The organism is Rhizobium sp. CECT 9324, from assembly GCF_918741265.1.
Classification (GTDB): Bacteria; Pseudomonadota; Alphaproteobacteria; order Rhizobiales; family Rhizobiaceae; genus Allorhizobium.
In genome coordinates this window covers 54740-111215 of sequence record NZ_CAKKMZ010000001.1, presented here as the reverse complement: position 1 = coordinate 111215, position 56476 = coordinate 54740, and the positions used below count along the sequence as shown (strand labels likewise).

Here is a 56476-nt window from a genome sequence, read left to right as displayed (position 1 = left end):
TGAAGCGCATGTCGACGTCCCATGGCGGTCGCGGTGGGCCGATCGTCAATATTTCGTCCATGGCTGCCGTTCTTGGCAGTCCGGGCCAGTATGTCGACTATGCCGCCTCGAAAGGCGCCGTCGATACGTTCACCATCGGGCTTGCGCGCGAAGTCGCCGGCGAGGGCATCCGGGTAAATGCGATCCGGCCCGGCGTGATCGACACCGATATCCACGCCTCCGGCGGTCTGCCGGATCGTGCGGCGGCCATGGCGCCCAGCATACCGATGCAGCGGCCCGGCACGGCAGACGAAATTGCCGACGCCGTTCTCTATCTCATCTCCAGCCAGGCATCCTATGTGACTGGCGCCATCTTGAATGTCAGCGGCGGACGATAGTCGCCGAAAACGAAGGAAGCATCCCATGTCTTACGATGTTGTCATTATCGGCTCCGGCCCTGGCGGTTATGTCTGCGCGGTCAAGGCTGCACAGCTCGGTCTCAAGGTCGCGGTTGTTGAAAAGCGCGCCACCTATGGCGGTACCTGCCTGAATGTCGGCTGCATCCCGTCCAAGGCGCTGCTGCACGCGTCTGAAGTCTTCCACCATGCAGGCCATGGCATGGCCGAGCTCGGTGTTGAAGTCGGTGCGCCGACGCTCAACCTTGAGAAGATGATGGCGCACAAGGATGCGACCGTGAAGTCGAATGTCGATGGCGTTTCCTTCCTGTTCAAGAAGAACAAGATCGATGGCTTTATCGGCACCGGCAAGATCGTGTCTGCAGGCAAGGTGTCTGTCACCGCTGACGACGGCAAGGTGCAGGAAATCGAGGCGAAGAACATCGTCATCGCCACCGGCTCCGACGTTGCCGGCATCCCCGGCGTTCCGGTCGAGATCGACGAGAAGGTCATCATTTCCTCGACCGGCGGCATCGCGCTGGACAAGGTGCCGGCCCACATGATCGTGGTCGGCGGCGGTGTTATCGGCCTCGAACTCGGCTCCGTCTGGATGCGCCTCGGCGCTAAGGTCACGGTCGTCGAATATCTCGACAAGCTCCTGGGCGGCATGGACGGCGACGTGTCGAAGCAGTTCCAGCGCATGATGGCGAAGCAAGGCATGGACATCCGCACCGATGCCAAGGTCACCGGCGTCGAGAAGACCGCGTCGGGCGCCAAGGTCACCTATGAACCGGTCAAGGGCGGAGACGCGCAGTCGCTTGAAGCCGACGTGGTGCTGATCGCGACCGGTCGCAAGCCCTACACGGCTGGCCTTGGTCTCGAAGAGGTGGGCGTGGCGCTCGACAACCGCGGTCGCGTCGAAATCGACGGCCACTTCAAGACCAATGTTGCCGGCATCTTTGCGATCGGCGACGTGGTCAAGGGCCCGATGCTGGCGCACAAGGCCGAGGACGAAGGTGTGGCGCTTGCCGAGATCCTCGCCGGCCAGCACGGTCATGTGAACTACGACGTCATTCCGGGCGTCGTCTATACCCAGCCGGAAGTCGCTTCCGTCGGCAAGACCGAGGAAGAGCTGAAGGCTGCGGGCATTGCCTACAAGGTCGGCAAGTTCCCGTTCACGGCAAACGGTCGCGCCCGTGCGATGGTCGCAACGGACGGCTTCGTCAAGATCCTTGCCGACAAGGATACCGATCGCGTGCTCGGTGGCCATATCATCGGCTTCGGCGCCGGCGAGATGATCCACGAGATTGCCGTGCTGATGGAATTCGGCGGATCTTCGGAAGATCTCGGCCGGACCTGCCATGCGCATCCGACGATGTCGGAAGCGGTGAAGGAAGCCGCACTCGCGACCTTCTTCAAGCCGATCCACATGTAATCGGCCGCTCCTCTAAAGAGGAGTAAAACTGGAAATTATTATATTTACGTAATCTTCTAAGCCGCGGCTTGTGCTTCAAGTCGCGGCTTTTATCATCTGGAGGCAATATTCCGCAAATGCTTGATAAAGGGCAAGAATATGACCTCTCCAGTCTCAATTTACTCCATTCCGCAACGCGTGCTTCACTGGCTGATGGCAGCCTTGATCATTTTCAATTTGCTGGTCGCGGAAGCGATGGAAGAGACGGTGGAGGCGTTCGAGGACGGCAAAGTGCCGTCTGTCGATGATCTTGCCGGCGCCAATCTGCACGCCTATGTCGGCATTGCTATACTCTGTCTCGCGGTGATCCGGCTGATGCTGCGGGTCGTGCAGGGTGCACCGGATGCGCCGGCCGATGAGCCGCCGATGTTCAAGCTGGCCGCCAAGGTGGCGCATTGGAGCTTCTACGCGCTGTTCATCGCAATCCCGTTCAGCGGCATCGGCAAGTATTATTTCGGCAATGACACGGCCGGCTTCCTGCATGGCGGGCCGCTCAAGTCGCTGATGTGGCTATTGATCGCAGTGCATATCCTGGCGGTGCTGGTACACCAGTTCTACTGGAAGACGTCGCTCGCCCAACGCATGACCAAGGGTTGACGAGCAGCAGGCAGATTGGAGCCACTCATGGCATTGGCAAAAGCCGAGATCGTCACCTTGCCGCATCCGGCTTTGCCGGCGGCTGACTGGGCGGATTGTTATGTCGTGAGCGTCAAGGGGGCGGATATGCGGGCGATCGATGCCGCCCGGCGCGTGCTTGGTTCTGCCCCGGGATGGGTCCGGTCGTTGCTTGCCCTGCGCAACAGATTGGTTGGCCTGGTCGGGCTCAAGTCTGCCGAGCTTAAAGTCGGCACGGCGGGATCCGTCGGCGCGTTTCCGATCGTCAGCGAGAGCAACGGGCAGGTGGTGCTCGGCTTCGACGACAAACATCTCGATTTCCGCATCGTGGTTGATGTGCGGCCGGATGGCGGGCAGGGCAGCCTCGTGGCGGTCACGACCGTTGTCGCCCGACATAATGCGGGTGGTCGGGCCTATATTGCGCTCATCACACCGTTCCACAAGGCGATCGTTCGATCGCTGTTGAACCGGCTTGAGGCGAAATCCTGATCAGCCGCCGACAACCGTCAGCGTGTATCCGTCCTTGCGCAGCAGTTCGATGAGGCCTTCTGCGCCGGGCAGGTGCAGGGCACCGACGGCGATAAAGGCATTGCCCTTTCCCAGATGCGGCAGGCTGCCTTTCGCCATCACGACATTGCGGTCCTGGACAATGCGGCGCTCGAAGGCGGCGTAGGCGCTGTCGTCCTTGTCGGACCCACTGGGCGTGACCGCTTCCAGCATCGGCATGGTTATGCCGATCTCGCCGGAAAGATAGATTTCCGTCATGGTTTCGATGACGTCTTCCATCTTGTCGCCGAGCGCCATGGTCTCGATCAGCGCCTTGAAATGGAAGTCAACCGGCAGGTCCGCCATGGCCTGCAACTGCTCGACAAGGGTTTCCAGTCCGGCGACCGGCTTGCCGGCCTTGATCGCATCCTCGGCAATCTGCTTGTCGAGGAAAGACGCGCCGGCCGCCTTGCGGGAAATCTCGCAGGCGGGCAGGGCAACGAAGCTGGCCAGGATCCACGGTTTCATCCGCGCGACCGTGGCGAGCGACAGGCCACGCTGCTTCAGGCCCTGGTCCAGCTCGGTCACCTGCTCGGCGGTCAGGTGGTCCTTGACGGTCTTGCCATCGGTAAACATGGTCAGCTCGGGATGCATGAGAAGGGCGGCACCGGCCTTTTTCTCGTCGAGGATTTCGTCCGATTCGATAACGATGATGTCGGCTTTTGCCGCAGCCTCGCGGGCACCTTCTGGCATGGTCAGGACCCGCGGGTCAGTGACATGCATGGTGCCGAGCAGCCAAGAGGGCTGCACGCCTTCCTTCTCGATCTTCCAGAAGATGCCCTTGCCATTGGGGGTCTTGGCCGCCTCGGCACGGACCTTGTCCAGTGCAGCCGGATCGTCGCGCTGCATGGCGACAAGCAGGTTCTCGCCGGTGCATTTGACGTCATCGGCTTTCGCCGGCGAGAGGCTGAACAGCACCAGCATCAGCGACAGGAGAAAAGCCAGCGGCAGGGCGCCTGCCAGCCAAAGCGCTGCCTCAGTCAGGGACAGGCGAGACAAATAAGGGCGAAGATTTTGCAGCAATGGCGCGTTCATGGCGGATCCCGTTTGATCGCGGCAGACTAGGCCGGTTGCTCCTCACGATCTGTTAAGGATCGTGGTTAATACCCGTTCAGGCGCGCGGATGGGCGCGGTCGTAGATGTCGAGCAGGCGGGCCGAATCGACGCCGGTATAGATCTGCGTTGTCGACAGGCTGGCATGGCCGAGCAGTTCCTGGATCGTGCGCAGATCGCCGCCGCTGCCGAGCAGATGGGTGGCGAAGGAATGACGCAGCGCGTGCGGCGTGGCGGAATCGGGCAGGCCGAGTGCCGAGCGCAGGCGCTGCATCTCGCGCTGGATGATCGCCGGCTGCAGCTTTGCGCCACGGGCGCCGCGGAAGATCGGCTCATTGTCCGGCAGATGGTAGGGGCAGAGTTTCGCATAGGTCTCGACCGCATTGGCCACGACCGGCAGCAGCGGCACAAGCCGTGTCTTGCCGCCCTTGCCGGTGACGCGAAGGCTTGTGGCCTTGGCTTGGAACGCAGTCGGCGTCAGGTCGAGGGCTTCGGCAATGCGCAGGCCGCAGCCATAGAGCAGGGAAAAGACAGCTGCGTCGCGCGCGGCGATCCATGGCTCCTCGGTCATCTGCGTGTTGCGATCGACGACGTGCAGCGCCTGGCTGCCGGTCAGCGGTTTCGGCAGCGATTTCGGCTGCTTGGGCGAGCGGATCGCGCTGGCGCCGGCTGCGTTGACGAGATCCTTGCGCTCGAGATAGCGGAGGAAGGATCGAAGGCCGGCGAGGTGGCGGCCGAGCGATCGCGCGCCGTCCCCGTGCTTGCGGCGGGATGCCAGGAAACCGCGCAGGTCTGCGGGCCGAAGGTTGGCGATGTCGCTGATCGTCACGGTGCCGCCGACATAGCCCGACATGAAGATGAGAAATTGTCGCGTGTCACGTTCATAGGCTTCCAGCGTATTGCCGGCCAGCCGTCTTTCCGAGCCCAGGCTTTCCAGCCAGGCAGCCCGTTCGCCAAGGAGTTTTTCGTCTGCAGGGATCAAAGCGGACCTTTCAGCGTTTCCACCGATTGATGGCGCAGGTGTGATGATGTGTGACGATGCCGCCAGCGGGTTAGGATAAGACTAACGAGGCGAAATTGTCATGCTCGGATCACACTCGGCTGCGATAGAAGCTGTATCCAACAGGCGAGGTAGATAATGTCGCGTCGTGATCCCGTGGCGACCTTCGGTCAAATCGCAGATACCGTATCGCTGTTTTCCCATGGTCGTCCTGGCCATGTCGTCGATACGCTGATTGCCGAACGCGGCCAGAAAATCGTCACGCATCCGCTGTGGCCGGTGATGCGACCGTTCATCTACAGTATTCTGCGTTATGACAAGGCGATCGAGTTCGCCAATGACATTGCCAATATGCCTGGCTTCCAGGCGTTCGAATACCTGAGCGCCGTGCTTGACCTGACGATCAGGGTCAACGATCCGGAACGCATTCCGGCCAAGGGCGGTTTCATTCTGGTCAGCAACCATCCGACCGGCATTGCCGACGGCGTGGCGGTGTTCGATCTCCTCAAGGATCGCCGTCCGGACATGATGTTCTACGCCAATCGTGATGCCGTTCGCGTCAATCCGCGCTTTGTCGAGATGATCATACCCGTCGAATGGCGCGAGGAGCACAAGTCCAAGCTCAAGGCGCGCGAAACGCTGAAACTGACCAACCACGCCGTCGAACAGCAGAAGGCGACCATCCTGTTTCCCTCCGGCCGCATTGCCTATTGGGCGAATGGCCGGCTGAACGAGCGGCCATGGAAGTCATCCGCGGTGGGGCTTGCCCGCAAATACGATCTGCCGATCCTGCCGGTGCATATGAAGGCCCGCAATTCCGGCCTGTTCTACTGGCTTGCGAAATGGTCGACGGAGCTGCGCGACATGACGGTGTTCCATGAATTGCTGAACAAGAAGGGCGATCTGTTCGACTTTACCATCGGCAATCTCATTGCACCGGACCAGCTGGAAGGCTATCCGGTGGATGTGACCAGGGCGCTGGAGCGCCACACCGTGCATACACTCACCAATGATGAAAATGCGTGCTTCGGCCGCCATTTCTAAGCCGCATGCCATAGGTTAAGGTGGCCGCATGCAGCTCAGGTCCATGTCAGCCAGCAATTACCGATCCCTGCGCAAGATCCGCATGGATCTCGCGGGCGTCAATCTGTTCATCGGTGCCAACGGCGTCGGCAAATCCAATCTCTATCGTTCGCTGCAGCTGGTGCAGGCGGCCGTTCGCGGACGGCTTGCCCACGAGATTGCAGCCGAAGGCGGCATGGCGTCGGCACTGTGGTCCGGGCCGAGACGGCTTGAAAAGAATTTCCGCATCAAGTTCGATGTTGAGATCCTGGACCAGGAGCGTGCCGCCACTTTCTATTATGGTGTGGAAGCTGGCCTTCGGCCGCCTGAGGGGGCCGCCGGTTTCGCCTTCGAGCCGCAGGTGAAGGCCGAGAGTTTTGCCATCGAAACCGGTTCGCGGCCGGTGACGATGATGAAGCGGGATGGGCCGGGGATCATGGTTCGCGACGAACGCGGGCGGATGGGGGCATATCCCGAGCAGGCGATGACATCGGAGACGGCAATCGCGCTGCTCGGCGATGCCGGGCATTATCCCGAGGTCGGAACCTTTCGCCGCATGGTCGATGGCTGGCGCTTCTTCCACGGCTTTCGCACCGATCGCGATTCGCCACTGCGCCGACCGTGCCTTGCGGTTACAGCGCCGATGCTGGATGAGGACGGGGGTAACCTTGCAGCGGTGCTGGCAACGCTGGTCCACACACGTCAGGACACGGTCGAGCTTGATGCTGCGATCGCATCCGCCTTCGGCGGCGCGCGATTGCGGGTGCCGGAACCCGGCGAACATGCCGAGTTTGGTGTGATCTTTCCGGATTTCCCGCAGCGGATCTTCCGTCCGCGCGAACTGTCGGACGGCCAGATCCGCTTTCTGGGACTGGCAACGGCGTTGATGTCCTACCGTCTGCCACCGCTGATCGCCTTGAACGAGCCGGAATCGAGCCTGCATCCCGATATGCTGGACCCTTTGGCCGACATGATCGCAGAGGCCTCTCGGTACAGCCAGATCTGGATCGTCACGCATTCCGAACACCTGGCGGCCGCTGTCTTCGCCCGCTGTGGGGCTCGGCCGAAACGAGTTATCCGCCAGGATGGCGCCACCTGGATTGACGGCATGCGGTTGACCGGCGTGACCGATGAAGAGGACGAGTAGTCTTCAGGGTTCACTTTTGTTCTGTCTCGGGGCATGGTCCGCGCCCATGAACGAAGATTCGTCCAACCTCTTTGGCAAGCTTTTCGATGCACCGGTCCGGCGCGTCGTGCCGGTGCTTGTGCCGATGCCGGCACCGACGGCCTATAGCTATGCCGTGCCCGACGGTGTCACCGTTGCGCCGGGCGCGATCGTGCAGGTGCCGCTCGGGCCTCGCCAGGTGATCGGTGTCGTCTGGGACGGGGAGGACGTGTCGAGCGTCGATCCAAAGAAGCTGCGCGAGATCACCAAGGTTTTCGACAGTCCGCCGTTCGATCAGGATATGCGGACCTTTCTCGACTGGGTGGCCAGCTACACGCTTTCCCCGCCGGGCTATGTCGCGCGCATGGCGCTCCGCGCACCGGCAGCGCTTGATCCGGACCCGATGATTGAAGGCCTGCGGTTCAGCGGCTACCAGCCGGAACGCATGACGCCGGCGCGCCGCAAGGTGCTGGAGCTTGCCGGTGATGGCCTGTCCTGGACCAAAAGTGGTCTGGCGCATGCCTGCGGCGTGTCGAGCAGCGTCGTCGATGGTCTCGTCACCCAGGGCGTGTTCGAACAGGTCTTCCTGCCGCCGCCGCCGCTTGTTGCCCTGCCTGATCCGGACTATGCCGAACATCGACTGGCCGGTCCGCAGAAGGAGGCAGCCGACGAGATCCTGCAAGGTCTGAAAGCGGGCGGCTTTTCCGTGGCCCTGATCGATGGCGTGACCGGGTCAGGCAAGACGGAGGTCTATTTCGAGGCGATTGCCGAGACGCTGCGCCAGGGCAAGCAGGTGCTGATCCTTTTGCCGGAAATCGCGCTGACCGCCAATTTCCTCGATCGGTTCCATGATCGCTTCGGTGCAAAGCCCGGCGAATGGCATTCGGATCTCGCGACCCGCACGCGCGAAAAGGTCTGGCGACAGGCGGCGACCGGCGAGATCCGCGTGGTTGCCGGTGCTCGCTCGGCGCTTTTCCTGCCGTTCGAAAATCTCGGCCTGATCATTGTCGACGAAGAGCATGACCCGGCCTTCAAGCAGGAAGACCGCGTCTTCTACAACGCGCGCGATATGGCGGTCGTGCGCGCTCGAATCGCCGGCTTTCCGGTCGTTCTGGTCTCGGCAACGCCTTCGGTAGAAAGCCAGGTCAATTGTATCGCCGGTCGCTACAAGCGCATCCACCTGCCGACGCGCTTTGCCGATGCGGCCATGCCTGACCTGCATCTGATCGATATGCGTCGTCATCCGCCGGAACGCGGCGGGTTCCTGTCGCCGCTGCTGCTGCGATCCGTTGGCAAGGCCGTCGAGCGCGGCGAGCAGGCGCTGCTTTTCCTCAATCGGCGCGGTTATGCGCCGCTGACACTGTGCCGTGTCTGCGGTCACCGGTTCCAGTGCCCGCAATGTTCAAGCTGGCTGGTCGAGCACCGCTTCCGCGGCCAGATCCAGTGTCATCAATGCGGCTATCATGAGCCGACGCCGAATGCCTGCCCGGAATGCGGCACGCTCGACCATCTGGTTGCGTGTGGCCCGGGTGTGGAGCGAATCGCCGAAGAGGTGGAGAAACATTTTCCGGATGCGCGCACGCTGGTGCTGTCTTCGGACCTCGGCGGGGTCAAGCGCCTGCGCCTGGAACTGGAGGCGATCGCCAATGGCGAGGCCGATATCGTCATCGGCACGCAGCTTGTGGCCAAGGGGCACAATTTTCCGCTGATGACACTGGTCGGCATCATTGATGCGGATATCGGCCTGTCGAACGGCGATCCGCGCGCGGCCGAGCGAACCTTCCAGCTGTTGTCACAGGTCACCGGTCGTGCGGGCCGCACAGGCCGCAAGAGCCTCGGCCTGCTGCAGACGTTCCAGCCGCAGCATCCGGTGATGCAGGCGCTGGTCTCCGGCGATGCGACGGCATTCTATGACCGTGAAATCACCGAGCGTGAGCGTGCGCAATTGCCGCCTTACGGACGGCTGGTGTCGATCATCGTATCCGCAGACAGTCGGGCGGAGGCCGAAGGGCACGCACGGGCGCTCCGACAATCGGCGCTCCATGAGCCGGGTATCGCCATTCTGGGGCCGGCCGAGGCGCCACTGGCGCTGATCCGTGGCCGGCATCGGTTCCGCCTGCTCATCCATGGCAAGCGCAGCAGCGACATGCAGTCGTTTGTCAAATCCATGCTGGCGCGTGGGCCGAAGGAACGGAAATCGGTCCAGGTCCAGGTGGATGTCGATCCGCAGAGTTTTCTCTAGCCATATTCAGGGTCGCTGGTGCCGAAGAAATATTGGCGAATGTAATACCGGAACCGGAGCGATTGTGGCATAAGCCGCGGCGAACATCTTCCAGGCAGGACGCGACTATGGAATTCTATTTTCCGACCGAACTCGGTGAGCAATTGGCCTTTCTGTCAGCAGCAGCTACGTCGTTGATCGGCTGTTTCATTCTGTTTGCCCCGGGTGTCACACTCAACATCATCGGCCTTTTGCGCCGAGATGAACGTTCCGAGGGACTGGGGGCAGCGCGCTCGGTGGGCGGCCTGCTGATCGGGTTCTCGGCCACTGCGATCCTGCTGGCTCAGCCGATCGTCTATCTGGCGTTCGGTTCGGCACTGGGTCTGGCTGTCTTCGGTCGCGTGCTGTCCATTATGTCCGACGGAAGAAGCAACTGGCGCAACGCTCTATTTCTGGTTGTGGAAGCCGTTCTTGCTGCTCTTCCGCTCGCCTATGTCTTCGGTCTGATTTGACCGGCGGAAACGCTCGCCCGGGCATGGCGGCTGTCAATTCGACGCAGATTCGGACAAATTTCGGCGCGGGGCCTTGCTCTAAAGGAGTAAACCGTTAATACGCGTGTTGCGAGTCTAGACCTGCTATGCTAGACGAACCGCGAAATTCGGAAAACGCAAGTGCAACACACTTGTGTTTTTGGGGAAAACAAAACGATATCAGGATCTTATGATACCCGCTTCTGGGTGATGGGAATCCTGGGTCAAGATCAGGGAAATTTTTGCCCGTGGCAGACACATCCCAAGTGATTTCTGGCGTAGCAGAGCGTTACGCATCGTCGCTTTTCGAGCTCGCGCTCGAAGCTGGCGCTGTGGATGCCGTTGCAGCCGATCTCAACCGTTTCCAGGCTATGATCGACGAAAGCGCCGATCTGAAGCGTCTGGTATTGTCGCCCGTGTTTACGGCCGAAGATCAGGGCAAGGCGATCACCGCTATTGCCCAGAAGGCTGAACTCGGTGCGCTGGTACTGAATTTTCTGAAGGTCGTTGCTGGCAATCGCCGCCTGTTTGCCGTGTCCGGCATGGTGGCTGCCTATCGCCAGATCGCTGCCCAGCACAAGGGCGAGATCACGGCGGACGTGACCTCCGCGCATGCCTTGACGGGCGAGCAGGAAAAAGAACTGAAGGCGGCGCTGAAGAGCGTTACCGGCAAGGAAGTTTCGATCAACGCTACGGTCGATGCTTCCCTTCTCGGCGGGCTGATCGTCAAGGTCGGATCCCGCCAGATCGATACGTCTCTTCGCACCAAACTTTCCACCCTTAAGCTTGCACTGAAAGAGGTTGGCTGATGGATATCCGCGCCGCGGAAATTTCCGCAATTCTTAAAGATCAAATCAAAAATTTCGGCAAAGAGGCAGAAGTCTCCGAAGTCGGCCAGGTGCTTTCCGTCGGTGACGGTATTGCCCGCGTGTACGGTCTGGACAATGTCCAGGCCGGCGAAATGGTCGAATTCCCGGGCGGCATCCGTGGTATGGCGCTGAACCTTGAAGCCGACAATGTCGGTGTGGTTATCTTCGGCTCCGACCGGAGCATCAAGGAAGGCGACACCGTCAAGCGGACCGGCGCCATCGTTGATGTCCCTGTTGGTCCGGAACTGCTCGGCCGCGTCGTCGACGCGCTCGGCAACCCGATCGACGGCAAGGGCCCGATCAACGCAACGCGTCGTTCGCGCGTTGACGTCAAGGCTCCGGGCATCATCCCGCGCAAGTCGGTTCATGAGCCGATGTCGACCGGCCTCAAGGCTATCGACGCCCTGATCCCGGTTGGCCGCGGCCAGCGCGAGTTGGTCATCGGCGACCGTCAGACCGGCAAGACCGCGATCATTCTGGACTCGATCCTGAACCAGAAGGCCATTCACGACAACGGTCCGGAAGCTGAAAAGCTTTACTGCGTCTACGTCGCCATCGGCCAGAAGCGTTCGACCGTTGCCCAGTTCGTCAAGGTTCTCGAAGAACGTGGCGCCCTGCAGTACTCGATCATCATTGCCGCGACCGCTTCCGATCCGGCTCCTATGCAGTACCTGGCACCGTTCGCCGGTTGCGCCATGGGCGAATATTTCCGCGACAACGGCATGCATGCCCTGATCGCTTATGATGACCTGTCCAAGCAGGCTGTCGCTTACCGTCAGATGTCGCTTCTGCTGCGTCGTCCGCCGGGCCGCGAAGCTTATCCGGGCGACGTCTTCTATCTGCATTCGCGCCTGCTCGAGCGCGCCGCCAAGATGGGCGACGCTGCCGGTGCCGGCTCGCTGACCGCTCTGCCGGTCATCGAAACGCAGGGCAACGACGTTTCGGCCTTCATTCCGACCAACGTGATCTCGATCACCGACGGCCAGATCTTCCTTGAAACCGACCTGTTCTACCAGGGCATTCGTCCGGCCGTTAACGTCGGTTTGTCGGTTTCGCGCGTCGGTTCGGCCGCTCAGGTCAAGGCGATGAAGCAGGTTGCCGGCTCGATCAAGGGCGAACTCGCCCAGTATCGTGAAATGGCTGCCTTCGCCCAGTTCGGCTCCGACCTTGATGCTTCGACGCAGCGCCTGCTGAACCGTGGTGCACGCCTGACCGAACTCCTGAAGCAGCCGCAGTTCTCGCCGCTGAAGACGGAAGAGCAGGTTGCCGTGATCTTCGCCGGTGTGAATGGCTATCTCGACAAGGTCGCCGTCAACCAAGTCGGCAAGTTCGAACAGGGCCTGCTCTCCTATCTGCGTTCGGAAGGCAAGGCTATCCTTGACGCCATCCGCACCGAGAAGGCGATCAGCGACGACACCAAGGGCAAGCTCAAGGCGGCTCTCGATACGTTCGCCAAGAACTTCGCCTGATCAGGGCTCAAGCCAAGGACGGATAACGGATGCCTTCACTTAAGGATCTGAAAAACCGGATCGCCTCCGTCAAGGCGACGCAGAAAATCACCAAGGCGATGAAAATGGTCGCCGCGGCGAAACTGCGTCGTGCGCAGGAGGCGGCCGAGGCTGCTCGGCCGTATTCGCAGCGCATGGGTATCGTTCTTGCCAATATCGCCCAGGCGGTCGGCACGGACGATAGCGTGCCGCGTCTGATGGCTGGCACCGGCAAGGACGATGTGCATCTGCTCGTCGTCTGCACTGCCGAGCGTGGCCTTTGCGGCGGTTTCAATTCGCAGATTTCCCGTTTCGCCCGTGACCATGCGCACAAGCTTCTGGCCGCCGGCAAGACGGTCAAGATCTTCTGCGTCGGCAAGAAGGGCTTCGACAGCCTTCGCCGCGAATTCGGTTCGATCATTGTTGAGCGTACGGATCTGCGCGAAGTCAAGCGTATCGGTTTTGCCGATGCGGATGCCATCGGTCGCAAGATCATCGGCATGTTCGAGCGCGGCGAGTTCGACGTCTGCACGCTGTTCTATTCCGAATTCAAGTCGGTCATCAGCCAGATCCCGACTGCGATGCAGCTCATTCCGGCTGCCGCACCTGACGTTGATGCACAGGATGGTGCTTCGGCGTTGTATGAATACGAGCCGGATGCGGCTGCGATCCTCGCGGATCTCATCCCGCGCAATATCTCGGTTCAGGTCTTCCGGGCCCTGCTCGAAAATGTCGCTGGTGAAATGGGCGCCAAGATGAGCGCCATGGACAATGCGACACGCAACGCCGGTGAAATGATCAACAAGCTGACGCTGAGCTACAACCGCCAGCGCCAGGCTCAGATCACCACCGAGCTCATCGAAATCATTGCGGGCGCGGAAGCGCTCTGAGGTTAAGGAAAGAGGGTAAGAATTATGGCTAAGGCAGCTACCCCCAAATCTACCGCAGCTGGCAAGGTGACGCAGGTCATCGGCGCTGTCGTCGACGTATCGTTCGAAGGTGAACTGCCCTCGATCCTGAACGCGCTCGAAACCACCAATGGCGGCAACCGCCTGGTTCTGGAAGTGGCGCAGCACCTCGGTGAAAACCAGGTCCGCACGATCGCCATGGACTCGACCGAAGGTTTGGTTCGCGGTCAGCCGGTTTCCGATACCGGTGCTCCGATCACCGTTCCGGTTGGTCCGGAAACGCTCGGCCGCATCATGAACGTCATCGGCGAGCCGGTCGACGAAGCTGGTCCGCTGGTTACGTCCGGCAAGCGCGCCATCCACCAGGAAGCACCGTCCTATGTCGAGCAGTCGACCGACGCGCAGATCCTGGTCACCGGCATCAAGGTCGTCGACCTTCTGGCGCCTTACGCCAAGGGCGGCAAGATCGGCCTGTTCGGCGGCGCCGGCGTTGGCAAGACCGTTCTGATCATGGAACTGATCAACAACGTCGCCAAGGCGCACGGTGGCTACTCGGTATTTGCCGGTGTTGGCGAGCGCACCCGCGAAGGCAACGACCTCTATCACGAAATGATCGAGTCGGGCGTGAACAAGCTCGGCGGTGGCGAAGGCTCGAAGGCAGCCCTCGTTTACGGTCAGATGAACGAGCCTCCGGGCGCCCGTGCTCGCGTTGCTCTCACCGGTCTGACGATCGCTGAGGACTTCCGCGACAAAGGCCAGGACGTTCTGTTCTTCGTCGACAACATCTTCCGCTTCACCCAGGCAGGTTCCGAAGTGTCGGCTCTGCTCGGCCGTATCCCGTCGGCCGTTGGTTACCAGCCGACGCTGGCCACCGACATGGGTCAGATGCAGGAACGCATCACCACCACTACCAAGGGCTCGATCACCTCGGTTCAGGCCATCTACGTTCCCGCCGACGACTTGACCGACCCGGCGCCGGCCACCTCGTTCGCCCACCTGGACGCAACGACGGTTCTGTCGCGCTCGATCGCCGAAAAGGGGATCTACCCGGCTGTTGACCCGCTCGACTCCACCTCGCGCATGCTCGACCCGATGATCGTCGGCGAAGAGCACTACGAAGTCGCTCGTAAGGTTCAGTCGACCCTGCAGCGCTACAAGGCTCTCCAGGATATCATCGCCATCCTCGGCATGGACGAACTGTCGGAAGAAGACCGTCTGGCCGTTGCCCGCGCTCGTAAGATCGAACGCTTCCTGTCGCAGCCGTTCTTCGTCGCCGAAGTCTTCACCGGTTCGCCGGGCAAGCTGGTGGCACTCGAAGACACGATCAAGGGCTTCAAGGGCCTGGTCAACGGCGACTACGACCACCTTCCGGAAGCCGCCTTCTATATGGTCGGTTCGATGGAAGAAGCCATCGAAAAGGCAAAGAAGCTGGCTGCCGAAGCCGCTTAAGTTAGGATCGGCGGCACGCGGGGTCATCCTGCGTGCCGCGCCTCTTTCCATTAGAGAAGTGAACGACCATGGCCGACAATTTCAGTTTTGAACTCGTTTCGCCCGAGCGCCTCTTGTTGTCCGAAATGGTCAGCGAAGTGGTGATCCCGGCTACCGAAGGCGAAATGACCGTCATGGCCAATCATGCGCCGACCATGACCACGATCAAGCCGGGTGTTGTCTCGGTGAAGCTCGCTTCGGGCCAGGTCACCAAATACGTGGTTTTCGGCGGTTTCGCCGACGTTCTCCCGACCGGCTGCACTTTGCTTGCCGAATCCGCTGTGCCCCTCTCGGAGGTAACGCCGGACACGCTGAGCAAGCGCATCGATGAGGCCCGCAAGGAGCTGGAGTCGGTTGACCATCACGAACATCGCAGCCGCCTCGAGCATTATCTCGGCGAGTTGACCAACCTGAATGGTATTCTGGTCGCCGCCTGAAAGGCTGAGGCCGAGGGCGAATCGAGGCCCTCCAGACCGGTTGCGAAAAAATGAAATCCGGAAAGCCGAGCGTCGCGAGACACTCGGCTTTTTCTTTGGTCGCTTTGTCGATGCTACCGCGCGTCCTCGAGGATCATCGCGGCCCCCTTCTCCGCGACCATCATCGTCGGCGCATTGATGTTGCCGGCGGTGACGTTCGGAAAGATCGATGCATCGACGATCCTGAGACCGGGCACGCCATGGACCCGCAGGCGCGTGTCGACCACGGACGTTTGGGCGTCCGGCCCCATCGCGCAACTGCCGCAGAGATGGTAGATCGACCCGCTGTTTTGACGGAAATAGCCGAGTAGTTGTTCATCGCTGTTGACCGTCGAAGACGGAGACACTTCCTCCTCGATCAGCGAGGCGAGCGCGGGCGCGGCTGCTATGCGTCTCACCAGGTGGCTACCCTGAATGACGTCGGCAATATCCCTGTCGGTGGAGAGATAGTTCGGCCGGATCAGTGGCGCCGCGTCCGGCGCATTCGATCCGATGGTGATCGTGCCCCGGCTGGTGGGCCTGCAGGAATTGAAGGCGATGAGGAAGCCGGGATAGGGCTCAGGCGCCAGCCCCGCCCGCGGATTGACGGGGATGCGGTAGGACAGCGGATTGAAATAGAGTTGGATATTCGGCCGGGTCTCATCGGCGTCGCCGCGAAAGAAGCCGCCCGCCTGGTTGACGCTCATTGCGAAAGGTCCGCGGCGCGTCAGGAGATACTGCAGCCCGAGCGCTGCCTGGCCAAACAGGCTGGCAAAGGTGCCGTTCAATGTCGGACGGTTGGCGCGATAGTAGAAGCTGGCGCAGAGATGGTCCTGAAGGTTTCGACCGACTGCCGGCAGATGCCGACGTGTCGTGATGCCATGGGAAAAGAGCAACGCTCCGTCGCCAAGACCCGAGAGCTGCATCAGCTTTGGCGTATCAACGGCGCCAGCGGCGAGGATTACTTCGCGCCTCGCGCTGAACGTCCGCAGGGTACCGTGTTGCCGGACTTCGACTGCCTCCACCCGTCCGTCGGCCGAGAGGATCAGCCGTTGGGCAAAGGCATGCCGCTCGATTGCGAGATTGTGCCGCTTCAAGGCAGGCCGCAGATACTCGGCGCTGGAATGCGATCTCTGGCCGTTGCGCGTATTGATGTCATAGACGCCCGCACCCTCGATATCGCGGCCGTTGAAGTCGGGATTGGCGGGCAGGCCGAGTTCCTGACAGGCCTCCAGAAACGCGTCGCTGACAGCATGCGTGCTGCCGCGCATCGGCGTCACATGGATCAGGCCCCTGTCGCCATGATAGTCGGAGGGGCCGTTGCGATGGGTCTCCAGCGCCTTGAAATAGGGGAGCACGTCGTCCGCTGACCAACCGGGATTGCCGGCGGCTGCCCAGTCGTCGAAATCGGCTGGGGCACCGCGGACATAGACCATGGCGTTGATCGAACCGGAGCCGCCCTGGACCTTGCCGCGTGGCACGTAGATCCGGCGGTCGGCCAGTGCGGCCTCCGGTTCGGTCGAATACATCCAGTTGACCTTGGGATTGTAGTAGCTCTTGGCGTAGCCCACCGGGATCTTGAACCAGAAGCTGTCATCCTTGCCGCCGGCCTCGATGAGAAGAACGCTGTAGCGTCCGCTCTCGCTCAGGCGGCTGGCCAGAATGCAGCCGGCCGAGCCGGCGCCGACAATGACAAAATCGTAGATCATGACGGATGTTCAGCCTTTTGCCGGCGCGAAGGCTTTGACGTCGGCGTGCTCTGCCGCCATCTGCAGGTGCAGGCGATCGCCGGTGTAGGGCGAATGCCGTTTGACCACGGCGAGATCAAGTTCGATGCCCAAGCCTGGCTCGCGCGACGGGATCAGGTATCCGTCGTCAAAGGCCAGCTTCGTCTTCAGGACCTCGCCATGGAAGCCGCCAAAATCGATGATGGCTTCGTGGATGAGGAAGTTCGGCGTTGCCGCCGAGAGCTGGATGCTGGCAGCGGCGCCCACCGGTCCATTGTAGAGATGCGGCGCGATCTGGGCATAGAAGGTCTCGGCCATGCCGGCGATCTTTTTGGCCTCCAGCAGGCCGCCGACGCGGGCGACGTTCATCTGCAGAATGGAGGCGGCACCCTCAAGCAGCACGCGCTGGAATTCGTATTTGGTCGTCAGCCGCTCACCGGTCGAGACCGGGATCGAGGTGGCGCGGGCGACTTCCGCCATGGCGGCTTCCTGGCCCGGCGGTACCGGTTCCTCGAACCACATCGGATCGTATTTTTCCAGCCGCTTTGCCAATCGGATTGCTGAGGACGGTACCATCTGGCCGTGGGTGCCGAAGAGGATATCGGCACGGCTGCCGACAGCTTGCCGGATCCGGGCGCAGAACTCTTCGCAGCGGTCCATGACCCCCAGTGACAATTGATGGCCGGAATAGTTGGTGTAGGGACCGGCGGGATCGAACTTCAGCGCGGTAAAGCCCATCTCGACCATGCGCACGGCTTCGTCAGCCGCCAGGTCGATGTCATTGTAGTCGTAGTCGCCGGCCGCATTCTTCGGGTAGAGATAGGTATAGGCGCGCAGCTTTTCGTGCACGGTGCCGCCGAGCAGATCGGCGACCGGCCGGCCAGCCGCCTTGCCGATGATGTCCCAGCAGGCGATTTCCAGGCCGGACACTATGCCCATCATCGTTGGGTCGGGACGCTGGGTGAAGCCGCTCGAATAGGCAGCGCGCCAGAATCGCTCGATCTGGTGCGGATCATGGCCTTCCAGATAACGCTGGAAGACATCGTCGATCAGCGGTACCAGGGCGGTGGGATGGAAGGACGTCGCGTAGATCTCGCCGATGCCCCTGATGCCGCAGGCCGTCTCCAGTTCGACGAAGATCCAGTACATGCCACCGACATGCGGTGGCGGGACGGCGACGACGTAAGTGTTCAACGACGCGATCTTCATGGATGTTTCCTGGATTTTGGGTGTTGGCATTGTGCGGTGGTTGAGGGTCTGTGCTTGTGGGTCTCGCCTAATGTTTCAGGATCACGAGGCGGGTCTGGGTGAATTCCAGCATGCCGTGCTTGCCATCGTCGCCGCCGAGGCCCGATCGTTTCCATCCGGCGTGGTAGCCCTGATAGGGATCGGCCGGGAAGCGGTTGATGTAGAGTTCGCCGGCCTCGATCTCGTTCGCGGCCTTCATCACCTTGCGATAGTTTTCGGAAAACAGCACCGAGGCGAGGCCGAACTGGTGGTCGCTGGCCATGGCAAGGGCGTCGTCGAATTCGTCGTATGGGATGACGGCGAGAACTGGGCCAAAGACTTCTTCGCGGACGATTTCCATGTCGTGGCGGCAGTGCGAGAGCAAAGTCGGCGGATAGAAATAGCCCTCGCCGGCGGGCACGAAGCCGCCCGTCTCGATGATCGCGCCGTCCGCTCTTGCCCGTTCGACCATGTGATGGACGCGCAGGCGTGCAGCCGCATTGGCCAGCGGCCCCATCGCATCCGGGCTTTTGCCGCGATCGCCATACCGGCGGTCATGGAATGCGATGCGCAATCTGACAAGCAGATCCTCGTGCACCGATTGATGCACATAGAGACGTTCGACGGAGGTGCAAACCTGGCCGCAATGGGCAGTCTTGGCTGCCAGCACCATGCGGGTCACCGCATCCAGATCGGCATCGGGCTCGACGATCACCGGTGTCTTGCCGCCGAGTTCCAATGAAGGCTTTGCGATGTTGGTCTTGCAGTATTTCAACACGGTCTGGCCGGCGACGACGCTGCCGGTCAGCGTGATCATACCCACCTGCGGCCGTGTGCACATCACTTCGGCTACGTCGTGGCTCATGGTCATGATGTTGACGAGGCCGGTCGGCAAATCGGCTTCGAGCAGAGCCTCGGCAAAAACGAAGGCGGAGGTCGGCGTAGTGTTGCTCGGGCGCACGACCACCGCATTGCCGGTGATCAGGGCCGGGGCAATCTTGCGCACGAGCGTGTAGATCGGAAAATTGAACGGGATGAGACAGGCGACCACGCCGATCGGCGCACGTTTCAGCATCAGCGTCTCGTCCGGCGTGTCGCTCTCGATCACTTCGCCTTCGACACGGCGAGCCCATTCGGCATGATAGCGCATCAACTCGACACCGTAGATGGCTTCGGCGGTCGCATCTGCGAGGCTTTTGCCGCTTTCGCGGGCAAGCGCCTCGCCGATCTTGCCGGCATTGCGCTCGATTGCGTCCGCCAGCCGGCGCATGACATTGCCGCGCTCGATCGCGGGCAGTCTGCCCCAGCTTTTCTGCGCCGCTGCTGCATGATTGACCGCTGAGATGACATCCGCTTCCGTAGCGGCGGGAACCGACGCAAAAACGTCGCCGTCTGTAGGGTTGCGAACTTCGATTACGGGGCGGCTTTCCAGCTCGACGAAACGGCCGCCAATGAAATTGCGATACTCGGTCATGGCCATCTCCTGCAGCGATACTGTCGCCAAGTAGGGGCCGCAGATGCCGGCTTCGCAAGCGAGTTATTGTCGGGCTAATCATTCCAAAATGGAATGTTTCAATCCGTGCCCAGCTCTGTCGTCAGCCATTGGCGAAACGCCGAGGCATTGGCGCTCTCCGGTTGTTCGGCGCGGGTGACCAGCCAATAGGATTCATGACCCTCGACCTCGACATCCATGACCTGAGTCAATTGGCCGGAACGGATGAGGGACTGCACCATGAAACGGTCTGCGACGGCAACGCCAAGCCCGTTGCATGCTGCCTCAACGGCCATATCCAGCAGGTCGAATTCCAGTCCGCCGCGGGTGCTGGTATGACTGAGATCGGCGGCATCCAGCCAGCGCTGCCATGTCAGGTAGCGCTGGTCGGCGGAAGCGAGAACATGCAGAAATGTCAGGTCGGACAGATCGGTCGGCTGGCCGTCCGGCTTTGCGCGCAACAAATGCGGTGCACAGACGGCGATATGGCGCTCGGTCATCAGCAGTTGCGATTTCAGCATCGGCCATTCACCGTCGCCGAAGCGGATGGCGCAATCGAGAATGCTGCGTTCTGCGAGGCTATCTTGCAGTTCGGTGGTGATGCTGATCTCGATGTCGGGCATGAACGCCCGCAGGCTAGCCAGTCTCGGCATCAGCCAGCGCTTGGCAAAGGTCGGCGGCACATTGATGCGCAACCTGCGCTGGTTGCTCTTTTCCATGATGCCGCGCACGGCAAGTTCGACATTGTGAAAGGCCTGCTGCAGGGTCGCCAGAAGCTCGACGCCGGACGGCGTCAGCTCGAGGTGGTGATGCTTGCGAATCACCAGGGTTTCGCCGAGCTGCTCTTCGAGATTGCGGACCTGGCGGCTGACGGCGCTCTGGGTGAGGTTCAACCGGTCGGCCGCGCGGGTGAAGCTGCGGGTCTGCCCGACCACTTCGAACACTTTCATGGCCGAAAGCGCCGGCAATTTTCGCATGATCGTTCCTGTCTTCCTGCCGTCGCAAAGGTTTGTTCCGAATCATATAAGCAGAGACGGAGCGCGCCCGTCACCCAGTTTCGGCGTTTTTCATCCCTGATTGTCGAATGCAATTGAATGCAACGGGGCAGCCGTTGAGATAGTCTGCGGGTCGTCGTTCGCAACAACAGGGAGGTTGGCGCATGAAAGTCGGAATCGTGGGTGCCGGCATGGTCGGCAGTTCGGCGGGTTATGCCCTGGCGCTGATGGGCATTGCCAGCGAGATCGTCCTGATCGACCAGAATAGTGCCTTAGCGCTTGCCCAGGCGGAGGATATCTCGCATGCGGTTCCCTTCATGTCGTCGACGACGGTGAATGCCGGCGGCTACAAGGATCTGGAGGGGGCGGGCGTCGTCATTCTCGCCGCCGGTGTCAGCCAGAAGCCTGGCGAGACGCGCCTGGAACTGCTGGAGCGCAACGCCGCCGTGTTTCGCGCGGTGTTGAGCGAGGTGCTGCCGGTTGTACCCGAGGCGATCCTGTTGATCGCGTCCAATCCCGTCGACATCATGACCCAGATCACCACGCGCATTTCCGGTCTTCAACCTCAGCGCGTCATCGGGTCCGGCACGATCCTCGACACGGCACGTTTTCGCAGCCTGATCGGTCGGCATCTCGGCATTTCGCCGCAATCTGTCCACGCCTATGTGCTGGGCGAACACGGCGACAGCGAAGTTCTGGCCTGGTCGAGTGCACGGGCTGGATCGGTTTCGCTTCATTCGTTTGCCGAGCAGGTCGATCACCCTCTGACGGAGGAGATTCGGGCTTCGATAGACGATGGCGTGCGCAATGCCGCCTACAAGATCATCAACGGCAAAGGATCGACCTATTACGGCATCGGCGCGGGACTGGCCCGGATCGTCAAGGCGATTGCGCAGGATCACCGCGATGTGCTGTCGGTGTCGATCGTGACACCGGAGGTGGCCGGTGTTCGCGACGTGGCGCTCTCCATTCCGCGGGTGATCGGCGCCGCCGGCGTGATGACGGATCTGTTTCCGGATCTCGACGAGCAGGAGCACGCTGCCTTGAACCGAAGCGCGTCGCTCCTGAAGGGGCTGGCGGATTCTGTTCGGTTATAATCAGCCGGTGTTTGCCGCATGGCGGCTGGCGAGGTATCCGTTCGGGCATGAACTGCGTCCATGGAAAGCCCATAAGGTCTGGCAATGATCGACAAGCTTGAATTCTTTATAGCGTTGGCCCGTGAGAAGCATTTCGGCCGGGCCGCCGAGGAATGCGGCGTGACGCAGCCGACATTGTCAGCGGCCATCCGTCAGCTTGAGGATCAGCTTGGCGTGATGCTGGTCCAGCGCGGTTCACGGTACCAGGGCCTGACGCCGGAGGGACAGCGGGTCCTCGAATGGGCGCGCCGGATCGTCGGCGACACGCGGACCTTGCGCGAGGAAATGCGTGCCGCGCGGCATGGTCTTGCCGGGCATATCCGGCTTGCGGTCATTCCGACGGCCCTGGCGATGGTCCAGCGATTGACGGAGCCCTTTCAGCAGCGGCATCCGAATGTGACGTTTTCCGTCCTGTCGCGCACATCGCTGCAGGTTTTGAGCCTGCTCGAAAATCTCGAGATCGATGCCGGCATCACGTATCTGGACAATGAACCGTTGGGCCGGGTAACGAGCGTGCCGCTCTACAGCGAGCGTTATCATCTGATCGCCGCTGTCGGAACGCCGCTTGCGGATCGAGATTCGGTGACCTGGAGCGAAGTGGCCGAGCTCCGCCTCTGTCTGCTGACCGCCGACATGCAGAACCGCCGGATCATCAACCAGCATATGGCCGAGGCGGGGGTAACACCCAGGCCGACGCTCGAATCCAATTCGATGATCGTGCTGTTCTCCCACATCCGCACCGGGAAATGGGCGTCGATCATGCCGCGGAACGTCGCCGAATCCTTCGGGTTCACCGAGGCGATCCGGATGATACCGATCACCGATCCGGATGCGCAGCACCTGGTCGGGCTTGTCGCGACGCATCGCGAACCGCATACGCCACTGGTGTCCGGCCTTCTGCACGAGGCCCGTCTGCTGGTTGCGGCCCAGGCCTTCGATAGATTTTTTCTATCGACCGACGAAACAGCTGCATTGACCTGAGCCCGGCAACACGGTCATCCTGAACATCAGATAACGTTGGCGATTTCTGTCAGCGCTGTATTTCACCGAAAATGCGAGGCGGCAGCCCCGGTGCACTAAGATCTGGATGGCTTGTCGGTTTGGGAGGACTGGCACATGAATATTCGGGCGATTGCCGAAGATGAGGCAATCCGTATCTCGTCGATCATTGAGGATCTGAAGCATCTGGAAGGTCCGATGCTGCCGATCCTGCACGAGATTCAGGCCGTTTTCGGCTTCGTTCCCGAGAGTGCCAAGCCGCTCATCGCCAAGGCGCTCAATCTGTCGCGCGCCGAGGTGCATGGCGTGGTCACCTTCTATCACGATTTTCGCGATCATCCGTCCGGTCGACATGTGCTGAAACTCTGTCGCGCCGAGGCTTGCCAGTCGATGGGTGGCGAGCCTCTTGCAGAAAAGCTGCTGTCCCGGCTGGGCATCGACTGGCATGGGACCACGGCCGATGGGGCGATTACCGTCGAGCCGGTTTTCTGTCTCGGCCTCTGTGCCCAGGCACCGGCAGCCATGCTGGACGATGAACTTTATGCAAGGCTGGACGAGCACTGTCTGACCGACATCGTTGCGGAGGCACGCCGATGAGCGTTACCATTTTTGTCCCCCGTGATTCAGCCGCTCTTGCCGTCGGCGCCAACCGCGTTGCTGCGGCCATCGAGCGGGAAGCCGCTGCCCGTGGTCTCGACGTTGCGATCGTTCGCAACGGTTCGCGCGGCATGCTCTGGCTTGAAGTCCTGGTCGAGGTTCGCACGGAAGCCGGCCGTATCGCTTACGGCCCGGTCGCGCCAGCGGATGTTCCGGGCCTGTTTGATGCCGGGTTTCTCAACGGTGGCGTGCATCCGCTCTGTCATGGTGAAACGAAGGAAATTCCGTTCCTCAAGGGTCAAACACGGCTTACCTTCTCCCGGTGTGGTGTGACGGATCCGTTGTCGCTGGACGACTATCGCCATTATCAGGGCCTGAAGGGCCTGGAAAAGGCGATTGCGCTTTCACCGGCCGATATTGTCAGCCAGGTGACCAATAGCGGTCTCCGTGGTCGCGGCGGAGCGGGTTTCCCAACCGGCATCAAATGGAAGACGGTGGCTGACGCCAAGGCGGAGCAGAAATACATCGTTTGCAACGCCGACGAAGGCGATAGCGGTACGTTTGCCGACCGGATGATCATGGAGGGTGATCCCTTCGTGCTGATCGAAGGCATGGTCATTGCCGGCATCGCCACCGGCGCGACCAAGGGCTATGTCTATACCCGGTCGGAATATCCGCACGCGATCACGATAATGAACGAGGCGATCACGATTGCCCGCAATGCCGGCATTCTTGGCGCTTCCGTGTTGGGTTCGACTTACGCTTTCGACATGGAAGTGCGCGAAGGGGCGGGCGCCTATGTCTGCGGCGAGGAAACCTCGCTGCTCAACAGTCTGGAAGGCAAGCGCGGCATCGTGCGCGCCAAGCCGCCGCTGCCAGCCTTGCAGGGCCTGTTCGGCAAGCCGACCGTGGTCAACAACGTCATGTCGCTCGCTTCCATTCCTGTCATCATGGACCAGGGGGCGCAGTTCTACCGCGATTTCGGCGTTGGTCGGTCGCATGGCACGATCCCGATCCAGATTGCCGGCAATATCAAACATGGCGGCCTGTACGAGACGGCGTTCGGCCTGACGCTCGGCCAGTTGATCGATGATATCGGCGGCGGCACGGTGTCTGGCCGGCCGGTCAAGGCGGTGCAGGTCGGCGGGCCGCTCGGCGCCTATTTCCCGCGAGAATTGTTCGATACGGTTTTCGACTATGAGGCATTCGCTGCGCGCGACGGACTGATTGGCCATGCCGGGATCGTTGTCTTCGACGATACCGCCGACATGCTGAAACAGGCCCGTTTTGCGATGGAATTCTGCGCCATCGAAAGCTGCGGCAAGTGCACGCCCTGTCGCATCGGTTCGACGCGTGGTGTCGAGACGGCCGACAGGATTGCGAAGGGCATAGAACCGGAAAAGAACCGGGAACTGCTGACCGATCTCTGCAACACGATGAAATTCGGCTCCCTCTGCGCGCTGGGCGGCTTCACGCCATATCCGGTGCTGAGTGCGATGAAGCATTTCCCAGCCGACTTTGCGCCGGCACCGTTGGTGGAGGCGGCAGAATGAGCGAGCCGAACACAGTCAAGGGTCCCGCATCCTACTTCCCGTCGATCGAAAAGACCTATGGGCAGCCGATCGACCACTGGATTGCGCTGATACGTGGTCAGTCCGGTCTAACGCATATGCAGATCGTCAATTGGCTGAAGCAGACGCATGGCCTGGGGCATGGTCATGCCAACGCTCTCGTGGCGCATACGCTGGCCGAGACCAAACAAGCTGGAGGGAACTGACTATGGGCAATCTTTCCAATGATTTCAAAGGAGCCTTCTGATGGGTCTCGTTCCGGAAATTGACTATGGCACGCCGGCATCGCGTGCCAGCGAGACCGTCACGCTGACCATCGACGGTCGCGAGATCACCGTTCCCGCCGGGACCTCGATCATGCGCGCCTCGATGGAAGCCGGCATCCAGGTGCCGAAGCTCTGCGCGACCGACATGGTCGATGCCTTCGGGTCCTGCCGGCTCTGTCTGGTCGAGGTCGAGGGCCGCAACGGCACGCCCGCATCCTGCACGACCCCGGTTGCCGCCGGCCTTGTCGTCCATACTCAGACGGAGCGGCTGAAGCAGATCCGCAAGGGTGTGATGGAGCTTTATATCTCCGACCACCCGCTCGACTGTCTGACCTGCGCTGCCAATGGCGATTGCGAGCTGCAAGACATGGCCGGCGCCGTCGGCCTGCGTGATGTGCGCTACGGCTATGAAGGTGACAATCATGTCAAGGCGCGAACCGGTGCCGGTGGTAGTGAGGTCAATGCCCGCTACATGCCGAAGGACGAGAGCAATCCGTATTTCACGTATGATCCAGCCAAGTGCATCGTCTGTTCGCGCTGCGTGCGCGCCTGCGAGGAAGTGCAGGGTACGTTTGCGCTGACCATCGAGGGACGTGGTTTCGGCAGCCGTGTGTCACCTGGCGCGCATGAAGACTTCCTATCGTCCGAATGCGTTTCCTGCGGTGCCTGCGTTCAGGCCTGTCCCACCGCCACGCTGACCGAGAAGTCGGTCATCGCCATCGGCCAGCCGGAGCATTCCGTCGTCACCACCTGCGCCTATTGCGGCGTCGGCTGTTCGTTCAAGGCGGAAATGCGTGGCGAAGAGCTGGTGCGCATGGTGCCGTGGAAAGACGGCAAGGCCAATCGCGGCCATTCCTGCGTCAAGGGACGGTTTGCCTATGGTTACGCAAGCCACAAGGACCGTATCCTCAATCCGATGGTGCGCGAAAACATCTCCGACCCCTGGCGCGAAGTGACCTGGGAAGAGGCCTTTGCCCATATCGCGGCGGAGTTCAAGCGCATCCAGTATCAGTACGGTCGCGAGGCGATCGGCGGCATCACCTCGTCGCGCTGCACCAATGAAGAAACCTATCTGGTGCAGAAGCTGATCCGCGCCGGCTTCGGCAACAACAATGTCGACACCTGCGCCCGTGTCTGTCATTCGCCGACAGGCTATGGCCTCGGCCAGGCCTTCGGTACGTCGGCGGGCACGCAAGATTTCGACAGCGTCGAACATTCCGACGTGGTCGTGGTCATTGGCGCCAATCCGACGGATGGCCATCCGGTGTTCGGCTCGCGGCTGAAGAAGCGGCTGCGCCAGGGGGCAAAGCTGATCGTGATCGATCCGCGTCGTACCGATATCGTCCGCAGCCCGCATATCGAAGCGGCGTTCCACCTGCCGCTGAAGCCTGGCACCAATGTTGCCGTCATGACCGCCATGGCGCATGTCATCGTGACCGAGGGTCTGTTCGCCGAGGCTTTCATTCGCGAACGGTGTGACTGGTCGGAATTCGAAGACTGGGCGTCCTTCGTCGCCGAGCCGCAGCACAGCCCGGAGGCGACGGAAGCCTTCACCGGCGTTCCGGCTGCGGACCTGCGCGGTGCGGCTCGTCTTTATGCGACCGGTGGCAATGGCGCGATCTACTACGGTCTCGGCGTCACCGAACACAGCCAGGGCTCGACCACCGTCATGGCAATTGCCAACCTCTCGATGGTGACCGGCAATATCGGTCGTCCGGGTGTCGGCGTGAACCCGTTGCGCGGCCAGAACAATGTCCAGGGGTCCTGCGACATGGGCTCCTTCCCGCATGAGTTCCCCGGCTACCGTCACGTGTCGGACGATGCGACGCGCGACACGTTCGAGAAGCTTTGGGGCGTGACGCTGAGCAACGAGCCTGGCCTTCGCATTCCCAACATGCTCGATGCGGCCGTCGATGGCACCTTCAAGGGCATCTACATCCAGGGCGAGGATATTCTCCAGTCCGATCCGGATACCAAACACGTCTCGGCTGGTCTCGCCGCGATGGAATGTGTGGTCGTGCATGACCTCTTCCTCAATGAGACGGCGAACTACGCGCATGTCTTCCTGCCGGGTTCGACCTTCCTCGAAAAGGATGGCACCTTCACCAATGCCGAGCGCCGCATCAACCGCGTGCGCAAGGTAATGAGCCCGAAGAACGGCTACAGCGACTGGGAAGTGACGCAGAAGCTTGCCCAGGCGATGGGGCTCAACTGGGCCTACAGCCATCCGTCCGAAATCATGGACGAGATCGCCGCGACCACACCGAGCTTTGCCAAGGTCTCCTATGACTATCTCGAGAAGATGGGATCGGTGCAGTGGCCCTGCAACGAAGCGCATCCGGAAGGCTCGCCGATCATGCATACCGATGGTTTCGTGCGCGGCAGGGGTAAGTTCATCCGCACCGAATATGTCGCGACCGACGAACGCACCGGGCCGCGCTTCCCGCTGCTTCTGACCACCGGTCGGATCCTGTCCCAGTACAATGTCGGTGCGCAGACGCGGCGGACGGAAAACACGGTCTGGCACGATGAGGACCGGCTGGAAGTGCATCCGCATGATGCCGAACAGCGCGGCATCAAGGATGGCGACTGGATCAAGCTGACCAGCCGTTCGGGGGACACGACACTGCGTGCTTTGCTGACCGATCGCGTCTCGCCGGGCGTGGTCTACACCACCTTCCACCATCCCGACACGCAGGCCAATGTCATCACCACGGACTTCTCCGACTGGGCGACAAATTGCCCGGAATACAAGGTGACCGCCGTCCAGGTTTCGCCGTCGAACGGGCCGACCGAGTGGCAGGAGGACTATGACGAACTATCGCGTCGCTCTCGCCGTATCGTCGGTAAGCTTGAGGCTGCGGAGTAACGCATGGAAGCGTCTTCGGCTCCCGCGACTGGACGATGTGGCCGCTCGGATGAAAGCATCGGCGGGACGGGGCTGACAGCGTGACTGTGCGAAACGTGACCCTTGCCGTCCGCGAAATCCGCAGCCGCCAAGGCCTGATGACGGAAGCAAGCCGCCTTGTACCGGAAGAGGTGCCGATTGCCTTTTCCTATGGCGGCAGCACCCATGCGGTGATGATGGCAACGCCGGCGGACCTTGAGGATTTTGCCGTGGGGTTCTCGCTCGCCGAAGGCATCATCCGAGACGTACGCGAGATCGTCGAGATCGAGTCCGTCGAAGCTGGTGACGGCATTGATGTGCAAATCGTGTTGGCGGACCAGAACGCCGAGGCCTTGACCTCGCGACGCAGGCGCATGGCTGGTCCGGTCGGATGCGGGCTGTGCGGCATCGAGTCGATCGAACAGGCGACCCGTGACGTGCCGGCGATTGCAGGCAATGGCTTCGTTCTCCGGCCCGCGCAGATCGCCGAGGCGATGCGGGCTCTGGGCGAGGGGCAAAGGCTCAATCGGGAGACGCGTGCGGTGCATGCCGCCGGCTTCTATGTGCCGGGTCAGGGGGTCGTCGCGATCCGCGAGGATGTCGGCCGGCACAATGCGCTCGACAAGCTCACGGGTGCTGTCCTCATCGGCGGCTGGCTGCCGGCTGAAGGGGCGGTTGTGGTGACCAGCCGGCTCTCTGTCGAGATGGTTCAGAAGACGGCGGCACTTGGCAGTTCCATGCTGATCGCAATTTCAGCGCCAACGGCCCTGGCCATTCGTACTGCGGAAAAGGCGGGTATGACCTTGATCGGCATTGCCCGTGATGACGATTTCGAAATTTTTACCGGATCTGAAAAAGTGATCCAGGGAGTATTCCACGATGTCTCATAGCGGCACTGACGAAAAGCTCGTGCGGATGGCCAACCAAATCGCCACCTTCTTTCTGTCGCAACCGGCGGAGGTCCGGGTGGATGGCGTCGCCCTGCATATCAACAAATTCTGGGAGGTGCGCATGCGCCGGCGGTTCTTTGAAATGATCGACGCCCATGAAGAGGGGTTTCTGCCGCTCGTCGTGGAAGCTGCCGCGAAGATCCATCGTCCGGCCCCTGCTGTTGCGCACACTCCGGTGCAGATGCAGCCGTCCTGAGCCCTGCTGATGGCAGGCGTCAGGACGCTTGGCCAGACAAACTGAAACGCAAAAAGCGGCCATCGGCCGCTTTTCGTCATCTTGAACCGCAGAAGGCCTGCAATTAAGCGGCCAGATCTTCCAGGTCGCTGCCCTTGAACATCTTGGCGAGGTTCAGGAAGCAGATCATGCCGTTTTCATTGGCAATAATGCCTTCGGAGAATGTCTTGTCGAAGGATGCGGAGATTTCTGGCACCGGCTGAACCTGGCTGGACGGAATGGTCAAGATGTCCGAAACGCGGTCGACCAGCATGCCTATGACCATGTTGTGCACTTCTGCAACGACGATGGCCGAGCGCTCGTTGGCAACCGTCGACTTCATGCCCAGCTTGTAGGCAAGATCGATGATCGGGATCACCGAACCGCGCAGGTTCATCACGCCAATCACATCGGCCGGCGCATGTGGGATCGGCGTCGACGGAGCCCAGCCGCGAATTTCGCGGATCGTGGTCGTCTTGACGCAGAATTCCTGATCATGAAGCCGGAAAGCGATGATCTCGAGGGTTTCCCCGCTGAAACTTGTCGAACTGATCGTGGTTGCCATTAGAAATCTTCCCAACCTTCGTGTGCCTTAGCCGATGCACCTACGCCTGCGGCGCGAGCGACCTGAGCCATGAGTTTACGTGCCGGCGATGCAACAGGAGGGGCATCAGGACGCGCTTGGTGTATAATATGCGAAGAGTGTTGCCCAATTCTAAACTGCGCGACAAGACTGCGTAGTGTTGCCGCCTCACGGGCCAGACTGTGGCTGGCTGCGGTCGATTCTTCGACCATGGCGGCATTCTGCTGGGTGTTCTGGTCGAGCGCATTGACCGCACGGTTGATTTCCAGGAGCCCCGTCGACTGTTCCTTCGACGCCTCGACAATGGCGATGACATTGACGTTGATGTCCTGAACCTCGGATACGATCTGCTCGAGCGCCTTGCCTGTCTCGCCGACCAGATCGACGCCGTTCTTCACCTGGCCGGACGAGGTGGTAATCAGAGCCTTGATTTCTTTTGCCGCATTGGCCGAGCGCTGGGCGAGTTCGCGCACTTCCTGGGCGACGACGGCAAAACCCTTGCCTGCCTCGCCAGCACGCGCCGCTTCCACGCCGGCATTCAGGGCCAGAAGATTGGTCTGGAAGGCAATATCGTCGATGACCCCGATGATGTTCGAGATCTCGCGCGAGGAGTTTTCGATCTGGTCCATCGCGCCGATCGCCTTCTTGACGACGTCGCCGGATTTCTCCGCCGCGGCCTTGGTCCGGCCGACCATCTGTCCCGCCTCGATCGCGCGTTTGGAGCTGTTCGCGACGGTCTGGGTGATCTGCTCCAGCGCTGTTGCTGTCTCCTCGATCGCGGCCGCCTGCTGTTCTGTGCGCTTCGACAGATTGTCGGATGCCGTGCGGATCTCGGACGATCCGGACGCGATGGCTTCGGTATTGCCGTTGACCGTGCGGATCGCCTGATGCAGCTTTTCGATCGGCGCGTTGAAATCGACGCGGATCTTCTCGAGCGCCGGCATGAAGGGATTTTCGATGCGTGCCGTGAGGTCGCCATTGGCAAGAGCCGTCAGCCCATGGGCGAGTTCATCGACGGCACGGACGCGTTCGGTCACATCGGTTGCGAATTTCACGACTTTGAAGACGCGGCCATTGGCATCGAAGATCGGGTTGTAGGAGGCCTGGATCCAGACGACCTTGCCACCCTTGCCGATACGCTTGAATTCCTCGGCGATATACTGGCCGGATGCCAGTGTCTGCCAGAACCGGCGATAGTCATCGGTGCGCGTGTAGTCCGGCTCGCAGAATATTGCATGATGCTTGCCGACGATCTCGCTCAGGCTGTAGCCGAGCGTTCTCAGGAAGTTTTCGTTGGCGGTCAGGATGTCGCCGGTGGGGGTGAATTCGATTGTTGCCTGTACGCGGGAAATTGCTTCCAGTTTGCCGCCGTCTTCTGCAGACTTCTGTTTGCTGGCGGTGATGTCAGTGGCAAACTTGACGATCTTGTAGGGCTTGCCACCGCGCATGATCGGGTTGTACGAGGCCTGGATCCAGACATCCGAGCCGTCCTTGGCGATGCGCTTGTATTCGCGGCTTTCGAACTTGCCACGACCAAGGCTCGCCCAGAACTCGCGGTAGTCCGGGCTCGCCACATACGCTGGCTCGCAGAACATGCGGTGATGTTTACCCTTGATCTCAGTCAGGCTGTAACCCAGCGTGCGACAGAAGTTCTCATTGGCTGTGAGGATTGTGCCGTCGGGATTGAATTCAATCATTGCCTGGGAACGGCCCAGCGCAGCGAGGATGGATCTAGCATCCCCAGTATTCGTCATCAAAAATGCCATTTTCCCACTCCGGGTAGACCGCTGTTTAAATAAAATCGGCGGTTTCCTATCGAAACACCGCCGATTTCCAGGGGCCAATTATGGCTTTCAAGTCTTAAGAGACGTTCAAAGTTTGTTGTGCACAGCAAATGCCCTTTGATCATATGTCTGTCAAATTTGATGCTTTTTATGGCTGTATAGCCTGCTGCCATTACGGAACAACGTAAAAGCGATCATATTAGCTTACTTCGAAATTACTATTCCTGTTTTATCCGGCCCGTGTCGGACGATCCAGAATGCGCTTGCCGAACAGGCTCGCCGCGAGATCGACCATGACCCGGGCACTGCGTCCGCGGTCGTCCAGAAACGGATTCAGTTCCACCAGATCAAGGGAGGACACCAGATCGCTGTCGTGGAGAAGCTCCATGATCAGGTGGGCTTCGCGAAACGTCGCCCCGCCGGGCACGGTCGTACCAACGCCGGGCGCGATGCCGGGATCGAGAAAATCGACATCAAGGCTGACATGCAGCAGCGCATCCGCCTGACGAACGTCCTCCAGGATGCGCTTCAGGATGCCGGCCATGCCTTCCTCGTCGATCGCGCGCATGTCGAAGACATTGACCGCGTTTTCCGCAATCAGCCGACGCTCCTCGTCATCCACGGACCGTATGCCGACCTGGTAGACATGGCTTGGCTCGACCATCGGGCGGTTCGGATCGAGGATCGGGGCAAATTCGGCCTTGCCGCAAAAGAAGGCCACCGGCATGCCGTGCATGTTGCCGGATGGCGAGGTCGTCGGCAAATTGAAGTCGGAATGGGCATCGAGCCAGAGGACAAAGAGCGGGCGCCCAAGGTCGTGGGCGTGTCGCGCCATGCCGGAGACGCTGCCCATCGACAGGCTGTGGTCGCCACCGAGCAGCACCGGCACCGACCTCTTGGCCGCGGCCTCATAGGTTGCGGTCTCGATGGCGCGGGTAAAGGCGCCGACGATCGGCAGATGTTTCGCCGTGTCCATGTCCGGCAGATCGGACGCGGGCGTCGGGCGAAGGTCGCCGGCGTCAGTGACTACATAGCCGAGATCGACCAGGGTCGGCGCGATGCCGGCAATGCGAAGGGCCGCCGGTCCCATGGCGCAACCGCCGCGACCCGATCCTTCTTCGAGCGGAACACCGATCAGGGTAACATTTTTGGTTTGCGTGGCCATGGGTGATCCTTGCGAATGATTGAAACCCGATGATGCGCCATGTCTGTGTTGGCAAAAAGCTGGAACATCGTCATAAAGCACTATAGTTTGCGCATATCGCAACCATATGATGACGAAGTGTAACGATGGATGATCTCGACCGCGATATTCTGAGCGCCCTTCGGCAAAATGCCCGCATTCCAGTCGCTTCGCTGGCGGCAATGACCGGTGCATCGCGTGCGACAATCTCGGCCCGGATCGATCGCCTTGTCGCCAATGGTACGATCGCTGCCTTCACCATCCTGACCGGGCGGGAAATCCAGCCGACCGGGGTGCGGGCCATCATCATGATCGAAGTCGTCGGCAAGTTTGCCGATCGGGTGGCACAGCAACTGCGCGGTATTCCGCAGGTCAAGTCGCTGCACAGCACCAATGGCCGCTGGGACTTCATCGCCGAACTTGAAGATCGCGATCTCGCCGGCTTCGACGAGACCCTGCGCCGCATCCGTCTCGTCGAGGGGATCAACAGCACCGAATCGAGCATATTGTTGAAGACCAGCAAGGTCGGCTGAGCGATCAATATTCCTTTTCGTAGTAGATGCCGCCGCCGGCACCCGAGCCGCCCGCTTCGCCCTTCAATTTCACGCCGCGGCCGATATCGAGATTGATCACCGCCTTGCCACCGCCACTGCCGCTTTGCTGCAGTTCGATATAGGTGCGGTCGTTCAGGTATTTGCCGGCACTGATGCTGGTCTGGCCGGTCGAATCGGTCGAGATGTCGAGATCGTCGACGCCGAGCGTCGAGCGCAGCGCCTGAAACAGCGAGGTCGAACTGCCGCCTGCGAGCTGAGCGGCTGCATCGGCCAGTTGCGCGATCTGCAGCGCCGAAAGCCGTGACATCGACTGACCAAAGATCAGCTGGGCGAGGATTTCGTCCTGCGGCAGGGTTGGCGACGAACTGAAGGTGACCTCCGGATCGCTGGCAAATCCGTAGAGCTTGATCGTGACGGTCGAACTGCCCGAGGTGGTGGTGGCTTCCAGGTCGATGATCGGCACGAGGTCGCCGCCGAAGGTGATCTCGGCCTGGGTAATGTCCAGGCGTTTCGTCAGGATCTGCATGCGTCCGCGGCGCAGCTCGAAACCACCGGAGACATTGGGTGCGGAGGCAGAGCCGGTCAGCGTCAGAGTTCCACCCAGCTCGGCGTCAATGCCGCGGCCGCGCACGAAGGTCTGGGAGGGGGAGGATATGCGCAGATCGAGCAGGATCGAGGAGCTGGAGCTTCTTCCTGTGGCCGGCGTGATGGTGCGTAATTGCTGGGTGACTGCCTTCGGGGCATTGCGATGCTGGATGTCGAGTTGTGAAAGGCTCGTCGGACGACGCTCCGACAAGGTAATCGAGGTACGCGACAGATCGACCGTGCCGGCCAGAGTCGGGCCGGCGAGGAGCGGACCGCGCAGCGTCAGTCGTGCATCGGCGGTAGCCGTCACCGTATTGCCATCGACATAGACGGCTTGGTCGACATTGATGGCAAGGTCGGCCGGCATGCCCTGGCCGAGTATGTCGATCGAACCGTTGGCCGAGACGCGACCGCCCGAGGCAAAGTTGCCGGTCAGGCTGGCGATCTGGGCGCGGTTGTCACGCAGGTTGATGGTCGCAGCGATCTGTTCGATCGCAAGGTTGCGCCGCACGTCGACGATCCGGGCGCCGCTGGCAGTGATCGAACCGGCAATAGCGGGTGCCGATGCGGTTCCCTGGATTGTCACGTTCACATTCGCATTGCCTTGCGCCACCAGTCCCTGTCGACCAAGGATCGTGTTGGCGGCCGCCAGCGGCAGGCTGCCCTCAAAGCGCATGTCGAGCCCCATGCCGGAAACATTGAGCTTGCCGCCGCCGCTGAGGCCGATGCCGCCGCCGCCGGAAAGCCGGGTGTCGAGCGAAAGCGTCTGGTTCTGGAAGCGGCCATTGGCAGCGATGTCCAGCGGAACCAGTCCGGCTGCCCGTGTCTGGGCCAGCTCCGCATTGCGCCAGTCGAGCTGGTAGGTGACATCGGGCGCCGATGACGTGCCTTTCGCTTCGACCAGTCCGGAAATGGTGCCGGCGGGGGAAAGAGCCGGGGCAAAGGCTGCGGCAAGAGACGCTGGGAGGGATGCAATATCGGCCCTGATATCCAGCGTCGCGCCAGCACTGCCGGTGACCGTCACAGTGCCGGTCCCGGCGTTGATCACGGTCTTGCGGATCTGCACTGTGCCATCAACCACGGCAAGCTTGGTCGGCGCCGCCAATGCCAGTGCTATACCGCGGGGTCTGGCGGAGAAGCGATCCAGCGCGATTGCCAGCCCCTGCGACTGCTGTTCGATGCTGCCGGCCGCTTCGAGCGGTGCCGCATCATATTGCGCCTTGGCATTAAAATCCGTGCGGCTTCCGGCTCGGGAAAATGTGACTTCAGGGGTGCCGAGGCGGTTGGCTCCGCTGGCAACTACGGCTGCCCTCACGGAGCCCTCGACCGAAAGTGCCGCCAGATCGCCGATAGCCAGCTGAATGTTGGGGCTTTCGATGCGCAGATTGTCGCGGCTCAGCGCCTTGCCCGATGCGTCGATCTTGGCTGCAATGCGATCGTTCGCAGAAGTAATTGCAATCTTGCCCGCGAGGTCGCCGCTTACGTTTTGGCCACCCAGAGCCGCAAGCAGCGAAAGCTGCGGAAAATCGAAGGTCAGGTCACCCGTCGGCTGGAACGCCGCATCCAGCGCCAGGGCACCCGAGAGGCGGTTGGTGCCGACATTGAGCGTCAGAGCCGGGATTTTGGTTTCACCATTCTCCGAAACCACGTCGGCAGATCCATCGACCGCTTGGCCATCGATCTGTCCGGTCAGCCGCACTTGTCCGCGCGGCGTTTGTCGATCGGCGAGCCCTTCGATTTGCAGCGAAAGGTCGCGCAACTCGTATCCTGCCGCTTTTCCCTGCTCGACAACGATATTCACATTGCCTTCGATTGCATCCGGCGGGCCTGAGGCCGAAATGTCGAATGCGGCGCCACCGCTGATCCGCGGCTGGAAGGCTGCGATATCGTTCAATCGACCGATGAGGTCGGCCGCAACGATGCCATCGGGCGCAAGCGAGACGGCGCCCTCAGCCGAGCCGAGGTCGGTCTGCAGTTGAAGATCGCGCAGGCTGACAGCCTTTGGTGCTGCAAAATCGATCCGGGTCGAAATCGCCACCGGTTTTGTGAGTTTTTCGGCCAGCGCCGGTGGCAGGAGGTCGGGCAGCACGAAGGCCTTCAGCGCACCGGCAAAGGTCTGTGCCGAGAGCACATAGCGACCGGTCAATTCCCCACCGATGCCGGCGCTCTCAAGCGTCAGCCTGTCGGTTGCGATGGCATCCTGTTCGATCGTCAGAGGGGCGGCAATCTTCAGGGGCGCGCGAACATAGTTTTCAAGCTGGGGGTCGGTGAACGCGGCTGCCCGCACGGCAAGCTGCAGATCGACAGGCCCCTGGCGATTGGCGATATCGAAACCCGCACTTTCGGCTGTCAGGTCGATGCCTGACAGGGTGCCCTGCGGGGCCGACAGGGTGGACAGGTCGACGGCTGCCTTCAGGGCTGCTGCCTCAGCATTGCCGCTCAGCGTCAGATTGGCGCTCCGCACGGCCACGCCATAGATTGCCTTGTCCTGCTGCCACTGCAGCCTGACCGGCTCGGCAACCGCCTGCGCCAAAAGGGTGAGATCATTCACTCCCTTGGGATCGTAACGGCCCGATGCCGAGACCCGCGCAGCCTGCGTGGAAAGTTCCCCCTTGCTGATCTCAATCCCGCCATCGGGCGCGATGCGGGCCGCAAGATCGATGGCCGTTTCGCCGGCAAACAGGTCGCGCAATTGCGGCGGCATCAGGCTGGCAAAGTTGCCGCCGCCGATGAGCGTGACATTGCGCGTTTCGTCGGCTGCAAGCTGATGCGTTGCATCGACGGAAATGGTCTGCTTGCCATCCAGGGCGGCGGTGATCTTGCCGGCCCAGTTGCTGATGGCTCCATCGCCATCGACCCTCAGATCCAGCGCCGACTGATCCGGCAATTGCAGCATGTTTCCGGCAACGCCGCCCTTCGGTTCGGCATAGTCCAGCTTCAGGCGCAGCCGGTCGTCGTTCGGCGCGAAGAGCACATCGGCGACCAGATTTGCCGAGGGGTCGCCGAGCAAGGTGGCCGATAGCTGGCTGGTGATGTCGCTGCCGATGATCTGGGCCGCACCTTTTGCCGCGATTTCGACGTCACGGCGCGCCAATGCCGCACCCACCTTGATCGACGGCAGGTCTACGGCCGCGATGTCGATCGCGACGGGTAGCGAGAAAGGTTCGTCCGACACGGGTTCGGGTATAGCGCTCGGCTCCGGCGCACGGTCGATCTCAATCGAGCGGGCCGCCAGCCTTTCAGCGGTGAAACGCCGTGACAGAAGATCGAGAGGGGTCCAGTCAAGCGCCAGGTCGTCGATGGTCGTGTAGGTGCCTTTCGCATCGGCGACCGTGATCCGCTCGATGGTCAGGGTCTCGCTGAGCAAGGCGCTGGGCGCGGTGATGGTGATCTGCTGATTGTCTTTCGAGATCAGGGCCGCGATCTGGTTTGCGAGGAACTGGCTGCCGCTGGCCGACAGGCCGCCGACCACGACGACGAGGATTGTCAGCGTCACAAGGGTCGCGACAAGCCCGGCGAAAAGCCGGATCGTCCATCTGAGGATGCGTTTCAGCCAGATCATTGTCTTATGGTCCTTGTTCTGCCGAATTTGCGCAGATCAGAAGCTCTGACCGATGCCGGCATAAATGCCATAACTGCTGCCGTCGTCATATCGTTGCAACGGAACAGCAACATCGAGCCTGAGCGGCCCGAAAGGTGTCATGTAGCGCAGTCCAACGCCTGCGCCCATGCGAATATCGGAGAAATCCGGCACATTGTCGGCCGAAACGGTGCCCACATCAAGAAAGGGCACGATGCCGATCGTTTCGGTCACCTGCATCCGGACCTCGAAGGAGCCGGTGGCATAGGATCGGCCGCCCGTTGCGTCGCCTGCATCATTGTAGGGTGAGATCGCCTGGTAGGCATAGCCGCGCACCGAACCGCCGCCGCCGACAAAGAAGCGTCGGGTGGCCGGAATCGCCGCCAGATCACCGCCGCCAAACAGGCTGCCGGCAGAGAGTTTGCCGGCCAGGACGATGCGGTCTTCAGCGCCGAGGCCAAGGTAGCCGGAAGCCGAGCCCTCGACCGAGGCGAAGACAGTGCTGCCGTTGATCTCGTAGCTCGGGGTCGTCGATAGGGACGCCAGATAGCCCTCGGTCGGATTGAGCTTGTTGTCACGGCTGTCGCGGGTATAGCCGAGCGGAACGCCGAAGGTCAGGTATTCGTTCTCGCCGAAGGCATCCTCGATGCTGTCATAGGTCAGCGATACGCCGCCGGTGACCGTGTCGATATCGCTCAGTTCATAGGCCAGCGCGACTTTTCCGGCGATCGTTGCGGCATCATAGTGCTCGCTGTCCAGCGCGCTAGCCTTGATGCTCGCCTCTAGCGTTGCCGAGGGGAAAAACGCGCCGGGCTTGATGAAGGTCAGGCCCGCCTCATAGTCGAGATCGGACAGGTTGGTGACATCGCTGGCTTCGCCAAGGCCGCGCACAGCGCCTTCCAGCCGCAATGATTCGGCGTTGCCGAACAGGTTGCGATGGCCCCAGTAACCCTCCAGCCCGCCACCGTCGATCGACGAATAGCTGGCGCCAAAGCCGAAATAGCGGTGTTTGCCTTCCGAGACGGTGATGCCCAGCGGCCAGGAGCCGTCGGCTGCAAGCGCTTCCGGCTCGTCGATGGTCACGGACGAGAATACCCCAAGCGTGCGCAGGCGTTCGCCAGCCTTGCGCAATTGTTCAGGCGAATACGGCTGGCCCGGCCGAAGTCGTGAATAGCGCTCGATGAATTCGGCATTGACCTGGCGTGCGCCCTTGACGGTCACATCGCCGAGCGGGGCGATCGGACCGGCCTCGACGGCGATCGTCACATCGACGGTATTGGTGTCATGGTCGGCGACGACCTCGCGCCTTGTGAGTTCAGCCAGCGGCCGGCCTTCCGCCTTCAAGGTGTCGGCGATCTGCGCTGCAGCTTTGAGAATTGTCAGCGAGCCTGCGGCACCGCCGGGTGCGAGTTCGAATTCCGCCGGATCGAGACGCGCGGCGTCCCCCGCCAGGGTGACCTCGCCCAGCGTGAAGACGGGACCCGTCTCCACGGTGATCGCGACCGGGATTGGTCTCGACCTATCGAAAGTCGGATTTGGCGGCAGGCTGTCGATGTTGCGTCCGTCGACCAAGACGGTGACCACCGCGCCATAACGGGCGTTCTCGTAGAGGGTTGCCAGCAGGCGATCGCGATCGTCTTTCGCCTTGATCACCAGTCCGAGATCGCCGGAGACAGGTTCGTCCTCGCCTGCGAGCAGAAGCGAGGTTCGTCGCAGGGATTTGGAAAGAGCCCTGTCGGCGTCGCCGGTCGTCAGTGCAATGGAGTAGTTGACCGGGTCGATCACATCGTTGGGTTTGTCGTCTTCGCCAAACAGACGAATCCCGAAAAGCTCGAAGGCTGCTGCTTTTGAAGCAAAAACAGGCCCGAGCAACAAGGGGCTCACGGTCAACAGAGCCATACCGAGCCGGAACGCGACACTCATTTTCGGCAACACAAATCCACTCGGCATACGCACATTTTCGCTTATCGCGACCTGGCTGGTCCACCCCCACCAAGGGGCAACTTAGGAGAAAATGCTAAAAAAGGCATACTCTTTTCTTAAAATTCTATAAAAAAGGGACGCGCTCATCGCGCGTCCCCGTCATGTGGGTCAGTAGCCGCGCGGGCAGTTGTCGATGTAGCGGCGGCCGTAACGGTCGCGGTAGTAGCACTGGCCCGGCTGGTCCGAAACGTTGCCGATGATGGCGCCGGATACGCCGCCGATGGCGGCACCGACTGCTGCACCACGCACGTCGCCGGTGATCGCGCCGCCGATGATCGCGCCGCCGACAGCGCCGATGCCGGCGCCCTTTTCGGTCTGGGTGCAGCCAGCGACCGACAGGCCGACCAGTACAAGCATGAGAGCTTTTTTCATTTTGTTTTCTCCACTGTTACGCATCCGGTCCAGCCGGTTTTGATCGAGAACATCCATCCGCATTCAGGCTTTTCTAATATGGCGGCGGCAAGCGGCAGAATAGCGGTCAATTCGCGAAAGTCCATGCGCCACGCCTACCGGCGCCTGGGCAAATTTCAGTCTATTAGGCAAATAAGCGGCACGCCTGAGAAACAAGGCTTCAATGCTGCGTTGCGGCATATATTTATTTCAATTCGGCTCATCCGGACTGTTGATCGGGCTTAAGAAAAGACACACGATGCCTTTGTGTCAGGGAGAGACACGAGGAGGAACAACATGGCAAAAGTGACGCTGACGGTGAATGGCCGGACGGTGAGTGGCGAATGCGAGGACCGCACGCTGCTTGTGCATTTTATTCGCGAGACACTGGGATTGACCGGCACGCATGTCGGTTGCGACACGACACAATGCGGAACCTGCGTTGTGCATATGGACGGCAAGTCGATCAAGAGCTGTTCGATCCTGGCCGTACAGGCCGCCGGATCGAGCATCACGACGATCGAGGGCGTGGCGGTCAATGGCGAGATGCATCCGGTCCAGGCGGCCTTCAAGGAACATCACGGCCTGCAATGTGGCTTCTGCACGCCAGGCATGGTGATGACCGCGATCGACATCATCGGTCGTCACAACGGAACGCTCGACGAGGCCACCGTGCGCCATGAGCTCGAGGGCAATATCTGTCGGTGCACGGGCTACCACAACATCGTGAAGGCGGTCCTGTCTGCCAATGCGGAGATGCACGCAGGCCGTCAGGCCGCCGAGTGACGAAAAGGCGGTAGCCTTCGGGAATGGTATAGGCGCTTGTCGCCTCGACACGACCCCTGCCTGCCGCCACTGCCTGACTGCCTTTATCCTGATCTCTGGAGGAGATGAAAATGGGTGTTGAAGGAATTGGCGCGCGTGTGGCGCGCAAGGAAGACAAGCGCTTCCTGACCGGCAAGGGCCGGTATACGGACGACATGGTCGTGCCCGGAATGAAATATGCCTACTTTGTCCGTTCGCCTTATGCGCATGCCCGCATCACGGGCATCGATGCCTCGGCCGCAAAAGCCATGCCGGGCGTGATCGATGTGCTCGACGGAAAGCAGCTGCTGGCGGATGGCATCGGCAATCTGATCTGCGGCTGGATGATCCATTCGAAAGACGGCTCGCCGATGAAAATGGGCGGCTGGCGGCCTTTGGCGCATGATACCGTGCGCTATGTCGGCGATGCCGTTGCAATCGTCGTTGCCGACAGTTTCGGCGAGGCGCGGGATGCGGCCGAAGTCGTGTCCGTGTCCTACGACGAGCTTCCGGTGGTCACCATCGCCGTCGATGCCCTCAAGCCCGGTGCGCCCGAACTGCATCCCGAAGCACCCGGCAACCTGATCTTCGACTGGGAGATCGGCGACAGTGCGGCCGCCGATGCGGCGATCGCACAGGCGGCGCATGTCACCGAGATCGAGATCTTCAACAACCGGCTGTCACCCAATCCGATGGAACCGCGCGCGACGCTCGGCATCTATGACGGTTCGGAAGACCACTACACCTGCTACACGACATCGCAGAACCCGCATGTGGCGCGTCTGGTGATGAGCGCTTTCTACAATGTCGCGCCGGAAAACAAGCTGCGGGTGATCGCGCCCGACGTCGGCGGCGGCTTCGGCTCGAAGATCTACATTTATCCGGAAGAGATCGTCTGTCTCTGGGCATCGAAGAAGACCGGGGTTCCGGTCAAGTGGACATCGGATCGCACCGAAGCCTTCCTCACAGATGCGCATGGCCGCGACCATGTCTCCAAGGTCAAGATGGCCTTCGACAAGGATCACAAGATCATCGGCCTGAAAGTCGACACAGTTGCCAATCTCGGCGCCTATATGTCGCTGTTTTCGTCCGCCGTGCCGACCTATCTCTATGCGACGCTGCTGTCCGGCCAGTATGATATTGCCGCGATCCACTGCAATGTGCGCACCGTTTATACCAATACGGTTCCGGTCGATGCCTATCGCGGTGCCGGGCGACCGGAAGCGACCTATCTTCTGGAGCGGACCGTCGAGACGGCGGCGCGTGAGCTCGGCATTTCGCCGGTCGAATTGCGCCGGAAGAACTTCATCCGCTCCTTCCCGCATCAGACACCGGTGATCATGAACTATGACGCCGGCGACTACGATGCGTCGCTGGAGGCGGCCTTGCAGGCATCCGACTGGAACGGCTTTTCCGCCCGCAAGGCAGAGGCTGCCCGACGCGGCATGCTGCGTGGCATCGGCATGAGCTGCTATATCGAGGCCTGCGGCATTGCGCCATCGGCCGCGGTCGGTTCTCTGGGTGCTGGCGTCGGTCTGTGGGAATCGGCCGAGGTCCGGGTCAATGCGGTTGGCACCGTCGAAGTGCTGACCGGTTCGCACAGCCATGGCCAGGGTCACGAGACAACCTTCGCCCAGCTTGTCTCGGAACGCCTCGGTGTACCGCTCGACAATATCTCCATCGTGCATGGCGATACCGACAAGGTGCAGATGGGCATGGGAACCTATGGCTCGCGCTCCGGTGCCGTCGGCATGTCGGCGATCGTCAAGGCGCTCGACAAGGTCGAGGCCAAGGCAAAAAAGATCGCGGCGCATCTGATGGAGGCGGACGAAAGCGATATCGTCATCGGCAATGGCGAGATGAAGGTCGCCGGCACCGACAAGAGCGTGCCCTGGTTCCAGGTGACGCTGGCCGCCTATACCGGGCACAACCTGCCGTCGGGCATGGAGCCGGGCCTGAAGGAAGGCGCGTTTTACGACCCGTCCAACTTCACCTTCCCGGCCGGCTGCTACATTGCCGAGGTGGAAGTCGATCCGGAAACCGGCAAGACCGAGATCGTCCAGTTCGTCGCTGCCGACGACTTCGGCAATATCATCAACCCGATGATCGTCGAAGGGCAGGTGCATGGCGGCATTGCGCAAGGCATCGGCCAGGCGCTGCTGGAAGGCGTGCATTACGATCCGGCGAACGGCCAGCTTCTGACCGCCAGCTACATGGATTATGCCATGCCACGCGCCGACGACCTGCCGTCGTTCAGCGTCTCGCACCAGAACACGCCATGTCCGGGCAATCCGCTCGGCATCAAGGGTTGCGGGGAGGCCGGTGCCATCGGTTCGCCGCCGGCGCTGATCAATGCGATCACCGATGCGATCGGCAACAACATGCTCAACATGCCGGCAACGCCACTCGCCGTCTGGTCCGCGCTCCAGGCGCGCCAGATCCGGCAAGCGGCCGAATAAGGGAGGAATAACCATGCATCTCTATTCCACCAGCTATCACCGCGCCTCTTCGCTTGAGGACGCCGGCAAGCTGCTTTCCGGTGCCGCGGACGGCAAATTTATCGCCGGAGGGCAGACCCTGATCGCCACCTTGAAGCAACGCCTGGCGCAGCCGTCTGATCTGGTCGACCTGCGCCATATCGCAGCCTTGAAGGGTATCACCGTCGATGGTCGCACGGTGACGATCGGTGCCGGCGTGACCCATGCGGAGGTCGCCGCCTCGGCCTCGATCCGCTCTGTCTGCCCTGCCGTTTCGCATCTCGCATCGCTGATCGGCGATCCGCATGTGCGCCACATGGGCACGATCGGCGGTTCGATTGCCAATGACGACCCGGCTGCCGATTATCCGGCGGCCGTGCTCGGGCTCGGCGCCACGGTTGTCACCAACCGGCGCGAGATCGCGGCCGACGATTTCTTCGTCAGCCTGTTCGAGACCGCGCTCCGCGACGACGAGATCGTCACCGCCGTGCGCTTCCAGGCGCCGGAAAAAGCCGGCTATGCGAAGTTCGCCAACCCGGCTTCACGGTTTGCCATGACCGGCGTGTTCGTCACGAAAGGCGAAGGCGGTGTACGCGTTGCGGTCACCGGTGCCGGTTCGTCGGGGGTCTTTCGCCATGCCGGTCTTGAGCAGGCGCTTACGGCCGATTGGTCGCCGCAGGCCGTGTCCGGTGTGCAGATTGATTCGGCCGACCTGATGTCGGACCTGCATTGCACCGCGGAATACCGGGCCAATCTCGTTCGTGTCATGGCAAAACGCGCCGTTCAGGCCGCGTAATTGCCGGTCTCGGGGCAAAAAACTGGAAAAGGGCGGCCGAAGCCGTCCTTTTCTGTTGCAGCTTGACGCAGATCAAGTTTCGCTGAGGGTGATCCTTTAGGATTTATATGCGATAAGACTAAAACTCGCGCCATTTGTCGCAGTTTAGAATGAATTTACAAAACGGGGTTGACCGCAACGCCGGAGACTTTCAAAAGAGAGTCAAAAAGCTGGAGTTTAGGCATGGATTTCGAGGCGTTTTTCAAGAACGAGCTTGAAGGGCTTCACGAGGAAGGGCGCTACCGTGTCTTTGCTGATCTAGAACGTCAGCAGGGCAATTTTCCGCGCGCCACCCGCTACACCGAAAAAGGCACCCAGGACGTTACCGTCTGGTGTTCGAACGATTATCTCGGCATGGGCCAGAATCCCAAGGTGATCGAGGCCATGAAGGGCGCGATCGATCACTGTGGCGCGGGTGCTGGAGGCACCCGGAATATCTCTGGCACCAATCACTACCACGTTCTGCTCGAGCGCGAGCTTGCCGACCTGCACGGCAAGGAATCGGCGCTGATCTTTACCTCCGGCTATGTCTCGAACTGGGCGGCGCTCGGTACGCTCGGCGCCAAGATCCCCGGCCTGATCATTTTCTCGGATGCGCTCAATCACGCATCGATGATCGAAGGCATCCGCCATGCAAAGTGCGAACGCGTCATCTGGAAGCACAACGACGTCAAGGATCTGGAAGCCAAGCTCGCTGCCGCCGATCCGCGCGCGCCGAAGATGATCGCATTTGAATCCGTCTATTCGATGGATGGCGACATCGCCCCGATCAAGGAAATCTGCGATCTCGCCGACAAGTATGGCGCGATGACCTATCTCGACGAAGTGCATGCGGTCGGCATGTACGGCGCTCATGGCGGCGGCATTGCCGAACGCGAAGGCCTGATGCACCGCCTGACGGTCATCGAAGGCACGCTCGGCAAGGCCTTCGGCGTGATGGGCGGCTACATTGCCGCGTCCAGTGCCCTGTGCGATTTCGTCCGTTCGTTTGCCTCGGGTTTCATCTTCACCACCGCCCTGCCGCCATCGCTGGCAGCCGGTGCGGTTGCCTCGATCCGTCACCTGAAGACCAGCCAGATCGAGCGCTTCGCCCATCAGGAGCGCGTGCGCCGGCTGCGCAACATGCTGGATGCCGCCGGCATTCCGCACCTGCACAATCCAAGCCATATCGTGCCGGTCATCGTCGGCGATGCCGCCAAGTGCAAGTGGATCTCCGATCTGCTGCTCGACAATTGCGGCATCTATGTCCAGCCGATCAACTATCCGACCGTGCCGAAGAAGACCGAGCGCCTGCGCATCACGCCGACGCCTCTGCATTCGGACGAGGATCTCGAACATCTGGTGCATTCGCTGCACCAGCTCTGGTCGCGCTGCGCACTCGCCCGCGCGGTCGCTTGATCGCAGCGTAGGGAAAACATGATTTTTCAACGGGCCGCGGAAATGCGGCCCGTTTTGCATTTTCGAAACGCCTTGCTACGGGTTTATGGCAGTACATTTTCCGCCCGTCACCGACGGAGTGTTATCGCCGCTTTGGTCTTCATCTATGTATCCGAGAGTATATACTTCGACGTACCGCAATTTATCGAAGCTCAATATCAATCCGTACCCCAGTCCTCCACACGTCATTTGGCTCGCAAATGAGCCATCCGGGAGCTTCAATCTTTCGCAGCGATGAGTGGGGTACTGTTGACCTACCTTCTTGATCTCGTAGGATTTTTTGTCCGAACTTGTAACGACAAATTGGGGCCCGCCAGTTTTAAACACGACGCCCTTCCAAGTGCCCTCCACAAATTTCAGGCCACCTGCTGCTTCTTCAACACAAAGAAGTGTGTCGGCGAGCGCGTTGTTTCCCAAAATCAAATAAAGTGCCGATGCAATCAATAGCTTCACAATAGCCTCCAAAATCCACTGCTAGGCTGACCTCAATGTATTCAATTTCACTCGTCAAATCAAAGTTTCGGAGACTGTCGCTGTCCGTAGGAAATCTTGAAGATGCCTCATTGTTGCTTAATTCACGGTTGCGTTAATTTTTAAAGCGAGCGTCGCGCAATTACATCTGCCGCCTGCCTGCGCGCCTCGCGGTCGGCGGCAAACACATCTGCGATGGTCGATGCCTGACTGACACCCACCATGTCATCCATCACCCGTTCGACGATATCGGCCATGGCGAGGAAGCCGATGCGTTCCTCGACGAAGGCGTCGAAGGCGGTTTCTTCTGCAGCGTTGAGGATCGCGCCCTGGAGGCCGCCGCGCTCCAGCGCGGTGCGGGCAAGGCGGATCGCCGGAAAACGGGTTTCGTCCGGTGCCTCGAAATCGAGGCGGGCGATCTTGGCGAAATCCAGCCGGTCGACGTTGAGGCTGCAGCGTTTCGGATAGGTCAGCGCATAGCCGATCGCCGTGCGCATGTCCGGCACGCCGAGCTGGGCGATCACCGAGCCATCGGCATATCCGACCATCGAATGCACGATCGACTGCGGATGCACGATGACCTCAATCTGGTCGGGGCGCACATCGAAGAGATATTTCGCCTCGATCATTTCCAGCGCCTTGTTGAACATCGAGGCGCTGCCGACGGAGATCTTCAGGCCCATCGACCAGTTCGGATGGCTGCGGGCGGTCTGGACGGTGACATTGGCCATCTGCTCGCGTGTGTGTGTGCGGAAGGGGCCGCCGGATGCCGTCAGCACGACGCGTTCCAGCACATGGCGCTGGTCGTTGTCGAGGCATTGGAAAATCGCCGAATGTTCGCTGTCGACGGGGATCAGCCGGCCGCCAGCCTGACGCACGGCGTCGATGAACAGCGCGCCGGCCGAAACCAGGCATTCCTTGTTGGCAAGGGCGATATCGGCGCCGCGGGCGGCTGCGCGCAGCGTCGGGGCAAGGCCGGCCGTGCCGACAATCGCGGCCATGACCCAACCGGCATCCATGTCTGCTGCTTCATCCAGGCCCGCGCTTCCGGCCGCCACATCGACGCCAGACCCGGCAAGCGCCGATTTCAGCGCGATATACTGGCTTTCGTCGGCTGTCACCGCCAGCTTTGCCCCGGTGCGGCGGGCCTGTTCCGCCAGGAGTTCGATATTGCCGTTACCGGTAACGGCCATGATCTCATAGCGTTCGCGACCACCCAATTGCTCGATCACGTCGAGTGTATTGACGCCGATCGAACCGGTGGAACCGAGAACGGTGATGCGGCGATGCCGGTCGCTGTCGATCATGCTGCTTATGTCCGAATTGCTTCATTCAGAGATGGCTCTACAAGGGAACGCAGGGACCAGCAAGGCCCGGGCCGTCCAACGGTCGCGTGATCCAGGGCTGGCACCGAGACAGGATGCGACAATGCTGCGTTTGCGCGAAATGGCACCCGCCCTTCTGGCTGGCTTTGCCCTTCTGGGGCTGGCCGGCGGTGGCCTGCTTTATCTGCTTGGCCGACCGGATCTTGCGTCGACCGCCTGGTTCGTCAGCGGGCTGGTCGTGCTGATCGCGCTATTGACCGAGATCGCCCGCTCGGTGCTTGCCGGCCGGGTCGGTGTCGATGCGATTGCTGCGCTGTCGATCGGCGTGGCCCTCATTCTGGGCGAAACGCTGGCCGGCGCGATCGTTGCCGTGATGTATGCCGGCGGGCAGCAGCTGGAGAGTTTCGCCGAGGGGCGGGCGCGGCGCGACATGACGGCGCTTCTGGGCCGCGTTGCCCGCACCGCCATGGTCTATCGCGGCGCAGAGCTGGTCTCCGCCCCGATCGAGACCCTCAAGCCCGGCGACCGCGCATTGATGCGCGTCGGCGAAGTCATTCCCGTCGATGGCCGCGTTCTTGCCGAGGTGGTCGAACTCGATCTCTCTGCGCTGACCGGCGAGCCGATGCCGGTGCGGTTTGTGCAAGGCGCCGAAGTGCCGAGCGGCGCGACTGTCGTCGGTGCAGCCTTCGACCTTCTGGTCTTGCGGGAATCTGCCGCGAGTACCTATGCCGGCATCGTCAGGCTGGTGGAAAATGCGCAGAAAAGCCGGGCGCCGATGGTCCGGCTGGCGGATCGTTACGCCCTGGCTTTCCTGGCTTTCACCCTTGCCCTGGCAGGTCTGGCCTACGGGTTCAGCCAGGATGCGACCCGGGTTCTTGCCGTGCTGGTGGTGGCAACGCCCTGTCCATTGATTCTCGCCGTTCCCGTCGCTGTGATATCCGGCATGTCACGGGCCGCCGCCCATGGCGTGCTGATCAAGAGCGGCGGCGGACTGGAAGCGCTGGCAGCGGTCAAGGTCGTGGTGCTGGACAAGACCGGCACCCTGACGGCCGGTCGGCCCGAGGTCAGCGAGATCCGCTGCTGTCCGGGCTTTGTCGCCGATGACATCCTGCGGCTTGCGGCCTCGCTCGACCAGGCGTCTGGCCATGTCACGGCCGAAGCGCTGGTGCGGGCCGCGGTCGCGCGCGGCCTGCATCTCGACCTGCCCGAAGACATTCACGAGACCGCCGGGTTCGGTATCGAAGGTCTTGTCACCGGCCACCGCGTGACGGTTGGCGGCGGGGGATTTGTCGCCTCGCGGCTGGCGCCGGGCGAACTGCTGCCGCGCCAGATCGTGCCGGCTGAAACGGCCGTGGTCGCGGTTGCCATCGACGGCCGCGGTGCCGGCCATATCCTGCTCTCCGATCAGGTACGGGCGGATGCCGGCCTGACGGTCGATGCCTTCCGTAAGTTCGGCATCACGCGGCTGGTCATGGCGTCGGGCGATCGCAGCGATATCGTCACGGCCGCCGCCGCCCGGCTCGGTCTCGATGGCGCCCATGGTGACCTGTCACCCGAGCGCAAGGTGGCGGTGATCGAAGCCGAGCGGCAGCATGGATCGGTGATGATGGTCGGCGACGGCGTCAACGACGCGCCGGCACTGGCGGTTGCCGATGTCGGCGTGGCGATCGGCGCACGCGGCGCGGCGGCCTCGTCCGAGACTGCCGATGTGGTGTTGCTGGTGGATGACCTGTCCCGCCTGCCGGTGGCGGTGGCGATCGCCAGACGCGCCCGGTTCATCGCCGTGCAGAGTGCCGTGGCTGGGCTCGTCCTGTCCGGCGGTGCAATGATCGCGGCGGCTTTCGGCTATCTCGCGCCGGTACAGGGTGCGCTGCTCCAGGAAGTCATCGATGTCGCCGTCATCCTCAATGCGCTACGGGCGCTCAGCAGCGCCCGCTGATTTTCCCTTTCCACTGGCGCCAAATCGGTGAGCAGCGGGTCGGGTGCTGCCTGTCGCTTTTGCACGCCTTTGTCGCGAAAGCCGCTGTGTTCCAGGAACTTTCGGCGTCGAGAGCCGTTCGAGTCTTGTCATTTCAAACTGAGGAGAAACTCCAATGGCAGACAAGACCCTCGACGATCTGTTTTACGAAACACTCAAGGACATCTACTACGCCGAACGCAAGATCCTGAAGACGCTGCCGAAGATGGCGCGCGCCGCTCAGAGCGAGAAGCTGAAGGCGGCCTTCCTGCAGCACAAGGACGAGACCGAAGGGCATATCGAGCGCCTACAGGACGTGTTCGAGATCATCGGCAAGCGTCCGCGCGCCAAGACCTGTGCCGCTATCGACGGCATCGTCGAAGAAGGCGAAGAGATCATGGACGAGTTCAAGGGCTCGCCGGCGCATGATGCCGGTCTGCTTGCCGCAGCCCAGGCTGTCGAGCATTACGAGATCAGCCGCTATGGCACGCTTCGCGCCTGGGCGCAGCAGCTTGGTCTCACCGAAGCCGTGAAGCTTCTGGATGCAACGCTTGCCGAAGAATCCAAGACCGATGAGACGCTGACCAAGCTGGCGCAAACCGCGGTCAATTCGGCCGCGCAGAAGAAAGCGGCATAATTTTCAGAATGAGACCTGCAAGGCCGGTAACCCTGTTGCCGGCCTTGTGCATTGTGTCTTCTCAAAACGCCTGATCGAAAACCTGCACCGAATTGCGGTTTCAGATCATCTGCATTGTGAATGGCTGGAGGTGTCGTGCGGACTGGGCAATGGGCGCGCCTTGATCGACGAGGGCGCAGTCCTCTCGGGTCGACATGGAAGGACCCGGCATTTCATACAGGCATGAAACGGCGACGCTGCTTCACTGGCTGGCGGCGGTTTCGCCAAGTTCCCGCTTCAACTGTTCGCGGGCGCGGTTGAGGCGGCTCTTGATCGTGCCGACTGCACACCCGCAGATCACGGCTGCATCTTCGTAACGCTCGCCCAGCATCACGATCAGAACCAGAATCTCGCGATGGTGGGCGGGGAGCCGCTCCAGCGCGCGGCGCACTTCGTCAGCCTGCACAACCCAGTCCTGACTGGCCTCGGTGACCAGCGTTGCCGTCAGTGCCTCAGGCAGCCCGACACTCTCACGGCTGCTCTTCTTGATCCGCGTGCAAAAGGTGTTGCGCATGATGGTGAACAACCAGGATTTCAGCCGGGTGCCGGGCTCGAACTTGTCGAGATTGGCCAGGGCCCTCATCAGTGTTTCCTGCACCAGGTCGTCGGCTTCCTCGGGCTTCTGGCAAAAGGTGCGCGCGAAGGCACGCAGTGCCGGAATGAGGTCCACGACATCGGACTGTGCAGCAAGCTCGGCTCTACGGATCGACAAGTTCACCACCCTCCACGGTAACAATCAGCGCAATGGATTGGAAACGCATCGCCATACGCATAGTTCCCAATGCGATGCGGCAAGCCCTACGCCCGGTTGCGCATTGTATTCCAGGGATGTCCTGAGGCATTCCAAGCGGTTCTCCCCCACGCGGGGCACGTTGCTGGCCAAGCGGGACGGCGTTACTGGAATACGTCCGTCGCCGAAGCGCGGTCCTCGCCGAAGCCTCCCGACAAAGTGTAGGTTGAATTGTGCCTTCCGGCCCCGGCTTCAGCGAAGCTGGGGAACAACTGCCACCGGCAAGTGTTCTTTCGACAGGTATTCAGCGTGCCATGGCACAGTCGGAAGAGCACTGAAAAGGACGGAGCGATGACCCAGCATCTCGAAAACGCCGATGGGCAGGGACAGATCTTGATAGGCGGGCGGCTTTCACCGGTGGCCTACCAGGTATCCGTCGAGCGGGTCGACGCGCGCTACCAGGCCACCGTCACGATGCATGCGCCGCGCGACTGGCTGCTCAAGCAAGGTTTCAAGTCGCGTGCGACCCTGGTTCTCGCCAGCGGCGAACAAACAGACGTCAGCCATGACGAGCCTGTCGAGGTTGGTGACAATGTCAGCGTCATCCTGAGCGGTGCGCCGCAGTCGTTCAGTGACGATGCGGCACTTCTGGCGCAGTTTCCCGAACTGAAGCCCGGTGATGCATAGCAGCACCCGGCCGGTTTGACCGGAACGGTGCCTATCGACGATCAACGCACTCAAATCCTGTTTCGCAAACGCGTCGTTTGTCCGATAGTGCGAAAGAGTGACCACATGAAGCATTATGAAGATCGGGGGACCGAATGGAAAAAACAGCGGGAGCGTCCGGCAAGGGCCGTCGCCATCGGGCGGGCGGTCTTGTCCGGGAAAAGCTCGATCTCCTGATGGAAGAACATACACGCGAACACGTGCCGACAAATCTGATCAAGCTGGCCCTGGAGTTGCAGGCAGCGATCGAGGAAAAGACCGCGGGCGAAAAAGAAACCTGATCGGTTGTTTTGCGAGACTCTTTCGCCCAACTCTGGTAAATAAGTATAGCCTTGTGTATCTGCTTGGGAGGAGAGCGGATGTCCAATTTTCTATGGCTGTTGGGACTGGTGCTCGGCCCCGTTCTCGTCGGCGCCGTGATCGCCTACGGGATGATGCAGATGCGTGATCACGCCAATAACCGCTATCGCCGGGATGCATTGACCGGGGAAATCTATGGCAAGGATGATAGGTAGTCGGGCTCGCGCCCACATCGCGCCCGTATCGCGAACGTCGCATTCGCTTGGGTTGCGGCGTCTGCCTATGTGAAACTGCCGTCCATGGGGTCGTAGCGCTTTCCTTTGGCAAGGGAGGCGAATTCAACCAGCTCGTCTACATCCTGCACGCCGCTTTCCACCAGATAGATCAGCAAAGCGGTGGCATTGTCGGCCTGTTTCGTATCGAGGATCAAGTTTTCCTGGCGACTGATCCGTCTTACCGCACGTTCGACGATGTCGGCTTTTTCACGAGCCAATGAGCCGAGGGATACAGATGCCATGTTGGCTTCCTCCCGTTCAAGGCTGACGCATTTGGAATACAAAACGTCGGCGTAGCACAAGTTGCCATCATGACTGTTTCCAGTCCGAATACAACCCTTCAACGTTTACCCGCAAAAATTGGTCAAATGGTGATCCCGACGCGATTCGAACGCGTGACCCTCAGATTAGGAATCTGATGCTCTATCCTGCTGAGCTACGGGACCACTTCCTTCTCCATACAAAAGCAAAGCCGGCAAGCCAAGTGATTTTGCTTGCCACCTCCGTGCTGGCAACGCCTGAGCGCGATTATTCGGTCAGTCGGCGTTCGGCCAGGCGGACCCAATAGGAAATACCAAGGCCTATGACGTCGTCGTTGAAGTCATAGGCAGGATTGTGAAGGCCGGCGGTTTTGCCATTGCCGATCATGATGTAGGCGCCGGGTCTTGCCTGCAGCATGAAGGCGAAGTCTTCGCCCGCCATCGAGGCGTCAACATCGGTATCGACATTGTGAACGCCGGCGATGTCGATGGCGGCCTGTGCGGCATAGTTCGTTTCGGCTGGATGGTTGACCGTCACCGGGCAGGCGCGTTCATATTCGAATTCGGCCTTTGCGCCGTTTGCCGCGGCAATGCCATGGGCCAGTTCGGCGATCCGCTTTTCGGCAAGGTCGCGCACGGCCTCGTCCAGCGAACGCACCGTGCCGGTCAGATAGGCTTCTTCCGGGATGATGTTGTGGGTCGTTCCAGCGTGGAACTGGGTAACCGACACCACCACGGAGCGCAGCGGATTGGCATTGCGGGCGGCAATCGTCTGCAGCGCGCCGACGATCTGCGCGCCGACGACGATGGGATCGATGGTGTTGTGCGGTTCGGCAGCGTGGCCGCCGCGGCCACCGATCTTGATGGCAAATTTGTCGGGTGCGGCCATGATGCCGCCCTTGCGGATGGCAAAGCTGCCGGCTGCCATGCCCGGCATGTTGTGCATGCCGTAGACTTCCGCGATGCCGAAACGCTCCATCAGGCCGTCTTCGACCATGGCCAGCGCGCCGCGTCCGCCTTCTTCGGCCGGCTGGAAGATGACCACGACATTGCCATGGAAGGTGCGGGTTTCGGCCAGGTACTTTGCCGCACCCAGAAGCATGGCGGTGTGGCCGTCATGGCCGCAGGCATGCATCCGGCCCTCTGTCGTCGATGCCCAGGGCTTGCCGGTGATCTCGGTCAGCGGCAGCGCGTCCATGTCGGCGCGCAGGCCGATGGCACGATCGCCTTGGCCGCGTCCCTTGATGACGCCGACAACGCCGGTGCGACCAATGCCTGTCACCACCTCGTCGACACCGAATTCCTTGAGCTTCTGTTCGACGAAGCTCGCCGTATTTTCAACGTCATAGAGGATTTCGGGATTTGCGTGCAGATGGCGGCGCCATTCGGTGGCCTCCGACTGGAGTTCGGCGGCGCGGTTCAGAATTGGCATATTGCTGTCCTGGTCGATGCATTGCGGATCACGTGATTGTCGGCGCGGAATGTGCGCCTCCTGATTGACGTATTCAATAGGCTTTGCCATTGCTTGCGTTGCTACGGCAAACAGATGCCGAATGCGAGATATCCCCAATGTGAGAGGATTGCAGTCGTGTCCACGAAGTTTTCAAGCATATTGTCTACGGCAGGAGCGCTGCGCCGGGTCGCGGTCGTCGCCTGTTTGTCGGCGGTTGCCGTGCCGAATTTCGCCGTGGCCAATCCGATGATTGTCGTCGATGTCAAAAGCGGCCGCGTGATCGAGCATCAGGAAGCCTTCCGCAAATGGTATCCGGCCTCGCTGACCAAGCTGATGACGGCCTATACCGCCTTCAAGGCGATCCGGGCCGGCGAACTGTCGCTGCAGAGCATCGTGACGATGAGCGCGCATGCGGCGGCGGAACCTGCCAGCAAGACCTATTTCAAGCCGGGATCGAAACTGACGCTCGACAGTGCGTTCAAGCTGCTGATCGTCAAGTCGGCCAATGACATCGCGGTTGCGATCGCTGAAACGGTGAGCGGCAGCGAGGAACGTTTCGTCGCGCGGATGAATGCCGATGCCAAGGCGCTCGGCATGACCTCGTCGCGCTTCGTCAATCCGAACGGCCTGCCGGGCAAGGGGCAGTATACGACGGCGCGCGACCTCGCCTTGCTCGCGGCCGCGATCCGCCGCGATTTTCCGGAATATGCCAGCTATTTCGCGCTGGAAGGGGTGACGACGGGCAAGAAGAACTACGCGGCCTATAATCTGCTGGTCGGCCGGTTCGCCGGTGCCGACGGCATGAAGACCGGTTATATCTGCGCCTCCGGCTTCAACCAGGTATCATCCGCCACCCGCAATGGCCGCACGGTGATTTCGGTCGTGCTGGGTGCCGACAGCCTTGGCGCGCGCGCCGACCAGTCGGCCGAGCTGCTGCAGAAGGGGCTGACGACCTCGACGGCGGGCGGGCGCCTGGAGAACCTTCAGCCCTATGGCGAAGGTCTCGACCAGGTGGTGGATATTAGCAGCGAGATCTGCAATCCCAAGGCCCGCCAGGTTCGCAGCGAAGGGCGCGACGAAGTCGGGCGGATGAAGCTCATGTCGCCCTATATCCATGAAATGGATCACGAGCCGAGCTTCAGCTATGCAGGGCTGATCTCCGGCGGAGAACCGGCGGGCAAGCCGAAGACGGGGGCACAGGTGAGCGAAATCGCCAATGTGCCGATCCCGCGGCCGCGGCCGACCTTCTGATCCGGCGATCGTTCGGACCCTTTGATGGAAAGTGAATGATATGAGCATCGAACGTATACCCGTATCGATCCTGACCGGGTTTCTCGGTGCGGGCAAGTCGACGCTGCTCAACCGGATACTCAAGGATCCGGCGATGAAGGATGCAGCCGTCATCATCAATGAATTCGGCGAAGTCGGCATCGACCATCTGCTGGTCGAGTCCTCCAGCGATGCGGTCGTCGAACTGTCCGATGGCTGCCTGTGCTGCACGGTGCGCGGCGAGCTTGTCGATACGCTGGCCGAACTGGTCGACGGCATGCAGACCGGCAAGATCAAGCCGTTGTCGCGCATCGTCATCGAGACTACCGGCCTTGCCGATCCGGCACCTGTCATGCAGTCGGTGATGGGCCATCCGGCGATCTCGCAGCATTTCGATCTGGACGGCGTGATTACCGTCGTCGATGCGGTCAACGGATTGTCGACCATCGACGGGTTTACTGAAGCCTACAAGCAGATCGCGGTCGCCGACCGGCTGATCCTGACCAAGACCACGCTGCCGGAAGCCGGCGACACGAAGGCGCTGGTTGCGCGGCTCAGGGCGCTCAATCCGCGGGCGCCGATCACCAATGGCGATGCCGACGAGGCCGGCAGCGCCGCCATCCTGGTCAACGGCCTCTATGATCCGGCCAGCAAGATCGCCGATGTCGATCGCTGGCTGAAGGACGAGGTGGCGCATGACCACCATGATCACGGGCACGAGCATGGGCATCACAGTCACCACGACGATGATCAACACGATCACGGACACCAGCACGGTCATGACCACCATCATGACGTGAACCGGCATGGCACATCCATTCGCTCCTATTCGATCATCCATGAGCAGCCGATCGATCCGATGGCGCTCAACATGTTCATCGATCTGCTGCGCTCCTGCCATGGCGAGAAGATTCTGCGGATGAAGGCGATCGTCGCCCTGACCGACCAGCCAGACCGGCCGCTCGTCCTGCATGGCGTGCAGTCGATCTTCCATATGCCGGTGCGCCTGCCGGCCTGGCCGGAAGGGTCCGACCGCAAGACGCGGCTGGTGCTGATCACCAAGGATCTGTCGGAAGATTATGTGCGCGAACTGTTCGGCGCCTTTACCGGCAGCATCGGGGTCGACCGGCCGGATCGTGCGGCGATGGTCGACAATCCCCTCGCCGTGCCGGGTTACCGCCTCTAGGCAATGCCTGTGCCGCCCTTGCGGATCCGGAACCGATGACCGCTCTCGAGCGGTCGGGTCTCGAGCAGCGCATGGCCGTCTTCGCGGCAGAAATGGGCAATATCGATCACGGCCAGCGGATCGGTGGTCTCGATCACCAGCAGCGCACCCGGCGGCAAATCGTCAAGCCGGCGGCGTGTCTTGAGGACCGGCAAGGGGCATTTCAGCCCCTTTAGGTCGTAGACGACCGGATCGGTCATTCCGTCGACCAGATCTTCCAGAACGGCTTTTTCTTCTGCGGGGCTTCCGCGACGGTCGTTTCGACCACCTGCGGGTTGGGCTGAGGTACCGGCACGACCGTCTGGC

At 61.2% G+C, this 56476-nt stretch carries 53 protein-coding genes and 1 tRNA gene (2 of these 54 cut by a window edge); 33 read left to right on the top strand and 21 right to left on the bottom strand.

Annotated features, from left to right (window positions below):
• The 4 genes from LQ231_RS00565 to LQ231_RS00550 all read left to right on the top strand — a co-directional run.
• Window positions 1-377: the 3' portion of an SDR family oxidoreductase gene (locus tag LQ231_RS00565; RefSeq protein ID WP_230169879.1), read on the top strand. 376 nt of this gene lie to the left of the window's left edge; the window shows 377 of its 753 coding nt (coding positions 377-753); its start codon lies beyond the left edge, outside the window; its stop codon occupies window positions 375-377.
• 25 nt (window positions 378-402) lie between these two features.
• A complete protein-coding gene (gene lpdA, locus LQ231_RS00560) occupies window positions 403-1809 on the top strand; it encodes a dihydrolipoyl dehydrogenase (RefSeq protein WP_230169878.1) in 1407 nt (468 codons plus the stop codon).
• A 138-nt stretch (window positions 1810-1947) separates the two neighbouring features.
• Window positions 1948-2445 (top strand): cytochrome b, encoded by a 498-nt coding sequence (locus LQ231_RS00555; RefSeq protein WP_230169877.1) that lies wholly within the window; start codon window positions 1948-1950, stop codon window positions 2443-2445.
• A gap of 27 nt (window positions 2446-2472) precedes the next feature.
• A complete protein-coding gene (locus LQ231_RS00550) occupies window positions 2473-2952 on the top strand; it encodes a DUF2867 domain-containing protein (RefSeq protein ID WP_230169876.1) in 480 nt (159 codons plus the stop codon).
• Here LQ231_RS00550 and LQ231_RS00545 read toward each other — a convergent pair whose 3' ends face one another.
• A complete protein-coding gene (locus LQ231_RS00545; RefSeq protein ID WP_230169875.1) occupies window positions 2953-4044 on the bottom strand; it encodes a TraB/GumN family protein in 1092 nt (363 codons plus the stop codon). It abuts the gene before it with no gap.
• Window positions 4045-4120: 76 nt separating this feature from the next.
• A complete protein-coding gene (locus tag LQ231_RS00540) occupies window positions 4121-5044 on the bottom strand; it encodes a tyrosine recombinase XerC (RefSeq protein WP_230169874.1) in 924 nt (307 codons plus the stop codon).
• A 156-nt stretch (window positions 5045-5200) separates the two neighbouring features.
• On the opposite strand from LQ231_RS00540, the gene LQ231_RS00535 reads away from it, so the two are divergent.
• The 9 genes from LQ231_RS00535 (at window position 5201) to LQ231_RS00495 (ending at window position 15229) form a co-directional block, all read left to right on the top strand.
• Window positions 5201-6106 carry a 1-acyl-sn-glycerol-3-phosphate acyltransferase gene (locus LQ231_RS00535; RefSeq protein WP_230169873.1) on the top strand — a complete coding sequence of 302 codons (906 nt, stop codon included), beginning with the start codon at window positions 5201-5203 and terminating at the stop codon, window positions 6104-6106.
• A 28-nt stretch (window positions 6107-6134) separates the two neighbouring features.
• Window positions 6135-7271: an AAA family ATPase gene (locus LQ231_RS00530; protein WP_230169872.1), complete on the top strand. Its 1137-nt coding sequence runs from the start codon at window positions 6135-6137 to the stop codon at window positions 7269-7271.
• A gap of 46 nt (window positions 7272-7317) precedes the next feature.
• Window positions 7318-9531 (top strand): primosomal protein N', encoded by a 2214-nt coding sequence (locus LQ231_RS00525; protein ID WP_230169871.1) that lies wholly within the window; start codon window positions 7318-7320, stop codon window positions 9529-9531.
• A 107-nt stretch (window positions 9532-9638) separates the two neighbouring features.
• Window positions 9639-10022 (top strand): DUF4345 domain-containing protein, encoded by a 384-nt coding sequence (locus LQ231_RS00520; RefSeq protein WP_113142644.1) that lies wholly within the window; start codon window positions 9639-9641, stop codon window positions 10020-10022.
• A 260-nt stretch (window positions 10023-10282) separates the two neighbouring features.
• A complete protein-coding gene (locus tag LQ231_RS00515) occupies window positions 10283-10849 on the top strand; it encodes a F0F1 ATP synthase subunit delta (protein WP_113142643.1) in 567 nt (188 codons plus the stop codon).
• Window positions 10849-12378: a F0F1 ATP synthase subunit alpha gene (atpA, locus tag LQ231_RS00510; protein WP_007605201.1), complete on the top strand. Its 1530-nt coding sequence runs from the start codon at window positions 10849-10851 to the stop codon at window positions 12376-12378. Before LQ231_RS00515 ends, atpA begins: the two co-directional genes overlap by 1 nt.
• A gap of 29 nt (window positions 12379-12407) precedes the next feature.
• Complete coding sequence (locus tag LQ231_RS00505; protein ID WP_230169870.1) at window positions 12408-13286, top strand: F0F1 ATP synthase subunit gamma; 879 nt, start codon at window positions 12408-12410, stop codon at window positions 13284-13286.
• Window positions 13287-13310: 24 nt separating this feature from the next.
• Complete coding sequence (gene atpD, locus LQ231_RS00500) at window positions 13311-14753, top strand: F0F1 ATP synthase subunit beta (protein WP_007605203.1); 1443 nt, start codon at window positions 13311-13313, stop codon at window positions 14751-14753.
• 68 nt (window positions 14754-14821) lie between these two features.
• Window positions 14822-15229, top strand: a complete 408-nt coding sequence (locus LQ231_RS00495; protein ID WP_113142641.1) for a F0F1 ATP synthase subunit epsilon — start codon at window positions 14822-14824, stop codon at window positions 15227-15229.
• Between the two features lie 113 nt (window positions 15230-15342).
• On the opposite strand, the gene LQ231_RS00490 is transcribed toward LQ231_RS00495, so the two are convergent.
• The 4 genes from LQ231_RS00490 to LQ231_RS00475 all read right to left on the bottom strand — a co-directional run bounded on the left by LQ231_RS00490 (window position 15343) and on the right by LQ231_RS00475 (window position 20670).
• A complete protein-coding gene (locus LQ231_RS00490) occupies window positions 15343-16956 on the bottom strand; it encodes a GMC family oxidoreductase N-terminal domain-containing protein (RefSeq protein ID WP_230169869.1) in 1614 nt (537 codons plus the stop codon).
• 9 nt (window positions 16957-16965) lie between these two features.
• Window positions 16966-18183, bottom strand: coding sequence for a mandelate racemase/muconate lactonizing enzyme family protein (locus tag LQ231_RS00485; RefSeq protein ID WP_230169868.1), 1218 nt, complete (start codon window positions 18181-18183; stop codon window positions 16966-16968).
• Between the two features lie 67 nt (window positions 18184-18250).
• Window positions 18251-19675, bottom strand: a complete 1425-nt coding sequence (locus LQ231_RS00480) for an aldehyde dehydrogenase family protein (RefSeq protein ID WP_230169867.1) — start codon at window positions 19673-19675, stop codon at window positions 18251-18253.
• A gap of 98 nt (window positions 19676-19773) precedes the next feature.
• Window positions 19774-20670 (bottom strand): LysR substrate-binding domain-containing protein, encoded by an 897-nt coding sequence (locus LQ231_RS00475; RefSeq protein ID WP_230169866.1) that lies wholly within the window; start codon window positions 20668-20670, stop codon window positions 19774-19776.
• A gap of 182 nt (window positions 20671-20852) precedes the next feature.
• Between LQ231_RS00475 and LQ231_RS00470 the strand changes: the two genes are divergently transcribed.
• The 8 genes from LQ231_RS00470 (at window position 20853) to LQ231_RS00435 (ending at window position 29290) form a co-directional block, all read left to right on the top strand.
• On the top strand, window positions 20853-21785 hold the full coding sequence (locus LQ231_RS00470) for an L-lactate dehydrogenase (protein WP_230169865.1): 933 nt from the start codon (window positions 20853-20855) through the stop codon (window positions 21783-21785).
• Window positions 21786-21869: 84 nt separating this feature from the next.
• On the top strand, window positions 21870-22805 hold the full coding sequence (locus LQ231_RS00465) for a LysR family transcriptional regulator (RefSeq protein WP_113142635.1): 936 nt from the start codon (window positions 21870-21872) through the stop codon (window positions 22803-22805).
• Between the two features lie 135 nt (window positions 22806-22940).
• Window positions 22941-23420 carry a formate dehydrogenase subunit gamma gene (locus LQ231_RS00460; protein ID WP_113142634.1) on the top strand — a complete coding sequence of 160 codons (480 nt, stop codon included), beginning with the start codon at window positions 22941-22943 and terminating at the stop codon, window positions 23418-23420.
• Window positions 23417-24973: an NADH-quinone oxidoreductase subunit NuoF gene (locus LQ231_RS00455; protein ID WP_230169864.1), complete on the top strand. Its 1557-nt coding sequence runs from the start codon at window positions 23417-23419 to the stop codon at window positions 24971-24973. Before LQ231_RS00460 ends, LQ231_RS00455 begins: the two co-directional genes overlap by 4 nt.
• Window positions 24970-25197: a DUF4287 domain-containing protein gene (locus LQ231_RS00450; protein WP_230169863.1), complete on the top strand. Its 228-nt coding sequence runs from the start codon at window positions 24970-24972 to the stop codon at window positions 25195-25197. Before LQ231_RS00455 ends, LQ231_RS00450 begins: the two co-directional genes overlap by 4 nt.
• A gap of 40 nt (window positions 25198-25237) precedes the next feature.
• Entirely contained in the window at window positions 25238-28126 is a 2889-nt protein-coding gene (gene fdhF, locus LQ231_RS00445) for a formate dehydrogenase subunit alpha (RefSeq protein ID WP_230169862.1), read from the top strand.
• A 137-nt stretch (window positions 28127-28263) separates the two neighbouring features.
• Window positions 28264-29034, top strand: coding sequence for a formate dehydrogenase accessory sulfurtransferase FdhD (gene fdhD / locus LQ231_RS00440; RefSeq protein WP_230173192.1), 771 nt, complete (start codon window positions 28264-28266; stop codon window positions 29032-29034).
• Window positions 29024-29290 (top strand): formate dehydrogenase subunit delta, encoded by a 267-nt coding sequence (locus tag LQ231_RS00435; protein ID WP_113142629.1) that lies wholly within the window; start codon window positions 29024-29026, stop codon window positions 29288-29290. The genes fdhD and LQ231_RS00435 overlap by 11 nt, the downstream gene beginning before the upstream one ends.
• A 103-nt stretch (window positions 29291-29393) precedes the next feature.
• Here the strand turns inward: LQ231_RS00435 and LQ231_RS00430 are convergent, their stop codons facing one another.
• The 3 genes from LQ231_RS00430 to rocF form a co-directional block, all read right to left on the bottom strand.
• The gene (locus LQ231_RS00430) at window positions 29394-29873 is read right to left on the bottom strand and encodes a chemotaxis protein CheW (protein ID WP_007601301.1); all 480 of its coding nucleotides are present in this window, start codon (window positions 29871-29873) and stop codon (window positions 29394-29396) included.
• On the bottom strand, window positions 29873-31657 hold the full coding sequence (locus LQ231_RS00425) for a methyl-accepting chemotaxis protein (protein WP_230169861.1): 1785 nt from the start codon (window positions 31655-31657) through the stop codon (window positions 29873-29875). The genes LQ231_RS00430 and LQ231_RS00425 overlap by 1 nt, the downstream gene beginning before the upstream one ends.
• 247 nt (window positions 31658-31904) lie before the next feature.
• Window positions 31905-32840, bottom strand: coding sequence for an arginase (gene rocF, locus LQ231_RS00420; protein ID WP_230169860.1), 936 nt, complete (start codon window positions 32838-32840; stop codon window positions 31905-31907).
• A gap of 125 nt (window positions 32841-32965) precedes the next feature.
• Here rocF and LQ231_RS00415 point away from each other — a divergent pair, with 125 nt between their 5' ends.
• A complete protein-coding gene (locus LQ231_RS00415) occupies window positions 32966-33391 on the top strand; it encodes an Lrp/AsnC family transcriptional regulator (RefSeq protein WP_113142626.1) in 426 nt (141 codons plus the stop codon).
• A 4-nt stretch (window positions 33392-33395) separates the two neighbouring features.
• Here the strand turns inward: LQ231_RS00415 and LQ231_RS00410 are convergent, their stop codons facing one another.
• The 4 genes from LQ231_RS00410 to LQ231_RS27185 all read right to left on the bottom strand — a co-directional run bounded on the left by LQ231_RS00410 (window position 33396) and on the right by LQ231_RS27185 (window position 40057).
• Complete coding sequence (locus tag LQ231_RS00410) at window positions 33396-37559, bottom strand: translocation/assembly module TamB domain-containing protein (protein WP_230169859.1); 4164 nt, start codon at window positions 37557-37559, stop codon at window positions 33396-33398.
• A gap of 36 nt (window positions 37560-37595) precedes the next feature.
• A complete protein-coding gene (locus tag LQ231_RS00405) occupies window positions 37596-39476 on the bottom strand; it encodes an autotransporter assembly complex family protein (RefSeq protein ID WP_230173190.1) in 1881 nt (626 codons plus the stop codon).
• A gap of 192 nt (window positions 39477-39668) precedes the next feature.
• The gene (locus LQ231_RS00400; RefSeq protein ID WP_113142623.1) at window positions 39669-39932 is read right to left on the bottom strand and encodes a glycine zipper domain-containing protein; all 264 of its coding nucleotides are present in this window, start codon (window positions 39930-39932) and stop codon (window positions 39669-39671) included.
• Window positions 39929-40057, bottom strand: a complete 129-nt coding sequence (locus tag LQ231_RS27185) for a hypothetical protein (RefSeq protein ID WP_290371338.1) — start codon at window positions 40055-40057, stop codon at window positions 39929-39931. The genes LQ231_RS00400 and LQ231_RS27185 overlap by 4 nt, the downstream gene beginning before the upstream one ends.
• A gap of 190 nt (window positions 40058-40247) precedes the next feature.
• Here LQ231_RS27185 and LQ231_RS00395 point away from each other — a divergent pair, with 190 nt between their 5' ends.
• The 4 genes from LQ231_RS00395 (at window position 40248) to hemA (ending at window position 45464) form a co-directional block, all read left to right on the top strand.
• Window positions 40248-40736: a (2Fe-2S)-binding protein gene (locus tag LQ231_RS00395; protein ID WP_113142622.1), complete on the top strand. Its 489-nt coding sequence runs from the start codon at window positions 40248-40250 to the stop codon at window positions 40734-40736.
• Window positions 40737-40846: 110 nt separating this feature from the next.
• Window positions 40847-43213 carry a xanthine dehydrogenase family protein molybdopterin-binding subunit gene (locus LQ231_RS00390; protein ID WP_113142621.1) on the top strand — a complete coding sequence of 789 codons (2367 nt, stop codon included), beginning with the start codon at window positions 40847-40849 and terminating at the stop codon, window positions 43211-43213.
• A 13-nt stretch (window positions 43214-43226) separates the two neighbouring features.
• Window positions 43227-44027 carry a xanthine dehydrogenase family protein subunit M gene (locus LQ231_RS00385; protein ID WP_113142620.1) on the top strand — a complete coding sequence of 267 codons (801 nt, stop codon included), beginning with the start codon at window positions 43227-43229 and terminating at the stop codon, window positions 44025-44027.
• A gap of 222 nt (window positions 44028-44249) precedes the next feature.
• Window positions 44250-45464 (top strand): 5-aminolevulinate synthase, encoded by a 1215-nt coding sequence (hemA, locus tag LQ231_RS00380; protein WP_230169858.1) that lies wholly within the window; start codon window positions 44250-44252, stop codon window positions 45462-45464.
• A 75-nt stretch (window positions 45465-45539) separates the two neighbouring features.
• Here the strand turns inward: hemA and LQ231_RS00375 are convergent, their stop codons facing one another.
• Together LQ231_RS00375 and dxr are read right to left on the bottom strand one after the other, a co-directional pair.
• Window positions 45540-45956, bottom strand: coding sequence for a hypothetical protein (locus tag LQ231_RS00375; protein WP_230169857.1), 417 nt, complete (start codon window positions 45954-45956; stop codon window positions 45540-45542).
• 140 nt (window positions 45957-46096) lie between these two features.
• Window positions 46097-47281, bottom strand: coding sequence for a 1-deoxy-D-xylulose-5-phosphate reductoisomerase (dxr, locus tag LQ231_RS00370; protein ID WP_230169856.1), 1185 nt, complete (start codon window positions 47279-47281; stop codon window positions 46097-46099).
• A gap of 121 nt (window positions 47282-47402) precedes the next feature.
• Between dxr and LQ231_RS00365 the strand changes: the two genes are divergently transcribed.
• Both LQ231_RS00365 and LQ231_RS00360 read left to right on the top strand, forming a co-directional pair.
• Window positions 47403-49238 carry a heavy metal translocating P-type ATPase gene (locus LQ231_RS00365; RefSeq protein WP_230169855.1) on the top strand — a complete coding sequence of 612 codons (1836 nt, stop codon included), beginning with the start codon at window positions 47403-47405 and terminating at the stop codon, window positions 49236-49238.
• Window positions 49239-49392: 154 nt separating this feature from the next.
• Window positions 49393-49893: a ferritin-like domain-containing protein gene (locus LQ231_RS00360; protein WP_113142615.1), complete on the top strand. Its 501-nt coding sequence runs from the start codon at window positions 49393-49395 to the stop codon at window positions 49891-49893.
• A gap of 241 nt (window positions 49894-50134) precedes the next feature.
• On the opposite strand, the gene LQ231_RS00355 is transcribed toward LQ231_RS00360, so the two are convergent.
• Window positions 50135-50644, bottom strand: coding sequence for a sigma-70 family RNA polymerase sigma factor (locus LQ231_RS00355; RefSeq protein WP_113142614.1), 510 nt, complete (start codon window positions 50642-50644; stop codon window positions 50135-50137).
• Between the two features lie 369 nt (window positions 50645-51013).
• Between LQ231_RS00355 and LQ231_RS00350 the strand changes: the two genes are divergently transcribed.
• The 3 genes from LQ231_RS00350 (at window position 51014) to LQ231_RS00340 (ending at window position 51903) form a co-directional block, all read left to right on the top strand.
• On the top strand, window positions 51014-51349 hold the full coding sequence (locus LQ231_RS00350; RefSeq protein WP_113142613.1) for a hypothetical protein: 336 nt from the start codon (window positions 51014-51016) through the stop codon (window positions 51347-51349).
• Window positions 51350-51483: 134 nt separating this feature from the next.
• The gene (locus LQ231_RS00345) at window positions 51484-51669 is read left to right on the top strand and encodes a hypothetical protein (RefSeq protein WP_230169854.1); all 186 of its coding nucleotides are present in this window, start codon (window positions 51484-51486) and stop codon (window positions 51667-51669) included.
• A gap of 78 nt (window positions 51670-51747) precedes the next feature.
• A complete protein-coding gene (locus tag LQ231_RS00340) occupies window positions 51748-51903 on the top strand; it encodes a hypothetical protein (protein WP_162742690.1) in 156 nt (51 codons plus the stop codon).
• A gap of 65 nt (window positions 51904-51968) precedes the next feature.
• Here LQ231_RS00340 and LQ231_RS00335 read toward each other — a convergent pair whose 3' ends face one another.
• The 3 genes from LQ231_RS00335 to LQ231_RS00325 form a co-directional block, all read right to left on the bottom strand.
• A complete protein-coding gene (locus tag LQ231_RS00335; RefSeq protein ID WP_113142872.1) occupies window positions 51969-52205 on the bottom strand; it encodes a hypothetical protein in 237 nt (78 codons plus the stop codon).
• Between the two features lie 127 nt (window positions 52206-52332).
• A tRNA-Arg gene (locus LQ231_RS00330) sits at window positions 52333-52409 on the bottom strand.
• Between the two features lie 82 nt (window positions 52410-52491).
• Entirely contained in the window at window positions 52492-53655 is a 1164-nt protein-coding gene (locus LQ231_RS00325) for a M20 aminoacylase family protein (RefSeq protein WP_113142871.1), read from the bottom strand.
• A gap of 156 nt (window positions 53656-53811) precedes the next feature.
• Here LQ231_RS00325 and LQ231_RS00320 point away from each other — a divergent pair, with 156 nt between their 5' ends.
• Both LQ231_RS00320 and LQ231_RS00315 read left to right on the top strand, forming a co-directional pair.
• The gene (locus LQ231_RS00320; protein WP_230169853.1) at window positions 53812-54927 is read left to right on the top strand and encodes a D-alanyl-D-alanine carboxypeptidase family protein; all 1116 of its coding nucleotides are present in this window, start codon (window positions 53812-53814) and stop codon (window positions 54925-54927) included.
• Window positions 54928-54967: 40 nt separating this feature from the next.
• Complete coding sequence (locus LQ231_RS00315) at window positions 54968-56131, top strand: GTP-binding protein (protein ID WP_230169852.1); 1164 nt, start codon at window positions 54968-54970, stop codon at window positions 56129-56131.
• On the opposite strand, the gene LQ231_RS00310 is transcribed toward LQ231_RS00315, so the two are convergent.
• Window positions 56128-56370: a sulfurtransferase TusA family protein gene (locus tag LQ231_RS00310; protein ID WP_230169851.1), complete on the bottom strand. Its 243-nt coding sequence runs from the start codon at window positions 56368-56370 to the stop codon at window positions 56128-56130. The two genes, LQ231_RS00315 and LQ231_RS00310, sit on opposite strands and share 4 nt — an antisense overlap.
• Window positions 56367-56476 carry the 3' end of a murein L,D-transpeptidase family protein gene (locus LQ231_RS00305; protein ID WP_113142608.1) on the bottom strand. Its footprint extends 1264 nt past the window's final position, so 110 of the gene's 1374 nt are visible here — the last part of the coding sequence; its start codon lies off the right edge, out of view; it ends in the stop codon at window positions 56367-56369. Before LQ231_RS00305 ends, LQ231_RS00310 begins: the two co-directional genes overlap by 4 nt.

What these genes read in the sequence shown, in the direction of transcription:
- lpdA (WP_230169878.1), top strand. Translation starts at nt 403, where the DNA reads ATGTCTTACGATGTTGTCATTATCGGCTCCGGCCCTGGCGGTTATGTC.
- LQ231_RS00555 (WP_230169877.1), top strand. Translation starts at nt 1,948, where the DNA reads ATGACCTCTCCAGTCTCAATTTACTCCATTCCGCAACGCGTGCTTCAC.
- LQ231_RS00550 (WP_230169876.1), top strand. Translation starts at nt 2,473, where the DNA reads ATGGCATTGGCAAAAGCCGAGATCGTCACCTTGCCGCATCCGGCTTTG.
- LQ231_RS00545 (WP_230169875.1), bottom strand. Translation starts at nt 4,044, where the DNA reads ATGAACGCGCCATTGCTGCAAAATCTTCGCCCTTATTTGTCTCGCCTG.
- LQ231_RS00535 (WP_230169873.1), top strand. Translation starts at nt 5,201, where the DNA reads ATGTCGCGTCGTGATCCCGTGGCGACCTTCGGTCAAATCGCAGATACC.
- LQ231_RS00530 (WP_230169872.1), top strand. Translation starts at nt 6,135, where the DNA reads ATGCAGCTCAGGTCCATGTCAGCCAGCAATTACCGATCCCTGCGCAAG.
- LQ231_RS00525 (WP_230169871.1), top strand. Translation starts at nt 7,318, where the DNA reads ATGAACGAAGATTCGTCCAACCTCTTTGGCAAGCTTTTCGATGCACCG.
- LQ231_RS00520 (WP_113142644.1), top strand. Translation starts at nt 9,639, where the DNA reads ATGGAATTCTATTTTCCGACCGAACTCGGTGAGCAATTGGCCTTTCTG.
- atpA (WP_007605201.1), top strand. Translation starts at nt 10,849, where the DNA reads ATGGATATCCGCGCCGCGGAAATTTCCGCAATTCTTAAAGATCAAATC.
- LQ231_RS00505 (WP_230169870.1), top strand. Translation starts at nt 12,408, where the DNA reads ATGCCTTCACTTAAGGATCTGAAAAACCGGATCGCCTCCGTCAAGGCG.
- atpD (WP_007605203.1), top strand. Translation starts at nt 13,311, where the DNA reads ATGGCTAAGGCAGCTACCCCCAAATCTACCGCAGCTGGCAAGGTGACG.
- LQ231_RS00495 (WP_113142641.1), top strand. Translation starts at nt 14,822, where the DNA reads ATGGCCGACAATTTCAGTTTTGAACTCGTTTCGCCCGAGCGCCTCTTG.
- LQ231_RS00490 (WP_230169869.1), bottom strand. Translation starts at nt 16,956, where the DNA reads ATGATCTACGATTTTGTCATTGTCGGCGCCGGCTCGGCCGGCTGCATT.
- LQ231_RS00485 (WP_230169868.1), bottom strand. Translation starts at nt 18,183, where the DNA reads ATGAAGATCGCGTCGTTGAACACTTACGTCGTCGCCGTCCCGCCACCG.
- LQ231_RS00480 (WP_230169867.1), bottom strand. Translation starts at nt 19,675, where the DNA reads ATGACCGAGTATCGCAATTTCATTGGCGGCCGTTTCGTCGAGCTGGAA.
- LQ231_RS00475 (WP_230169866.1), bottom strand. Translation starts at nt 20,670, where the DNA reads ATGCGAAAATTGCCGGCGCTTTCGGCCATGAAAGTGTTCGAAGTGGTC.
- LQ231_RS00470 (WP_230169865.1), top strand. Translation starts at nt 20,853, where the DNA reads ATGAAAGTCGGAATCGTGGGTGCCGGCATGGTCGGCAGTTCGGCGGGT.
- LQ231_RS00465 (WP_113142635.1), top strand. Translation starts at nt 21,870, where the DNA reads ATGATCGACAAGCTTGAATTCTTTATAGCGTTGGCCCGTGAGAAGCAT.
- LQ231_RS00460 (WP_113142634.1), top strand. Translation starts at nt 22,941, where the DNA reads ATGAATATTCGGGCGATTGCCGAAGATGAGGCAATCCGTATCTCGTCG.
- LQ231_RS00455 (WP_230169864.1), top strand. Translation starts at nt 23,417, where the DNA reads ATGAGCGTTACCATTTTTGTCCCCCGTGATTCAGCCGCTCTTGCCGTC.
- LQ231_RS00450 (WP_230169863.1), top strand. Translation starts at nt 24,970, where the DNA reads ATGAGCGAGCCGAACACAGTCAAGGGTCCCGCATCCTACTTCCCGTCG.
- fdhF (WP_230169862.1), top strand. Translation starts at nt 25,238, where the DNA reads ATGGGTCTCGTTCCGGAAATTGACTATGGCACGCCGGCATCGCGTGCC.
- fdhD (WP_230173192.1), top strand. Translation starts at nt 28,264, where the DNA reads ATGACGGAAGCAAGCCGCCTTGTACCGGAAGAGGTGCCGATTGCCTTT.
- LQ231_RS00435 (WP_113142629.1), top strand. Translation starts at nt 29,024, where the DNA reads ATGTCTCATAGCGGCACTGACGAAAAGCTCGTGCGGATGGCCAACCAA.
- LQ231_RS00430 (WP_007601301.1), bottom strand. Translation starts at nt 29,873, where the DNA reads ATGGCAACCACGATCAGTTCGACAAGTTTCAGCGGGGAAACCCTCGAG.
- LQ231_RS00425 (WP_230169861.1), bottom strand. Translation starts at nt 31,657, where the DNA reads ATGGCATTTTTGATGACGAATACTGGGGATGCTAGATCCATCCTCGCT.
- rocF (WP_230169860.1), bottom strand. Translation starts at nt 32,840, where the DNA reads ATGGCCACGCAAACCAAAAATGTTACCCTGATCGGTGTTCCGCTCGAA.
- LQ231_RS00415 (WP_113142626.1), top strand. Translation starts at nt 32,966, where the DNA reads ATGGATGATCTCGACCGCGATATTCTGAGCGCCCTTCGGCAAAATGCC.
- LQ231_RS00410 (WP_230169859.1), bottom strand. Translation starts at nt 37,559, where the DNA reads ATGATCTGGCTGAAACGCATCCTCAGATGGACGATCCGGCTTTTCGCC.
- LQ231_RS00405 (WP_230173190.1), bottom strand. Translation starts at nt 39,476, where the DNA reads ATGGCTCTGTTGACCGTGAGCCCCTTGTTGCTCGGGCCTGTTTTTGCT.
- LQ231_RS00400 (WP_113142623.1), bottom strand. Translation starts at nt 39,932, where the DNA reads ATGAAAAAAGCTCTCATGCTTGTACTGGTCGGCCTGTCGGTCGCTGGC.
- LQ231_RS27185 (WP_290371338.1), bottom strand. Translation starts at nt 40,057, where the DNA reads ATGGACTTTCGCGAATTGACCGCTATTCTGCCGCTTGCCGCCGCCATA.
- LQ231_RS00395 (WP_113142622.1), top strand. Translation starts at nt 40,248, where the DNA reads ATGGCAAAAGTGACGCTGACGGTGAATGGCCGGACGGTGAGTGGCGAA.
- LQ231_RS00390 (WP_113142621.1), top strand. Translation starts at nt 40,847, where the DNA reads ATGGGTGTTGAAGGAATTGGCGCGCGTGTGGCGCGCAAGGAAGACAAG.
- LQ231_RS00385 (WP_113142620.1), top strand. Translation starts at nt 43,227, where the DNA reads ATGCATCTCTATTCCACCAGCTATCACCGCGCCTCTTCGCTTGAGGAC.
- hemA (WP_230169858.1), top strand. Translation starts at nt 44,250, where the DNA reads ATGGATTTCGAGGCGTTTTTCAAGAACGAGCTTGAAGGGCTTCACGAG.
- dxr (WP_230169856.1), bottom strand. Translation starts at nt 47,281, where the DNA reads ATGATCGACAGCGACCGGCATCGCCGCATCACCGTTCTCGGTTCCACC.
- LQ231_RS00365 (WP_230169855.1), top strand. Translation starts at nt 47,403, where the DNA reads ATGCTGCGTTTGCGCGAAATGGCACCCGCCCTTCTGGCTGGCTTTGCC.
- LQ231_RS00360 (WP_113142615.1), top strand. Translation starts at nt 49,393, where the DNA reads ATGGCAGACAAGACCCTCGACGATCTGTTTTACGAAACACTCAAGGAC.
- LQ231_RS00350 (WP_113142613.1), top strand. Translation starts at nt 51,014, where the DNA reads ATGACCCAGCATCTCGAAAACGCCGATGGGCAGGGACAGATCTTGATA.
- LQ231_RS00345 (WP_230169854.1), top strand. Translation starts at nt 51,484, where the DNA reads ATGGAAAAAACAGCGGGAGCGTCCGGCAAGGGCCGTCGCCATCGGGCG.
- LQ231_RS00340 (WP_162742690.1), top strand. Translation starts at nt 51,748, where the DNA reads ATGTCCAATTTTCTATGGCTGTTGGGACTGGTGCTCGGCCCCGTTCTC.
- LQ231_RS00335 (WP_113142872.1), bottom strand. Translation starts at nt 52,205, where the DNA reads ATGGCATCTGTATCCCTCGGCTCATTGGCTCGTGAAAAAGCCGACATC.
- LQ231_RS00325 (WP_113142871.1), bottom strand. Translation starts at nt 53,655, where the DNA reads ATGCCAATTCTGAACCGCGCCGCCGAACTCCAGTCGGAGGCCACCGAA.
- LQ231_RS00315 (WP_230169852.1), top strand. Translation starts at nt 54,968, where the DNA reads ATGAGCATCGAACGTATACCCGTATCGATCCTGACCGGGTTTCTCGGT.
- LQ231_RS00310 (WP_230169851.1), bottom strand. Translation starts at nt 56,370, where the DNA reads ATGACCGATCCGGTCGTCTACGACCTAAAGGGGCTGAAATGCCCCTTG.